Origin of the sequence: Candidatus Brocadia sinica JPN1 (assembly GCF_000949635.1) — a bacterium.
Classification (GTDB): Bacteria; Planctomycetota; Brocadiia; order Brocadiales; family Brocadiaceae; genus Brocadia; species Brocadia sinica.
Map to the genome: position 1 here is coordinate 1,614,148 of NZ_BAFN01000001.1, position 57,671 is coordinate 1,671,818.

A 57,671-nucleotide genomic window follows, 5' to 3' on the forward strand; every position below is an offset into this window, starting at 1 on the left:
GCGTTCCCGGATCACCGCAGCGCCTGTCAGAATTACCGTTAGCATGGTCACCTGATTGATGATGGCTACCACGCTGGTAAACCAGGAGGACATTCCGTTTGGGTTGAACATCCGGCGAACGACCAGATTAACAGGCTGGCGCTCCGTTTCATCCGTACGTTTGAGAAAAGTTGCGATGCGCTGGTTAATAATGTTCTTAATGTAGTCCGCGCCAATGCTGGCCTGCTTCATCGCGGTTGCGTCTACATTTACCTGAATGTCCGGATTTCGACCGGCGCGAAGGTCCGATTCAAACATGGTCGGAATCGCGACCACGAACATGAACCGGCCTTTGTCCATCGCGTCTTCAACCTTCCTGGCCTCGATATACTCAGGATACTGAAAATACGGCGGCAAGAAGGCATTGAACAATTCCTTGGACAAGGCCGAACCGTCCTCGTCCACGAAGGCAATTGATGCGTTGTTGACCTGAGTCGAAGTGCCCGTCGCCTGGACGTAGATAGCCATAGTGAACGCATAGCAGAGGAATATCACCATCACCAGATCGCTCAGCAGACTGGCAATTTCCTTGAGCCCAAGCCAGAAGATGTTCAGGAGTAATCTCATCGCTATTTCTCCTGCTTTCTCATACTTACGACGCTCACCGTCAGGAGAATCGGGATGCAACAGGCCAGAAAAACAACGTCCTGCATCAGAAAGTTGGGACCGAGGCCCTTGGTGTACGCGCCCACGCTGGCATGCATGTAGTAAGTTGTTGGCCAGATCGAGCCAATGAGCCGGGCCCGACCCACAAGTGTCGAGACCGGCTGTAACAAACCAGAAAATTGGGTGGTCGGTAAAATGGTCAGAATCGCAGTGACGAAAACGGCCGCGACCTGGCTGCTCGTGAACGTCGAAATGACCATGCCGATGCCGGTTGTCACGATAAGGTACAGCAGTGTGCACATCGTCAGCGTCAGGAAACTACCCTTGATCGGGACGCCGAAGACGATCAGCGCCATGGCAGCCAGGATAAAGAAGTTCATCATGCCAATCGCAATGTAGGGGAGTTGCTTTCCCACAAGGTACTCCAGTCTGCCTGTCGGCGTAACATAAAAGTTGATGATTGAGCCCAGCTCCTTTTCGCGCACGACGCTGACCGCCATGAGCACAGCCGGTATCAGCACCAGCAGCAGGGAAGGGACGCTCGGCACAATTGTATAGATGCTTTCAAACGTGGGATTGTACATGAAACGCGTCTGGAGAGTGGCGGTGTACTTGTCTGGGCCGGAGGACAATCCGCTGGCGGGATCGCGCAGCAAGGTGTCGTGCACCCCTTGCGCATACTGTGCGATCGTCTCACCCCGGTATGGGTCGGCCCCGTCCACCGACGCCGAGACATCCGGTTTGGATCCTCTGCGGAAATCCCTGCCAAAATCCGGCGGAACTTCAACAACCAGCGAGATGTCATTTGATTGCAGCCTTTCCAGCGCCTCGTCGGCAGTTCTGATTGGCGGTGTAAGACTGAAGTAACGCTGAGCCCCCGCGAACTGTTCCAGATACAAACGGCTTTCCGGAGACTGATCGAGATCGAACGTGGCATAGCGTATGTGCTCGACGTCGGAGGTAATTCCAAAGCCGAAAACGAGCATCAGCAATGCCGAACCAATGAAGGCAAAGGCCAGGCGCACCGGGTCGCGGCGAATCTGCATCGTTTCATTGTTGGTGTAGGCGAGCATCCGGCCAAGACTGAACCAGCCTGCACGGTGCACTGACGGCGTTGGCTGGGTCGCAGGCTGCTTGGCCGATGATGCGCCGATGGGCGCACTGTCCTTGCTCTCGCCTTTGGCCGCGGCGTCACCAATAGCGTCCTCCATGTAGCCGATGAAGGCATCCTCAAGGGTATCGGTGCCTCGCTCCCTGATGAGCTTCTGTGGAGCATCGCACGCCAGCACCTTCCCCGCGTTCATAAGCGAAATCCTGTCACAGCGCATCGCTTCATTCATGAAATGCGTGGTTACGAAGATCGTCACGCCCTGCTTCCGCGAAAGATCGATCAGGAGTTCCCAGAAGCTGTCCCGGGCCACCGGGTCAACTCCTGACGTGGGTTCATCCAGAATCAGCAATTCCGGCTCATGCAGAACGGCGACCGCCAGCGAAAGCCGCTGACGCATGCCCAATGGCAGATCTTCGGCCAACGAATCAAGATGCGCGCGCAGACCGAATTTATCCACCAACTCCTCGATACGTGTCTTGGCTTTGTCGGGCGGGATGTGATAAAGGCGCGCATCAAGCACCAGGTTCTGGCGAACGGTCAGTTCGCCGTAGAGTGAGAACGCCTGCGTCATGTAGCCGATGTGATTTCGCACCTCGATGCTTCCGGCTTCGACCGACTGGCCGCCGAAGAGCGTCGCGGTACCTTCGGTGGGGGGCAGCAGCCCCGTCAGCATCTTCATGGTTGTGGACTTACCGCAACCGTTGGAGCCCAGGAAGCCGAAGATCTCGCCGCGCTCGATGGACAGGCTGACGTGGTCAACCGCGGTGAAGCTGCCAAAGCGGCGCGTCAGGTCCTTGGCCTCGATGACAATTTCTGATTTGGATTCTACTCGCAGAGGAATGGTTACTTCCTTATGGCCGGCGCGCTTCTCCTCCGGCAGCAGGGCAATGAAGCATTGTTCCAGATCCTTCGTGTTCGTCCGTTTCATCAGCTCCGCCGGTGTTCCTGTCGCCAGCACGCGTCCGGCGTCCATCGCAACGATCCAGTCCCACTTTTGCGCCTCGTCCATATAGGCAGTGGAAATGACGACACTCATGCTGGGGCGTCCCTTGCGAATATCGTCAATGAGCGTCCAGAATTGCCGCCGCGAGAGCGGATCAACGCCGGTGGTCGGTTCATCGAGGATGAGAAGGTCCGGTTCGTGAACCAGGGCGCCGCAGAGCCCCACCTTTTGTTTCATACCGCCTGAGAGCTTGCCAGCGGGGCGTTCGGGAAAGGGGGCAAGTCCGGTGGCATCGAGCAGTTCTTTGATGCGGACCGGACGCTCAGAGGCAGATAGTCCGAAGAGCCTTGCCATAAAGTCGACGTTCTCATGAACGCTGAGTTCCAGGTAGAGATTCTTGCCCAGACCCTGAGGCATATAAGCGATTCGCGGACATACTTCGCCTCGATGCCGGGCATCAGCGATGTCCCCGCCCAGGACAGTCACGTTTCCCTGCTGCAGCTTCTTGGATCCGGCAACGATAGCCATGAGCGTGGATTTGCCGACGCCATCAGGCCCGATAACGCCTACCATAAGGCCGCTTGGAATGTCGAGGGAAATGCCATCGAGCGCCACAACGCTTCCATAGCGATGGGTGACGTCCTTGATGGAGACCACCGGTGTGCTACCGGATTGAGACGCGGGAGACAACATATATTTTATATCTCCTCCTGTTTATAGAGTATCAAATGTATGCTAAGAAGGTTTATAGATTGTGATTTTCTTTTGAAATTCCTTACTATAAATTTAATACTATTCAATAAAAGCGCTATAAATCCCGTAGGGATGAAATGATTATAGACGATAGCATAAAAACCAGCCGATAAACCCCGAAGGGGTGATATGATCGTTTTCCCGTGAAATGCCCCGTGTGTCTATTATGTCATCCCCTTGGGATTGGGTGTTGTTTTCGGTTTTTTCATCTATAATCATTTTACCCCTTCGGGGTTCTTGTTTTTATGTTCTTAATAAATCACAATAAATGAACACGTTTAGTATAATTTTACACATCACATCTTCATTATATCTCCTCTCTATCGTCAGGCTTATAAAGCGGCTCGCGCGGCGGCGGATCAGCTGCGGAAGTATTTACCAGTAGGGCTTTTTAAAAACTGGTACGTCCCTGGTCAGCAGCGGGTGTAAATCTTCCGGCTTTGGTGACGGCGGTGGCAACAAACGGCCCCAGTTGGTCCGTTTTTGCATCTCGGTTAGCGTACTTTCTGCTATAATTGGTTGTCCCTGACGCAACTCCCAACCTCCACCCAACGCCTTGTAAAGGGCAATCAAATTCGTGGCAATGGACGAGCGTGTCTCGGTCAAACGAATCTCCTCCTGCAATAAAGCGCGTTGCGTATCCAACACGCGCTGATAATCCACGGCGCCTTCTCGATATTGCACCAGGGCTATCTCTACCGATCTCTGGGCAGCTTGTACGGAGTTTTGTGTATACGTTGTAGATTCCTGGGATTTGAGGAAGCCAATCAAGGCGTCTTCCGATTCCTGGGCCGCCTTGAGCACAGTGTTTTTGTAGTTGACGAGCAATTGCTGAAATCGCGCGTCCTGGACGCGTACATTGTTCTCGATACGGCCGTAATTGAAAAAGGGCCACTGAACCGACGGGCCAAAGGAATAGAAAAAGCTGCCTGAGTCAAAGATATTATCCATGTGCGCATGGTTGGACTGCACCCCACCCTGGCTGCTGCTTTGTAACCCGATCTCACCAAAAAGCGAAAATCTGGGATAGAGATCCGCTTTGGCAATGCCAATCCGGGCACACTGTGCAGCTGCGGCAAGCTCCGCACTGCGGATATCCGGACGCCGCCGCAGCAATTCAGCCGGCATGCTGACGGCCACTTCCGCAGGCGCCGTTGGAATCCCTTTCTTTTCGTTCAGGACTGTCTGAATTGCGCCCGGAGGTTGCCCCAATAACGTACTCAAGGCGTTTTGCGCCTGCCGCAGTCCGCTTTGCAGCTGGGGTATGGAAGCCCGGGTGCTTTCTAATAACGTGCGGGACTGGGCCACATCCAGTTCCGTGACGACACCATTGCGGAAACGAGACTCGGCAATCTTTAACCCTTCCTCCTGGAGTTCGGCGTTTTTCCTGGTTAGCTCAATGCGCACCTCAAGGGTTCGAATCACCGTATAGGTGCGGGCGACTTCAGCAGTAAGTGAGACCAGGGCGTCATCGTAGTCAGCCTCCGAGGCAATCAAACTGGCGTGGGCTGCCTGCACGTCCCGACGAAACTTGCCCCAGAAATCCAATTCCCAGACCGCATCAAAGCCTACCTGATAATCCCAATAATTTCGGTCTCTAAAGGAACTATTGGGCGCATTTTCACTAACACCCTCCTTGGTTGCACTGCCAAATACCTCTTGTTGCTGGGGAAACTGCTGGCCGATGGCAATACCTAACCGGGCACGGGCTTCCAGAATTCTCAGACCGGTAATCTGCAATGGAAGGTTTTGCTGATAAGCAAGTTTGATTAATTGATCTAATGTCGGGTCACTGAATGCCCTCCACCACTGGCTGGCAACGTCAGCCTGGGTTGCGACCCGTGAGTCATCTTTCTCGTTCCAGTTTTCCTGAATTTCGGCTTCAGGTTTCACAAAGTCGGGGCCCACCGCACACCCGTCCAGCAGCAACACCATGCTCAGGAGTGAAACCGCACTGGCAATGGCCCAACGCCCTTCGTACATCGTTGGCTTTGCATCGTTATTGCACATCAAGGCACCTCCCTGGGGCGTTCAATCGCCTTTGAGGGCAGCGTCAAGAGATTCTGCAGCCAGTGCGGCCAGGTGGCGTATTCATCCACCTTGACATATCCGACGCCCCGGACGCCCGTCTTTACGTAATCCATGTAAGCGGCGGCCAGCTCTTCAGGCACCTGTATCTTGACGCGGAACATCAGCTTCTCACGCTCGCTGCGTGTCTCGACCTGCTTGGGAGTGAATTGCGCCTCCGGGGACACGAAACTCACATATCCGGCCGCTGCGAGGCCAGGAGCATGGTCAAGGGTAATCCGTCCTTCGGCGCCAATCTTCAACTTGGCGGCCTGTTGTGCGGGAAGGAATATCTCCATATAGATGTCTTTCAAGTTCACTAACGTCAGTGCTTTCCCGCCGGGAGCCAGGACCTCGCCAACTTCAGCCAAGCGATACAGTACTCTTCCGCGGACTGGGGACCTGAGCGTCGCATCGTCGATGCGGGTCTGGATCGTCACTACGTTTGCCTGCGCGACTTCGACCTCTTGCTTGGCGGTTTGCAGCCTCGCTTCCTCTTCCGCGAGTGCGGCCGTGGTTGTTTCCAATGCCGTCCTGCGGACATCATACTCACGCTGCGAGCCGGCGCGTTCTTCGACGAGTTTTCGGGTGCGTTCGACCTCTATCCTGGCAAGTTCAATCTCGCTTTTCCGCCTGGCGATGGCGGCGTTGGCGATCGCTAGGCGCTCCTGCGTGGCGGCGACGTTTGCCTTGGCGCTGGCCAGCTCGGCATCCAGCGTGATAGTGTCCAGCCTTACCAGCACCTGACCCGGCTCGACACGATCGCCTTCGTCGACGAGGATTTCCTTGACCCTGAGCGGTTCCTTGGCGGCGACATCGACCAGTTTGCTCTCGATCCGGCCGTTACCTGAGGCGATCCCCTCCGGCAGCGCGAATTTCTTTGCCTTCCAAAACTTATAGCCGAAGAACGCAGCTCCTGCGACAACGACTATCGGTATGATCCATATCAGGTGTTTCTTGTAACTAGTTTTGGACATAGGAGACTCCTTTGATTGTATTGAATAATTGCTTTTTCGCATTAGACATTCAATCCTAAAACAAAGGGGATTGAAAGTTTTTTTCCTGGACATAAATCCTTGCTAAAGGCAACGACACATGTAGCCGCAGACTTCAGTCTGTGGCTACCAGGCTTGAAATTCCTATACCTAAATTAGGCCTTCGGCGACTTATTTAAAGAGAACGTCGAACCGCAGAACAAGGAATATCGAATAGTGAAGTAAAAATACTTCATCATTCAACATTCTTTGTTCGATATTCGATATTCGGCGTACCTCTTTTCAATGGAGAGCGAAGAAGCTCTTCGCTCTGCAACAACTTTGAAATTCCTATACATTAAATTATGTCTTCGGTGACTTTTATATAACAAGGTTAATACCCACCCCTGAATCCCCTCCCAAGAGGGGACTTTTCAAATTCCCCTCTTGAGAGGGGTAGGGGTGTGTAAGGCAATAACAAAAAGTTTGAAATTCCTTAACATTTTATTAGGCTTTCAGCAACTTTGCTTGAGGTCGCTTGTAGGGGCGAAGCATTTGCTAATAGTACATTTGAATGCCGTCGCATATCCTGGACAGCAAATGCTTCGCCCCTACAACTAGGTATACCAGCAATCTTTCTATAACGTTTTCTAAGCAAAGCGAAGTCATTTACCTTTTTTCCTTCTTATTCAGCCATGCCGTATGGTACTCGCGGATGAAAGCGATCGCTTCTTCCGCATTCGCCGCACAGTGCGGAATGGTCATATCCTCGGCATTTGCCAAAGGGGTATCGGGAGAAAGCATGGAGCCGCGCGTCCACTCGATCAGCCCTGGCCACATTTTCCCCACAAGGATCAGCGGCGTGTCCTCAAGGTGCCTCACCTGCAGCAACTGCCAGATCATCATCGTCTCCAGAACCGTGCCGATCCCTCCCGGCGCGACGATGAAAGCGTCAGATGCGAGCACGAACTGGTGCAGGCGCGTAAAGAATGTCCGATGCTCGAACGCCTGGGTAACAAACGCATTGACTTCCTGTTCAAAGGGTAAATCAACCCGGATTCCGACGGACTGGGCACGTCCCGTTGCGCTGGCGGCACCTTCGTTGGCAGCCTGCATGAGCCCCGGGCCGCCGCCGGTGATAATGTCGCAGCCCATCTTGGCCAGTGCGGCGGCGGCTCGCCTGGATGGTTTGAGCCGTGTAAGATTGTTGACGACGTCCCAAAGGCCGAGGATTGAGTTCACGATCACTTGCTTCACTCCTTCTTCGTCGGCAAGGCTAATTAAATCGGATTTTGTTTCCGTGGATTTCTCTTTGCTCATGGTGATTCGCCTCTCCTTTCTGACAATATTTAAACTGCGTATTGAATAACGAATATTGAACAAGAAATTTCGAATTATGAGGTTTCTTATCCTTTGACATTTACTATTCCTTGTTTGATATTCGATAGTGTGATCCTCATCATTCGTAGGGACACGGAGCACCGTGTCCCTACTAACTGTCCCCGGTCTCCTCCGGCTACGACAGCAGCGCCGCAGCAACGGCTTTTTGCAGAGTAGCCAGTCCGGCGCCAACGTCTGCGCCGAGATGAGCGCGTAATGCGCGGCGATCGCGCTCCAGCAGGACCTGAAAATCACATCGGGCCTGGGCTGCCTTGACTACTCCGAACGTGTATTTCTGCCCCGGCACGGGTAAATCGACGGCGTCATCGCACGTGATCTGCAGGAAAACACCCGTATTCGGCCCGCCCTTGTAAGCCTGTCCTGTCGAGTGGAGGAAGCGCGGTCCGAATTGGAGACACGTAGCTACCCGCCTGGCGTCACGAACGCCCTGGCGTATCGCCTGCAATGCCCGCTCGTGCGTTTCGTTCATCTCTATATAGGCGAGAATCGCAAAATAGTCGCCCACGCCGAGTCGGTTCAGATGCTCCCTGAGATACCCCGACAGCGTCCGATGATCTTTCATCATCGGTATTAATGCAGCCGTATTTTTCTCATCCGTGTATAACTTGATCCCCTCCCCTGTGAAGAAGGGTGTTTCCGGGGGTACCATGCCGTTTCTTTCGTACTCGGCGGTCAATTTCCGCGTCATGATCTTGCTCACTTCGACATCCGGCTGGTCAAACGGGTTAATACCGAGGATGGAACCGGCCACTGCGGTTGCTATCTCCCAGCGGAAAAATTCCTCGCCCAGGTCGTAAGGATCGTCTACCTCAATGCGTACGACCGGATGACCGGCTTGCCCCAGTTCGTCAACCAATTGGTCCTGTGCCGAATCTGGCGCCGATAGCATTCTCAGGTAGACAAATATACGGTCATGGCCATAGACATCAGGTTTGCCGGGCGCTTCGCGGTCAATCGGAATCAATCCCCTGCCCTCTTTCCCTGTTGACTCTGCAACCATCTGCTCCAGCCAGGCGCCAAGACCGTAAATGCCCGGAGAAGTAATGATCGTCATCTTGTCGTGTCCAAATTGGTTCGCAGCTACACCAAGGATGGTACCGAGTATGACACCGGGGTTTTCTTCTGCCGGAACCGAGGGCATGCAGGCACAGACCATTTCATCAGTCCTATCCAAAAATTTCACCACATCCATTCCCAGGATGGCTGCGGGGACCAGACCGAAATCGGAGAGCGCCGAGTAGCGCCCACCGATATTCGCCCAGCCGAAGAAGACATACCGAAAGCCATCGCTTTCTGCAATCTGCTGCATCCTGGAACCGGGATCGGTGATGGCAATGAAATGACAGCCGGCTTCCTTCACACCAACGAGTTGTGTCATGCGGTCGAAGAAATACTGTTTTAAAATATTGGGCTCGATGGTCGAGCCAGATTTGCTCGAGACAATGAAGAGTGTGTTTTTCAGATCGACTTTGCCCTCGAAAGCCTTCACCTGTGCCGGGTCGGTGGAATCGAGAACAGAAAGTTCCGGAAACCCGCTGATCGTACCGAAGGTCAGCTTCATCACTTCAGAACAGAGGCTCGATCCGCCCATGCCTAACAAGAGGACATGGGAAAAGCCGGCGCTCCTGGCCACTTCGGTAATTTGGATCAAGCGCTGGATGTGAGCCAACTGATCATTGGTAATGCCGAGCCAGCCGAGCCACTGCGATTCATCTTTGCCGGTCCACAACGATGCGTCTCGACCCCAAAGCTTTCTTACTTTGCCCTGCGCGTGCCACTCTCTCAAAGAATTTTTCACCACAGAGGCGAATGTCTTGGGTAGTATGTAAGTCAGGCGATTGATCTTTCCTGCCCCTGCTTCCCTGCTTTGCTTCTCTAAAGCCTTCAGCAGCTTGCCAAAGGCATCCGAAAATAGCTTTACCCCCTCATCAAGCAACTTGTCGGCCACGTCCTTCATGGAGATTCCGGCTTCGGCGAGCGTGGTCATGGTATCATAGGCTGACTCGATATCTTCCGTGAGGCTTGCGCGTAGCCGCCCGTGGTCACGAAAAGCTCCGAGGGTCGCAGGAGGAATCGTGTTAACCGTCTCAGGCCCGATCAATTCTTCCACGTAGACGACATCCCGGTAGTTAGGATTCTTCGTACTCGTGCTTGCCCATAACAAGCGTTGCGTTTGCGCACCTTGTCCGGCCAGCGCTTGCCAGCGCTGGCCGCTGAATAGTTCCCGGTAACGCTGATAGGTTAGCTTGGCGTTGGCGATCGCTGCCTTGCCGGTGAGGCCACGCAGGAAGCGCTCTTCTTTTGCATGTGACGGTGCCTGCAACCTTGCTTCGATAAGCGTATCGATGGCGGTGTCAATCCGGCTGATGAAGAAACTGGCAACGCTACCCACGCGCTTCAGATCACCGCCACGGGCGGCAAATTTCTCCAGACCCGCAATATACGCTTCTGCCACCTGTTCGTAAGCTTCCTGCGAAAAGAGCAGCGTCGCATTGACATTAATGCCCTCGCTGATAAGTTGATGGATGGCAGGAATGCCTTCAGTTGTGGCTGGAATTTTGATCATCAGATTATCGCGCTCTACTGCTTGCCACAGCCGCCTGGCTTCATCCAGGGTGCCCACCGTGTCGTGCGCAAGGAACGGAGATACCTCCAGGCTTACATACCCGTCACGACTCAAAGCTTCCTCATACACTGGATGCAGCGCATCTGCAGCGTCCTGAATATCGCGGACTGCGATTTTTTCATAGAGCGTCTTCGCATCCTGCACCCGTGCTTCCGGCGTGTCGAAAATCTCACGGTAATCGGCAGATCCGGTAACAGCTTTTTCGAAGATTGCCGGATTGGAGGCCACGCCACGCAAGCCGTCATCATCGATCATACGGCGCAACTCACCGCTGGTGATCAGGCTGCGGCGTATGTAATCGAGCCATACCGACTGGCCGAAGACCTGCAGGGCGCGCACCCGGTTTTCCAGTGCCGTCATCTTAGCGAGCCTGCGAAGATGTCGCCCTTCGCCTGTAAAGCTTGCGTTTAAGAACGAACGAATCAGTTCTCGTGCAAGCTCAATGCCGACTACACGACCGCCCAGCACCAGCACATTCATGTCATCATGCTCCACACCCTGGTGTGCCGAGTAGGTGTCATGGCATAACCCGGCGCGGATGCCGTGAATCCTGTTCGCTGCCATCGATGCGCCGACGCCGCTGCCGCAGAGAAGGATACCACGCTCAGCCCTGTATTCACGCAGGGCTGCGCCGATGGCTTCAGCATAGTCCGGGTAGTCCACGGGATCTTTGCTGTAGGTGCCAACGTCGAGTACCTCGTGTTTCTCCTTGATCAAAAAGGCCTTCACATCTTCCTTTAGCTCGAATCCGGCATGATCTGAACCTATTGCAATACGCATGTCTCACCTCAAATTTCAATCATATCGCCCAGATTGGGGCACACTGGCCGCAAGCCATGCTGTGAACAGATAAGCTCTGAAAATATTTTGCGTACCCGGTTTTCACCATGGGTGATTATCACGCGGGGCCGTGAAGGCACAACGACAGAGAACCATTTCAGCAGATCGCCTTGTCCGGCATGGGCGCTGAATCCTCCCATAGTGTGGATCGATGCGCGTACGGCTACTTCTTCGCCAAAGATCGAGACCGATTCCTTGCCATCCACGAGTTGTCGCCCAAGGGTTCCGGGCGATTGATATCCAACGATCAGGACGGCCGTCTCCGGACGGTGCAGATTGTGCCGCAGATGGTGCATGATCCGCCCGCCGGTGCACATGCCGCTGCCGGCCATGATCATGCACGGACCTTTCACATCATTGAGCGCCTTGGAATCTTCGGTGGTGGGACAGTACTTCGCGTTCTGGAGATTCTCGCGCAGATCGCCGGATTTGGCCATGGTCTGAGCCTCCTGGTCAAACAGTTCGTTATGTTTGCCGTAAATTTTCGTCGCCTCGATCGCCAGCGGGCTGTCGAGATAAATCGGAAATCGCGGCAGCGTTTTGTTGCGGAATGCCCCTGCCAGGAGATAGAGCAGTAATTGTGTCCGTCCAACGGCAAATATGGGAACGAGAATTTTGGCCTTCTCTTCAATCGCTTTTGCGATTATTTTTCGTACCTCGATAGCAGTCTCGTGCAGTGACCGGTGATTCCGATCCCCATAGGTGGACTCCATGATAACCGCGTCGGCGCGTTCAAAGGGAACGGGATCGTTCAGCAGGGGTGCCCCGCGTGGCCCCAGGTCACCGGAGAAGACCACGATCGTCTTTTTACCGTCTTCATCCACGGTCAGCTCGACACTGGCAGAACCAATCACGTGCCCGGCATCGACTAGACGCGCCTGAATACCCGGAGCGACTTGAATCGGCTGATTATAGGCAATCGCCTTGATCAAAGGCTTCAGACGAAGCACATCTTCCTCCGTCTACAGCGGCTCGAGCGGTTCTTGACCGGAGCGCACTCTTTTCCGGTTCTCACGTGATAGGCAGAACCGGTTACGTCACCCATTGCGCCATGGAAATAGATTTTCATTGGTTTTCCTCTTTTATCATTGCTGCTTGCCGTTAGATGTATGGCCTGTGCCCGTATTTCGCTATACAACTATTATGGAACAATTTAGTTTTCAAAAAAACCTTCTGTTATTTATACCATTGTCTTGTAGGGGCAGGTTTCAAACCTGCCCCTACTACTTTTCTCATGCCCATGCCATCATTTGGACATGCTAAATGCAGTTCTGAAGCACTCCACGAGCATTCATTGCTCGCTATCGCTTCCGCTGGGCTGTTTCCTGTAGTGCGGTTCCTTACCTGCACGATTGATAGCCCACAACCTGCGGATGCGGACATTAATACGGCCAGGTCCAGTTGGCGATCTCCGGCCGGTCCGTGCCGTGCTCGTGCGCGTATCGCAGGTTATCAATAATGGCATTCTTCATTTGCTCCTTCAAATGTGCGGCCTTCGTGCGCAACTTCGGCACCCGATCAATTATGTCGATGACCAGATGGAAACGCGAGGTTTCATTCAGCATCGCCAGTTCGAGCGGAGTATTGATGTTGCCCTTTTCCTTGTAACCACGCACGTGCAGGTTATCATGTCCCTTGAAACGGTACGAGAGCTTATGGATGAGCCACGGATAGCCGTGGAAGTTAAAAATGATGGGCTTGTCTGTGGTGAACAGGCTGTCGAATTCTCGATCCGTTGATCCGTGTGGGTGCTCAGATGCCGGCTGCAGCTTGAATAGATCCACCACATTGACGAAGCGCAGCTTCAGATCAGGCGCCTTCTCGCGCAAGATAGCGGCTGCGGCTAACGCCTCCATAGTGGCAACGTCGCCGCAGGAAGCTAAAATTACATCCGGCTCTTCGCCCGCATCCGTGCTTGCCCTCGCCCAAATGCCGAGGCCCTTGGCACAGTGAACGATTGCCTCATCTATGGTAGTAAACTGCAGATGCTTCTGCTTATCGGCAACGATGACGTTTATATAGTTGGTGCTGCGCAGGCAGTGATCGGCGACGGCTAAGAGCGTATTGGCGTCGGGCGGCAGATAGATACGCGTGACCGATGGGCTCTTGTTGGTAACAAGGTCAATGAATCCAGGGTCCTGATGAGAAAAACCGTTGTGGTCCTGACGCCAGACCGTGGACGACAGCAAAATATTCTCTGAAGCGACCGAGGCCCGCCACGGCACGTGGTTTTTGCAGATGTCCAGCCATTTGGCGTGCTGGTTGAACATGGAATCGATGACGTGGGCAAAGGCTTCATAGGTATGAAAAAACCCGTGGCGCCCTGTAAGCAGATATCCTTCCAGCCAGCCAATGAGTGTATGCTCGGAAAGCATCTCCATAACGCGGCCATCACGAGCGAGCTCGCCGCCGTCAGCATCCTCCGGCAACATATCTGCCATCCAGGTCTTCTTGCTCACCTCGTAGATAGCCTGGAGCCGGTTAGATGCGGTCTCGTCCGGGCCAAATACACGGAAGCTCGTCATGTTGTTTTTCATCACGTCGCGCAGATACTCGCCGAGGGGTTTGGTGTTCTCGTATTGCACTGTACCGCGGGAAGACACTTCTACAGCGTATTTGCGAAAATCGGGAAGCTTGAGTTCCTTGCGCAGGAGCCCGCCGTTGGCATGAGGGTTAGCGCTCATGCGCTGATTCCCCCTCGGCGCCAGAGCCTTGAGTTCTGGCACGAGCTTGCCGCCCGCATCGAACAGTTCCTCGGGCTTGTAGCTGCGCATCCAGTCTTCCAGAAGCTTTGCATTCGCCGGATTGTCGCGCACGTCGGCAAAGGGCACCTGATGCGAACGCCAGAAGCCCTCCACCTTATGTCCTTTGATCTCCTTCGGTCCGGTCCAGCCCTTGGGGGAACGCAACACGATCATGGGCCAGCGAGGACGGAAGGGGTTATTCGATTCCCTTGCCTTTTTCTGCTGGGCACGGATCTCGCCGATGGTCTCTTCCAGCGTGGCGGCCATCTTCTTATGCATCTCCACAGGGTCGCTTCCTTCCACAAAATAGGGCTTATAGCCATAGCCGACAAACAACGCCTCCAGCTCCTGGTGGCTGATTCGTGCAAGGATTGTTGGGTTGGCGATCTTGTATCCATTGAGGTTCAGGATCGGCAGCACAGCGCCGTCGCGCACCGGATTGATGAACTTGTTGGAATGCCACGCTGTAGCAAGAGGTCCGGTTTCCGCCTCGCCGTCACCCACCACGCAGGCGACGATGAGATCCGGGTTGTCGAGCGCCATGCCGTAGGCATGCGAGAGACTGTAGCCAAGTTCTCCGCCCTCGTGGATGGAGCCAGGAGTTTCCGGAGTGACGTGGCTTCCAATATGGCCGGGGAAGGAGAACTGCTTAAAGAACTTCTGCATCCCTTCCGCATCTTCGCTCTTGTCCGGATATATCTCTGAGTAAGTGCCTTCAAGATATGCCGGCCCCAGCACTCCGGGCGCACCGTGGCCAGGCCCGGCCACGAAAATCACGTTGAGGTCATGCTTGACGATCATCCGGTTAAGATGTACCCAAACAAAAGATAGCGCAGGACTCGCGCCCCAGTGACCGAGCAGCCGGTGCTTCACATGCTCTGGCTTCAAGGGCTCCCTGAGCAGCGGGTTGTCCTTGAGATAGATCATGCCTACGGAAAGGTAATTACACGCCCGCCAATAGGCGTTCATCAGTTCCAGCTCTTTATTCGTTAATGGATTTTCCATTGCACCCTCCTATCGTTTTTCTTGAGTGTCTGCGAGGCTTGAAAAGTTTTGCGAATAGCTATATTCCAGCTATTCCATTTAAGTCCCCCTTAACAAAGGGGGATTCAGGGGGGGTTGTGTTTTTTCCCGGAATTTTTACAACCCCCTGCCCCCTTTTCTAAGGGGGAGGTATTGCAACTTACTGCGTTCCTGGTTTTTACAAAAATTGGGTAACTATTAAGCGTACTTTTAGACACCATCACTACGAGTGAACAGAATATTGATTATGTAATCCCGAAGGGATGTCATTATTATAGCATATCGTTATGCAATTATGGTTAACCCCGTAGGGGTGACATGGTATCATTATTTTCGCACTATTTCACCCCCACGGGGTTGAACATTGTGGTGTGTTTTTTTCTATAATCATGCCATCCCTTCGGGATTTTCCCGTCTGCCTGTTTTTCCTGTTGTACGGGCGTATTGCCATACGCCCCTACATCTCTGAGAAAACATTCTCTGTCAGGCATTAGGCGGGGGATAAACCACCCGCGCCACGTCTCTTGTTTTGTGTGGATTACACTTAAATGTACGGTTTTTCAAAGAGCTAAATTGTTACAGAATCAAGGATTAACACCAACCCCTTGTTCTGCTGCAGACGCCGCGCCGTTGCATCTGTACTTGTCCCCCGCTGTCGGGGGTTAGGGGGTGGACAGGACTGCTTCACTTGTTTCCACTGAAAATCGGTACAAATTTTCTCGCTGATCTCTCATCTCAAAATCCTGTCTTGGGTTTTGAGTTTAACAGCACTCGGCGGCTTTTCCTGCACAACCCAAAACAGTGAGTTTATGCTTTACCATGCCCGCAATAGCCTCCCTGGCAGGACCAAGATACTTGCGAGGGTCGAACTCACCGGGTTTTTCGGCAAAAACCTTCCGTATGCTGGCAGTCATCGCCATACGCAGGTCTGTATCGATATTGACCTTACAGACCGCCATTTTTGCCACCCTGGAGATAGCGCTCTCAGGCACACCCATCGCATCAGGCATCTTGCCACCGTACTTGTTGATCAATTCCTTGAACTCAGGCAGAACACTGCTTGCCCCGTGCATTACCAGCGGGAAACCGGGAAGCTTTTTGCCGACAGCCTCAATTACGTCAAAAGCGAGTTTCGGTTCGGTTTTGAACTTGTACGCGCCGTGACTTGTGCCGCAGGCAATGGCAAGCGAATCGCAACCGGTCTTTTCAACAAATTCGACAACCTGGTTCGGGTCGGTCAGATGCTTTAATACATCATCAGCGCTTATGCCGACAACATGCTCCTCGATACCGCCGAGCTGGCCTAATTCGGCCTCAACGACCACTCCTCGGGCATGGGCATATTCAACGACTTTTTTGGTAAGCCTGACATTCTCTGCAAAAGGAAAATGGGATGCGTCGATCATGACGGAAGTATAACCATCATCAACACACTGCTTGCACAGTTCAAAGGTGTCGCCGTGGTCAAGGTGCATGCAGACAGGAATATCAGGATTTTCCTTCACAGCGATATCAATAATAGCCCTCAGATAACTTATGCTTGCGTATTCACGGGCCCCCTTTGAAATCTGAAGAATAACAGGCGCCTTTTCTTCCCTAACAGCCGCTATGATGCCCTGAATAATCTCCATGTTATTGACATTGAACGCGCCAATGGCGTAGCCATTCTTGTAAGCCATCTGAAACATTTTCTTTGATGAAACAAGCGCCATAGAAACTCCTTTCCTTTAATTAGGCCTTCGGCAACTTAATTTAAAGAGAACATCGAACCGCAGAACAAGGAATATCGAATAGTGAAGTAAAAATACTTCATCATTCAACATTCCTTGTTCGATATTCGATATTCGGCGTACTGCTTTTCACTGGAGAACGAAGAAGCTCTTCGCTCTGCAACAACTTTGAAATTCCTATACATTTAAGTATGCAAACATTCCACCTTTCCGCTACCGGTCAAGACTTGTTCCTGCGATAGCGACGTATCAGGTTGTTTGTCGAACTGTCATGGGCAAGCTCAGGCTCACTTTTACTCTCAAGTTCAGGGATGATGCGCTGCGCCAGCACCTTGCCCAGTTCGACACCCCACTGGTCGAACGAGTCAATCTGCCAGATAACACCTTGGGTGAAGACACAATGCTCATAGAGGGCAACGAGTTTGCCGAGTATTTCTGGCGTGAGCCGATCCGCAAAGATTATGTTCGACGGCCGGTTACCTTCAAAAACCCGATGCGGCACAAGCCAGTTTGGTGTTCCTTCGGCCTTTACCTGTTCCGCCGTCTTGCCGAAGGCCAGCGCCTCGGCCTGAGCAAAAACATTCGCTATCAGCATATCATGGTGCCGGCCAAGAGGGTTGAGCGATGTACCGAATGCTATGAAATCACAGGGAATGAATCGTGTACCCTGATGAATCAGCTGATAGAAAGAGTGCTGGCCGTTGGTGCCCGGTTCGCCCCAGTAGACCGGGCTGGTCTGATAGTCAACCTGAATTCCATCAAGGGTAATATATTTGCCATTACTCTCCATGGTCAACTGCTGAAGATATGCCGGAAAACGTTTGAGGTACTGTTCGTAGGGTAAAACTGCAATAGTATGGGCATCAAAAAAACCGGTATACCAGATGGTCAGCAAAGCCATAAGAACAGGCAGGTTTCGTTCAAACGGAGTAATACGAAAATGCTCATCCATCTGATGGAATCCACTCAGCATTGCGCTGAAGTTGTCCGGACCGATGGCAAGCATCGTCGAAAGGCCGATCGCAGAATCCATAGAATACCGCCCGCCGACCCAATCCCAGAATCCGAACATATTAGCGGTATCAATGCCAAACTTTGCCACTTCAGTCTCGTTCGTCGAAACAGCGACAAAGTGCTTTGCTATGGACTTTTCATCTCCACTAAGCCCTTTCAGCAACCACGCACGGGCGGTGCGGGCATTCGTCATTGTCTCTAATGTGGTGAATGTTTTTGAAGAGACGATAAAAAGAGTCTGTGCAGGGTCGAGGTCTTGAACTGCTTCTGCGAAATCAGTGCCGTCGATGTTGGAAACGAACCGGAACGTCATGCGCCGGTCGCTGTAATGCTTAAGCGCCTCGTAAGCCATTACCGGCCCAAGGTCAGAGCCCCCGATGCCGATATTGATGATATTGCGTATGGATTTCCCCGTATGGCCTTTCCACGCACCTTGCCGGACGCGGTTGGAAAAGTCAGCCATCTTGTCGAGGACAGCATGAACTTGTGGTACCACATTTTTGCCATCCACGAGAATAGACGTCCCTCGTAGGGCCCGCAGTGCCACATGCAAAACAGCCCGGTTCTCTGTGATGTTTATCTTCTCACCACGAAACATGGCGTCAATTTGCTCGCGCAGGCCAGATTCCCCAGCCAATTGAACAAGGAGTTTGAGCGTTTCATCGCTAATGCGATTTTTCGAGTAATCCAGGTAGATGCCTGCTGCCTCGGCGGTCATACGCTCGCCGCGTTTTGGGTCATCGGCGAAAAGCGTGCGAAGATGCAGCGATTGAACTTTTTTGTAGTGGGTGTTAAGTGCGTTCCATGCCGCACGTTTGCTGAGCGGCTTAATGTGTGTTGTCATATTCATTCCCTGTTTGCTTTTTCTGTTTTATTTCAACGGGGTTCCCCGCAAATTGTTCACAATCTGCTGACTTCATTTTGCTTTTGACTTACTGTACCGGGCATGGCTTTGCTTTCCAGATATCGGCAGCATACTCTGCAATCGTGCGGTCACTTGAAAATTTTCCTGAACCAGCCACATTCAGAATGGCCTTGCGTGCCCATCCATGCTGATCTGCATACAAATCGCATAGCCGCTGATCTGCCTCAAGATAGGACCTGAGGTCCGCCAAATGCATATAATAGTCACCTCGGTTCAAAAGGGTATCGCGCAGCGGCGCAAAAACACCCGGCTCATATCGGCTGAAATGGTCAGAAAAAATCAAGTCCAGTGCCTCGCGTGTCTCTGCGTCGTTATCATAGTGCCAGTGCGGATTGTACCAGCTGCGGCTGTCAGCTACCTGCTGAGCAGTCAGTCCAAACAGGAAAAAGTTTTCCTCGCCCGCTTCCTCTGCCATTTCGATAGTCGCGCCGTCGCGAGTACCGATTGTCAGCGCACCGTTCATCATAAACTTCATGTTGCTCGTGCCGCTGGCTTCATAGCCTGCTGTAGAAATTTGGTTAGAAACGTCACTGGCAGGTATGAGTCGCTCCGCGAGTGAAACGCAATAATCCGGCAGGAACAGGACTTTGAGCCGGCCGCGCATCGCAGGGTCGCCATCAATGGTGCTGGCAAGGTTGTTAATGAATTTGATAATGACCTTTGCCAGGCGGTAGGCAGGCGCCGCTTTGCCAGCGAAGAAAAACGTTCGCGGTTCCATGTCCACACCAGGATTTGTGCGCAGCCTGTTGTAAAGGACCACGATGCGCAGCGCATTGAGCAATTGCCGTTTGTATTCGTGGATACGCTTGACCTGGCAATCAAAGATGCTGTCCGGATCCACCGTCTGACCGCTGGTCGATTTGAGCCAGTCGGCAAACTGCGCCTTGGCTGCACGTTTGGCCTTGAGGAATGTTTCACGAAAACCTTTGTCGTCGGCAAGCGGTTTGAGCTTGCCCACTTGAGCAAAATCCGTGGTCCAGCCGTCACCGATAGACTTGGTAATCGTATTTGCCAGCATCGGATTAGCCAGCAGTAGCCACCGACGCGGCGTAACGCCGTTGGTTTTGTTATTGAAACGCTCCGGAAACATTTCGGCAAAATCCTTAACCGTCATCGTGCGCAAAAGCCCGGAGTGAATCGCGGCCACGCCATTGGTGCTATGTGAGCCGACTATGGCCAGATTGGCCATACGAATTTTGCGTACGGTACCTTCCTCGACAATGCTCATACGGGCAACACGCCCCTCATCGCCTGCAAATTGAGCGCGAACATCATCAAGCAGGCGGCGATTTATTTCAAGAATGATTTCCAACAGGCGCGGAAGCATCTTTTCAAACCACACGAGCGGCCATTTTTCAAGGGCTTCCGGCAACAGCGTGTGGTTCGTATACGCCAAAGTCTTTTGTGTGATATTCCACGCCTGGTCCCAACCGAGATGCGCTTCATCAAGCAGAATGCGCATCAGCTCAGGTACCGCCATCGACGGATGCGTATCGTTAAGCTGTATGGCAACCTTCTCAGGAAGTGTATTCCAATCGGTATTGCTGCTCTGGAATCGGCGCACAAGATCGGCCAGCGAGCAGGCAACAAGAAAATACTCCTGTATAAAGCGCAAACCCTGTCCCATACTGGTGGTGTCGTCGGGATACAGTACCCGTGTGAGCGATTCGGCCGTCAGCGTCTCAGCAAAAGCGCCGACAAAGTCGCCGCTGCTAAATCGCTGAAAATTAAAATAATCCGGGGCGGCAGCAACCCAGAGCCGAAGCGTATTGATCGTCTTGCCGCCATGACCAACTACGGGGCGGTCAAACGGGATACCGAGCAGACTGGCAGGCTGACCGGCAATCACACGCAGCGAACCGCCGTGTATCTCGAATGAGCAGTTCAGCCTGACCTCAACCATATCCTGCAGCCGGGCGACTTCCCATGGGTCGGGCCGGCGAAGCCAGTTGTCCGGCTGTTCGTACTGCCAGCCATCCCTGATGGACTGCTTGAAGATGCCATACTCATAACGAAGGCCGTAGCCCATGGCCGGCAGCTGCATCGTGGCCATCGAATCCAGAAAGCACGCCGCCAGGCGTCCAAGACCTCCGTTCCCCAGGCCTGCATCAGGTTCCTGTTCGAGTAAACCGGGTAAATCAATATGCTTCTGCCCGGCCGCTTGTTTGGCAAGATCATCGAGCAGAAGATTCGTAATATTGTTGGCCAGAGAACGGCCAATGAGAAACTCCATGGAAAGATAATAAATGCGCTTCGGATTCGCACGATGATACGTATCCTCTGTGCGTATCCATCGCTGCGAAAGGACATCCCGCACCGAACGGGCAAAGGCCTCAAATTGCTCCCGTGCGCCGGCCACTTTCAAATCGGTAACGTTGTCAAAAATGAGGTGCCGTTCGTATAATCCGTTATCCGTCCCGGCAAACTGCACCGGCCCACACCCATATTGTTTGAGGAGTTCCGATTCAGTGACCTTGCCTGCTGACACCCTTGTGGATGCTGCCATACTTTTTGTACTCATCTCAATATCCTTTCTGACGTTATACTCAAGGTGATCATAGAACGTGCATGTTAAGATTGATTACCAGGTGGCACGGACAAATTTCGTTTGTCCGTGCTGAAGCTGCACGATATTGTTGGCGAATTATTCATGTTAAAACTTGGATAGACAATATAAGTCAAACCGTTGCGAGTGCAAAGTATAAAGCAGTATTACAAAACACGGACAAGCATAGCTTGTCCGTGCCACCGGTCGGTTAGATTATGGTGGCTATCAAATCTATAAATCATAAATTGCGAGCATCTTGAGTATACCTTTTTTTACCCCTGGGGTACCTGCAACCGGATCTATCATGTACCGATGTGATGATCATCATTCCACAGCCGTATCACCGGATGTGAAAGATCATGTTTATAACCCAGTGCACTCAGGCTCGCGGTGCTTAGCATGAAATACGAACAGGAAACCGATGGCTCAAGTCCGAGCCATCGGACCGTAAGGACTCTGATAAAATGTCCGCTCGAAAAAATCAGCACATTCCCATTAACCTTGCGCACCCTGCCGATTACTCGGTCAGCCCGCGCTACGGCCTGAGCCGGTAATTCTCCTCCGGGACAGCCATCACGGAAGAGCTGCCAATCCGGGTGTTGGGCATGTATCTCGCTGGAGAGGTGGCCTTCATATTCGCCATAGTTCCATTCAACAAGGTCATGATCGACCTCCGCTACAGCCCCAAAACCGGCCAGTTCACAAGTCCGCACAGCTCGCTGCAGCGGACTGGTAAATACCTTGGCAAAAGCTATACCTTTCAGGCGTTCCCTAAGCCGGCGCGCATTCCGCTCGCCGCGCTCGGTCAGCGGCAAATCAGTAAGACCGGTATACTTCCCCGTCAGACTCCAGGCCGTTTCACCATGTCTCGCAAGATAAATGACCGGAAGCTCTTCGCTCATGATTTCATATCTCCTTCATCCTAACCCGAACGAGTCGGAAAAGACAAAATCCGAAGCACGAAATTCGTGAGTCAACTCAACCCTGTCAGGGTTAAAATAAACAAAAAAAGCCTTACTGCAAAGATATTTATTTCGAATATCTTCGGCAGTAAGGCTGTCTTTTAGAAAAAACCGCTTAAGCCGTTGAAACTGTTTCAACGGCTTGGCAAGACCCTTTACTTTGCGCCCCCTGATTGCTCAGGGTTTACCTTTATCGGGACATTTTGAATTTTGTGTGCCCATGTTGGCAACTTTGATCATTACTATCATTAATAGATAATCTCTGTCAAGCAAAAAATAACAATACAAAAATATATTCTCAAACAAATAATGCGCCAAAGAGTGTTTGCAATCATTATTGAAAATTGTATAATCAAGAAAATTGCCATTATGAGGCTTTTCCTCATTATGTTTGAGGAAGATGGGTACTCAATAGCCATGGCGTACCGGAGAAAGGAAAACACATGTCTCACATTAACACAAAGGGTCGAAGCTCACCACTCGGCGCAACCGTTTACGAAGACGGCGTTAACTTCAGCGTTTTTTCCCGTAATGCTACAGGTGTAGAACTGTTGTTCTTTGACCACGAGGACAACGACAAGCCGGTACGCAGTATTCAAATTGATCCCTGGGCCGGCCGAACCTATCATTACTGGCATGTCTTTGTGTCAGGCGTACAAGCCGGACAACTTTACGGTTATCGGGTACGCGGACCGCATGAACCTGCCAGGGGGATGAGATTCGATCCATCCAAAGTCCTTCTCGATCCCTATGGCCGCGGTGTTGCTGTTCCCAGGAATTACAGTCGAGAAGCCGCCAGCAAAGCGGGTGACAACGCCGCTGTGGCGATGAAAAGCGTAGTGGTCGATACCCACAAGTATAATTGGGAAGGCGACACGTCGATTAAACGGCCGTCATCACGCATGATCATTTACGAGATGCATGTGCGGGGTTTTACCCGCCATCCCAGTTCAGGGGTTTCCGAAAAGGCACGTGGCACTTACGCCGGCCTGATTGAGAAGATTCCGTATCTTCAGGAACTCGGTGTTACTGCGGTCGAATTACTCCCTGTTTTCCAGTTCGATGCACAGGATTGCCCGCCGGGACTTGTCAACTACTGGGGCTATGCGCCGGTATCTTTCTTTTCCCCGCATCAGGCGTACAGCTCGCGGCAGGATCCGCTTGGTCCGACAGATGAATTCCGTGATATGGTCAAGGCACTGCATCGGGCAGACATTGAGGTTATTCTCGATGTCGTGTTCAATCATACCGCCGAAGGCGGCCAGTCCGGGCCAACGCTGAGTTTCCGCGGATTGGACAACAGCATGTACTACATCCTCGAACAGGATTGTTCCCGTTACGCCAACTACAGCGGAACGGGAAACACCCTCAACGCTAATCATCCTGTCGTGCGCCGCATGATTGTGGATAGTCTCCGCTACTGGGTCGAAGAGATGCATGTAGACGGTTTCCGCTTTGACCTTGCATCGATCCTCGCACGCGACGTGTCAGGGCACCTGATGCCAAACCCGCCGGTGCTCTGGGATATTGAGTCGGATCCGGTTCTTGCAGGCACAAAGATCATCGCCGAGGCATGGGATGCTGCCGGCCTGTATCAGGTGGGCAGTTTCGTTGGAGACAGTTGGAAAGAGTGGAATGGACGATTTCGCGATGATGCTCGCAGCTTCTTCCGCGGCCAGGATGGTTCAGTAACACGCTTTGCCGACAGGCTCATGGGTAGTCCCCAGATATATGGTCATGAGAATCGCGAGGTAGAACAAAGTGTCAACTTTGTGACCTGTCACGATGGTTTTACGCTCAACGACCTTGTCTCCTATAACAGCAAACACAATGAAGCTAACAGGGAAGGCAACCGTGACGGTTCGGATGACAATCTGAGCTGGAACTGCGGCGTAGAGGGACCGACGGATGATCCGGCGGTGGAAAAACTGCGAAACCGCCAGGTAAAAAACTTTTTGACTGTCACGATGCTGTCGCTCGGTGTTCCCATGATTCTGATGGGCGATGAAGTGCGGCGTACCCAGCATGGCAATAATAACGCCTATTGCTTAGACAACGAGATCAGTTGGTTCGACTGGACGCTGGTCACAAAACATGCCGATCTGCACCGGTTTGTGAAATTACTTATTGCGCGGAGGCGACTGAGGGAGGTGGAGCACGAATATCAGCGCGTAACCCTGAACCAGTTGCTCCGTGATGCCAATAAAGCATGGCATGGTACAAAACTTGGTCAGCCGGACTGGGGGGATCATTCGCATAGCATAGCATTCACTGCGGAGATAAAAACACAAAGGCTGCTCTTCCACATGATCATGAACGCATACCGGGAGCCGCTCGACTTCGAATTGCCGCCGGTAGAGAACAGGGGGAAAAATTCCTGGCGTAGGTGGATCGACACTGCCCTCGATTCCCCAAATGACATCATCGGATGGCAAACATCGCCTCCGGTTCAAAATCTTTCCTATCAGGCCGCGCCACACTCTGTGGTCGTACTGTGGAGAAATACATCCAACGATTAACCCTGTCAGGGTTAACTCACGGATTTGTGCTTTTCACGATGCTCCCTTACTTCATTGGCTCTGAATTTCCGCTATGAATCCCCGCGCGCCGGTCTGGATGTTTGAAGCATTTCCTTCATCGGTGTCAATGTGCATTGCCAGCCGGTAATCCGGCGAAACTCGCACCAGTACATCGCCGAACTCCAACTCACGGTCGCCGGCCACGCGCACGCTCACGACCGACTTGTCGCGTACACCGTAGCGGAGCGCATCGTCGGGTGTCATGTGGATGTGTCGCCAGGCGTAGATGACTCCCCGCTCCAGTTTCACACTGCCGGCCGTGCCTTCGAGCGTGCAGCCAGGCGTATCCTTGATGTCGCCGCTTTCACGAATTGGTGGATGAACGCCGAGCTTGAACTGTTCGGTCATCGCAATTTCGACCTGCGTGAATTTGCGGACCGGACCGAGCACGCGGACCCGTTCGATGCGGCCCTTCGGTCCGACGAGCGTGACTTGCTCTTTGCAGGCAAACTGACCGGGCTGCGAAAGGTCGGTGTGCGGTGTGAGCTGATGTCCCTTGCCGAACAGTGCCTCGGCATGTTCCTGTGTGAGATGAATGTGATGGGCCGACACCTCGATCATGATCGGTTCCTGCCGCCTTGTTTTGAGCACACCCGTGATGTATGACCGGCTCAACGCCCGCAACGCCTCGCGCGCCATCATCCGTTCTTCATCAGTCGGCACAACCAGCACCGTAACCTTCGAGTCCTGTGTCGAGACGCGGCATACTTCATCGAACCCGCGCGCGTCACGGTTGAGTTGTTCATCGAGACGGATGCCCATGCAATCCAACCCCTGTAAGGCAAGCGCGCGCACCATGGCACTGCCTTGTCCGACACCTCCGGTAAAGACCACAGCATCCAGTCCACCCATGGCGGCGACGTACGCGCCGATGTATTTGCGGACACGATAGCAATAGGTCTTCAGCGCCACCAACGCGCGAGATTCTCCAGCCTCGGCGGCCTTGAGAATTTCGCGCATGTCGCTGGAAATACCAGACAGTCCAAGCAGGCCGCTCTTCTTGTTGATCAGTTCATCAACCTGCGGGACGGTAAGGCCCGCTGTTCGTTCGAGGAAGGTGATCACGCCCGCATCCACATCTCCGCAGCGCGTCCCCATAATCAGCCCCTCAACCGGCGTGAACCCCATCGTAGTGTCTACTGAACGTCCATGGTCCACGGCACACAACGACGAACCATTGCCAAGATGACAGCTTACAATTTCGAGTTCGTTTGGTCTCCGCCCGAGGAACTGCGCCGCACGGAGGCAGACGTACGAGTGCGACATGCCGTGAAAACCGTACCGGCGTACGCCCTGCTTCTCGTAGAACTCGTATGGCAGCCCGTACAGATACGCATACGACGGCAACGTGTGATGAAAGGCGGTGTCGAACACCGCCACGTGCGGCACGGCCGGTAACAGCCGGCGCATCTCTCGGATGCCGGCGATATTGACAGGATTGTGCAGCGGTGCAAGCGGACTCAGTGCATCGAGCTGCGAGAGCACGTCGTCCGTGATCAGCGTTGCTTCAGTGAATCGCTCACCCCCGTGCACCACACGATGCGCGACGACGCTGACTTCGGGTTCTCCCCGCAACGCTTCCACCATCGCCGCCATCGCCTCGGCAAATCCGGACTTGGGCAACTCGCGCGTGACTTCACCCTTTAACCCGCGATGAACATGGCGCGTGCCGTCCAGCCCGATCCGCTCGACCTGGCCACGCACTTGCCGAGCGTCATCTTCGGTGTCGTAGTAAGTGTATTTCAGTGAAGATGAACCGCAGTTGACCACGAGAATATGCTCCGGCCGTTCGCTCCTGAGCTTAAAACCATAGGGATCATCGCTTTGCCGAAGCGCCGCGGCCGCTTTCTCCGGGTCGGCCACCAGCATCTTGAACCGTTCGGAAATTGTCCGTGAAATGTGTTGCACTACCTGCGGTTCGGCAACGATGATCGATTGAAACACCGAGACCGGTATGAGCAACACATCGCACCGCGTTGCGGCAATGAGTTCGGTCAGCGTCTTCTCGCCCGTCATCAACGCCAGTTCGCCGAATGTGCTGCCCGCTTCGAGCCGCCCCAATTCTAACCGTATGCCACCGCCGGCAATTACCGACGCCGTTACCGTACCGGCCAGGATCACGCCGAAGTGCGTAGCTTCCGCGCCGTAATGCACGATGGCCTCGTTCTGTTCGAACGACACGACACGCGAGCTGCTCACGAGTTTGTCCAACAGTTCCTCTGTAAATCCGGCAAACAATGGGATGCCGGATTTGAGATGCCGGATTATTTCGGATTTGGCTCTGCTCATGACTATGTTTGTCTGTTTGTTTCGGTAACCGCAGTAATCTTGCCGGGTGCGAGCACTTACCCGGACGTGGTGGTTGCAAGCAAATGCATCATGCGAGGGATCAGGGATCACTCATGCCCGGATGATAGGAAATTGCTTTTCACTTTGAGGCGATAGTAAAACAAAATGAAGAAGTTTGCAAGTTTTTTTAATTTCTTCAGCAAGAATTGAAAAAATGGCAAGACCATTCCTGTATCCTGGATAGGGAAATAAGGAAGGGTTTCATTTGGCGCAATACTACAGGACCATCATAACCTGGCCAATCATCAGCGAAGAATTCCTGGTGCGGCTACGCCGCAACCAAAGCTTTAAAACCGTCCCCCAATGGTGTATACTTGATTTTTATAAAGTGAAATTCTCATAAGATAAGCCGGAGGCAGAGAGAGGTGGTGAAAATAATTTGTAAAAAGAACGTACAACAAGCGGGCAGTAGCGATAAAAAGGTTTTTTTAGGGAGGTTCATTGTTTTTGTTATGCTATGAACATATGAATAAAGGAGAAAGGTGGTTTACATGGGATTTAACGTTATCGGATCATCTGGTAAACTCATAAGCGTCAAGATAACAGGTAAATTAAAAAAGGCAGAACTTGATCAAATGCAGGCAATTGCCTCAGAACTTATGAAGCGTGAGGGAAAAATCAAAATACTGGTGATCCTAGAAGACTTCCTCGGATGGGAGAAAGGAGCTGATTGGGAGGATACCAGTTTTCAATCAAAACACGATAGTGATATTGAAAAAATTGCCATTGTTGGAGACGAAAAGTGGAGGAATCTGGTATTTGCATTTACCGGGAAACCTTTCCGGCCAGTTGAAATAGAGTATTTTACTCATTCACAACTCGACCGGGCGCATGCCTGGATTGCTTGAGGGAAAACATATGAAAACGGTATTGTCTTTTTTTATTGGCATCTTATCAGCCATATATAAGGAGAAAAATGCATGAATTTTATAGTCTGGATTATCAGTGGTATTATAGCAGGTTGGTTGACGGGATTAGTGGTTAGGGGAAGAGGTTTTGGTATTACAGGAGATTTGATTGTTGGATTAGTGGGGGGGGCTTGTTGCGGGAGTATTACTAAGTTTTATTGGGCACATTACCTTTCATGTACTAGGAGATGTCCTTATAGCGGTAGTTGGCGGTGTAATACTTGTTGCAATTATTCGCTTTTTTCGCAGGAACTAAAGAAGGACGCATGGGGTAGTAAATAATTTTCATTCGAAGAAAGAACAACCCCCCCCCTGTTTCCCCCTAGTTTTTAAAGGGATATTTATGCTTCATAACTACCCGGGAATCCGTTTAATTACTCTGTTGAAACGTTTTCCTAAGAAATCAAACTGTAGGAGAAACCTATGAAAATTCTTAGAACTATTTTGGGTATTCCTTGCCTTGCTTTCGTTTTGTCAGGTATTTTTTTTGCATCGTTGCGTTTAGAAGCTACTGAAACAACCCTACCGAAAGAAGGAGACATCGTGGGTACTTTTGCCGTTGGTAAGAATCCGGTGCGGATACTCTTTGATGGAACACATATCTGGGTTGCGAATATGAACAGTGATACCGTAACAAAGTTGCGGGCACGTGACGGGGCTACGCTGGGTACTTTTCGGGTAAGTTCAGGCCCGCTAGATATGGTCTTTGATGGCACACATATTTGGATTACGAATAGCAGCAGTGGTAAGATAACGAAATTACGAGCAAGTGATGGAGCTATACTTGGTACGTTTGACGCAGGTAACTTTCCTTTTGCAATTGCTTTTGACGGAACTGACGTCTGGGTGACAAATCAAAGTGGAAACGTGGTGGCGAAATTTCGAACGAGTGACGGAACAAAATCAGGTACGTTTGATGTGGGTACAAGCCCACGTGATATACTATACGATGGAAAGAACATCTGGGTAGTAAATGCCAGCAGTAATGACGTAACAAAATTGCGTGCCAGTGACGGCGCTGCATTAGGGACATTTCGGGTGGGTTTCGGACCACGAGGTATTGCCTTTGACGGAGAGAACATCTGGACAGCAAACTTTAACAGCGCTAACGTAACGAAGCTACGGGCGGATGATGGGGCACTATTAGGCACATATTATGTGGGTGATAATCCACGGGGCATTATTTTTGATGGCAAGTATATCTGGGTGACGAATTATAGCAGCAATACGGTAATGAAATTGAGTGTTAGCGATGGCGCTATCTTAGGCACCTTTGATACAGGCACGGGGCCTATAGGAATTACGTTTGATGGTAACTATCTCTGGGTGGCTAATTGGTTAAGTAATACGGTGATGAAGATGGAGGGTAAGTAAATTACCCTAATTTTATTATGAAAAGAAAACGAATAAGCGATAAAACCATCTTTGCCTGTATACCGAAAAAAACTTGTATTCTTCAGATATTTTTGTTCTATTAAGAAAATAAAAGGGGAAAGGCAATTTCCTGTTGCCGGATCAGGCACGGGATCAAATAAATTTATCGCAAACCATTCGGTATTGCAGAACAGTGAGGTTTCGATACGAAAATATAGTATAGGTGGAACAGGAAACGTTATATTAGAAATGACAAAGGGAGGAAACCAATGAATACAAAATGGAAATATAAACTCTTTGGGGTGGGATTCGTGGCGATCATGATATGGGCTGCCGCTGCAACCGCGCAGGACAAACCGGCGGATAACATGCAAATAGTCGCCGAGAAGGTACGCGCAGACAAGAAGCTCCTTGTTGCGGAGAACATGCAGCTCACGGAGACTGAAGCAAAAGCCTTCTGGCCGGTCTATAATCAATATCAGGATGAACTGTTCCTTCTTCGAGTACGTACGGTGAAATTGATCAATGACTATAAAGATGCCTATGGCAAGATGACCAATGATACTGCCAGGAAGCTGCTTGATGAGTACATGAAGATCGAGGCCCTGACACTAAAACTCCGCAAGGCATATCTCCCAAAGTTCCGCGAGGTATTGCCAGAGACCAAGGTGATGCGCTACTACCAGATCGAGAACAAGGTCCAGGCGGCGCTGGTTTATGAAATCGGCGCAGGCATACCGCTTATAAAAACGGATAAGTAATCATTCAAAAGGAGAATATAATCATGAGATACGTTCATTTAACCGTCATTCTTTTTATGCTTGCATTCACTGCGGGCGTATTTACGTGTGTAAATCCTGCCGGAGCCGCAACCGCGGAAGAAATTGACCGTGATGCCAGAAGTGCCCTTGAGCAATTGTATTTGAAATCCCCTTCAGCGAAAGTGCTGGGAGAAAAGGCAAGCGGCATTCTCGTCTTTCCGCGCATTGTCAAAGGCGGGTTTATTGTGGGTGGACAATTTGGTGAAGGCGCTCTCTTCAAGGATGGAAGTACTGCCGGATATTACAATACGGTCCAGCTTTCGTATGGTCTGCAAGCCGGCGTACAGAAATACGGGTATGCGCTGTTTTTCATGAGCGAATCTGCGATGTCCTGGCTCGACAAGAGCGCCGGCTGGGAACTTGGTGTTGGTCCGAGCATTGTGGTTGTGGATATTGGCGCAGCCGGGGCGGCAACAACCACAACCTTGCAAGCACAGATCTATGCGTTTTTTTTCAGTCAGAAGGGATTGATGGCAGGACTCGGCTTGCAGGGCACAAAAGTCACAAAAATAGATAAATAATTGTTGCTTCGTGTCCTTTTTCAAGTGGGCTTTGTCGTGAGCGCCCATCGACCTTCACTGTGTCCACCCCTGAGTTCCCAGCTGTGGGCTCAGGGGTGAGATCTCCACTTGATCCCCTACCGCTTGTTAAAATACCCAAGGAATATCAGCTCAAAGACCTATTGAAATGATTTTGCCTGATTATTTCAAACAGAAAAAAAGTAATTTGATTAAAGACACGGCGGATCACAGCGGATTCGATACAGTTTTTGAGATGAACAATTTTCTATTTAACGGGAAAGGGGAATTCCCATGATTCGCACAGGTCGATTCCCCGGCGCATTGTTCCTTCTATTGATCACCGGTCTTACTGGTTGCGCCGGCATTGGGCCACGGTTCCTGGCACGGGACCGATTTGATTACACCACTGCTATTTCAGACTCGTGGAAGGACCAAATGCTTCTGAATATGGTAAAGATGCGCTATGCCGATGCCCCTGTTTTTCTTGATGTGAACTCTATTATCAGTCAGTATGCACTGGATGGTGCAATCAGTTTGAATAGTTCCTGGAGTAGCCCCAAAGAAGGGTTTGGTGGAGGTAATATTTTCGGTATAGGGGGCGTTGGCAGATATTTTGACCGTCCTACTATAACATACAGTCCCATGACAGGAGAAAAATTTGCCCAGAGCCTGATGAAACCTATTCCACCCCCTTCTCTCCTCAGCATGATTCAAACTGGCTATCCCATTGATATTGTTTTCAGGCTCTGCATACACGCCATTAACGGGATACAGAATCGTTTCGGAGGGGGGGCGAGGGCGCACCCGGCAGATCCAGAGTTCTATCCTTTGCTTGAGAGGATGCGAAAAGTTCAGAGTGCCGGAGTTATGGGGATGCAGATAAAAAAAACAGACAGAGAAGCATTTCTCGAGCTCTTTTTTCGCGAGAAGGTGAATTCTGAAATGGAGGCGGATATTCTCGCTACCCGAAAGATCCTTGGCCTCGACCCCTACGCAAATGAATTCAGGGTGGTCTATGGTTCTTTTTCCACAAGTGATAAAGAAGTTGCTATCCTCACCCGGTCAATTTTAGAAATCATTGCGGATTTGGCTTCCTATATCGAGGTGCCCGATGTGCATGTGACAGAGAAGCGTGTGAATTTAACACTGACGGATCAGCCGGTTGCCGGTGCCCCTCCTGTGCCTCTGATTCGGATACATAGTTCTCAAGAAAGACCTTTGGATGCCTTCATTTCTGTTCCCTATCGGGGTTACTGGTTTTGGATTGATGATAAGGACTTGCCATCCAAGAGATTATTTTCTTCCCTGATGTTTGTCTTTACCCTCACAGAGACAGGAGGTAAAGAAGGCGCCCCGATTGTGACGATTCCTGCTGGTGGTTAGTTCGATGCTTAGCGTAAAAATACAAAACTTTCATCCGAAAATCCCCCTCACCTTAATCCTTTACAAAGGGGAGAGGGAACTTTTTCTCCCTTGACGGGGGGTATTGTATTTTCATTTTCCTTTGTGAGCCTGTGGCTCATACCAGTTAAAGAAGAAAAAGAGAGATTACCATGAACAAAAATGGGTAAAAGAAACGACCCTTCTAATGCAGGAAAAAGGGGATATTCTCTATGAAAAGGATTGGTTTGTTTCTGGCTGCAATTAGTATCCTTTTCCTCATCTTGATATTTCCGTCAATTGCACAAACAACCTCTGTCAATCAGTTCCAGACAACCGCTTCCGGTGATCAACAGACGGGCTATATCTTGAGTCTTGCAGGAATATTTACCTTCTTCTTTCTTATGCTGGGACCTATCAAGGTTTTGGTTCCGTTTGTCAAGATGACTAAAGATACGGATGCAAGGTTTCGGCGTAAACTTGCACTCATGGCTACCCTCATCTCTACCATTGGTTGTCTTGTAGCTGCTTTTGTGGGTCAAAGGGCTATGAAATCCTTGCATATTTCAATTTCTGCCCTGATGCTTGCGGGGGGAATAATTCTTTTCCTGGTAGCTTTACGAATGATCATGCAGTTGTATTCATCCACTCCCCGGAATGAAACAACACCACCCACCCCGACGCTCGCTATGGCAGTTTCTCCACTCTCTTTCCCCACGATTGTCACCCCCTATGGAATAGCAATTCTTATTATACTCATGGCGGCAGCACAGGATAGCACACGCCAAATTGGTATTATTGGGGTACTATTAGGAATTATGATTTTAAATTTCCTTGCGATGCTGTTCGCACATAAAATAGTAAAGTTTATTGGCGTTGTTATAACCCTGCAAATCCTCGGCTGCGTGAACGGTGTGCTGCAGGTTGCACTTGGAATAGAGTTAATTCTTCAAACCTTAATAAAGATGAAGATACTGTCAAAAGTTTTCTGAAAAAGATGTTTTTACTGGTAATACTATAATGAGGTGATTATGGCGAAAGAATATACGCAAGATGAGAAAGAACGCTTCAAACACAACCTTGAATTATCAACAACGATTGTTATTGCCCTTGCAACGATAGCTTCAGCATGGTGCGCGTACCAGGCCACATTATGGAGTGGGATTCAGATGTTCCGGCTCAGTGCAGTTAACGCTTTAGGGCGTAAGAGTTCAGAACAAACCGTACGTGCCGGACAGATGCGCTCGATGGATGGGATACTCTTTATTGAGTACCTCAAAGGCAAAGAACGCCATGAAGATTTTCTTGCAGATTTCTTTTATCATCGTTTCAGACCTGAATTAAAGCGGGCAACCGATGCCTGGCTTGCCACAAAGCCATTCCAGAATCCCCAGTCGCCTCTGCATCCTTTGGTTATGGAGGAATATAGCCTTGAACCGGAACAAGAAGCAAAACGCCTGAGCGAAGAGACTGCACAAAAGTTTGAGGAGGCCAGAGAGGCCAATCAGAATTCTGATAATTACATTATGCTCACGGTACTCTTTGCATCAGTTATGTTCTTTGGCGGCATCTCAACACAGTTTGAAAGCCCTAGATGCAGAATTACGCTGCTAGCCATTGGCGCATTAGTGCTTTGTACCGCCCTTGGAGTATTGATTACTTACCCTATAGCGCTTGAGTAGGCAGTGTGTAGTTTTGAAATTGTTTCGAGTTTCAGACTTTGTACTAATTTAAAGGAGAGCAGACAATGATGCCCCGGGTCCGGATGGCAATTCCGCTGATTACATTTGATGATATAGCCGCTAGGAAAGGTCCTATCATCCTCATTGATGCAACGGGTATACGTTGGTATTTCCTCATGTGTGTTTGGTGCAATCTGTACAGACCTGTCCGGTCTTCCTGTTTCGCATGAAGGTTAGTTTTAAAACCTTTTTCGTCCTGAGGGTAACTTTTACTCCATTATCCATACATACTCCAATAACCCAAATAGGATGATCGTTCATTACGATGATGGGGGTAGCATCACGTTCTTTTACCGGGATTTTTTTATCAATAAAGAGATCTTTCAGTTTTTTATGGCCATGGATACCTAAAGGTGAGATCGTATCCCCGTCTTTGCGTCCCCTTACAGAAATTGGCATGGTTATCCTTTCTAGGTCGAAGACTTCTTCGTATGTTGTCTTGGTTTTTTTGTAAGCTTCCAGGGAAAAATCCTGAATGTCAAGGATTTCAGAGATGAGTTGACCTAAGGGATAGACGGGTGTTGTTCCGGGTATTTGGACAGCGATCTCGGATAATGGCATGCATGGTTTGTAAAGGGGATCTTTGGTAAAATGGAGCATACCGTGTTCATGCCATAAATAAAATTTTCCTGGCAATTGAAAATGCCGCCCTTTTCCTTTTCTGGTTATTTCATCAAGTATCTTGGCATAGTGCTCATAGGTAATCTCTTTTAATGGTATTTGCATGCTCATTAATATTTCTCTCAATACCAGGTATTGTAATATCTTTGGTTGGTTTGCCAAAAAACGGGTATTGACGGTATATAAGTCTTTCCTTTCTTCTATGGTGGAGTCTTTTACTATTTTTTTTGCTTTTGAGGCTAAATATTCATTATTTACATTGAGGATTTGGCATAGCTGCATGAGCAGGTGTTTGATGTTGGGGTTGTATTGGTTTTCTAATAAGGGAATTAATTCGAGCCGTATCTTGTTTCGGAGGTAGAGAGGTTCGTAATTGGTGGCATCTGTTCTGTAGCTACTGTGTTCATTCCCAAGATATTCAATGATTTCCCTTCTCCAGGAGAAGAGGAGGGGGCGGATAAGCTGTATCGTGGAACCGGTGGCTAAAGGCCGTTTTACAGGTATTCCTCCCAGTCCCACTGTTCCTGCGCCCCGGATTATACGATGAAGAAAGGTTTCTATGTTGTCGTCTGCGGTATGCCCGATAGCAATGGTAGAGGCGGTATATTCCTGCGCTGATTCCAGAAAAAAGTTGTATCTTTCCCTGCGAGCCGTTTCTTCAATCGAGCATTTCGTCTGGTCTGCAATCTTTTGAATGTTTACCTTTTTTAAAATAAAGGGCAGAGAAAGGTCTTTTGATAAATTCCGGACAAATTGTGCATCTTCTTCCGAAGAGCTTCCGCGAAGTTGATGGTTAAGGTGTGCGATGAATAAGCGGAGATGAAGATTTTTGACCAAGTTAATAGTACGGAGGATTTTGAGGAGAGCGACGGAGTCGGGCCCTCCGGATACCGCAACGATGATTGAATCATGAGGTTTTACGAGATGGTATTTATTTATGGTATTGAAGACCTCGAAAGGGAGTTTGTCTAATCGCATAATCGGAACTATATCTGGTTCGTTTGAGTAAGTCAAGTTTAGAAATAGGTTGACTTTAGTTTTTGTGGTCGTAAAATATTCCCTAGGTTATCGTATTATTTTGTACAATCTTTTTTTGATAAATTTTTACATTACGCTATACAGCGGTTACATTCGCTTTTCTTCATCCCCCATTGCAAGGGGATAAAAGGAGGGTTAACCAGGTTGCGGTATGGCTGTGCCGGGATTTTACAAAGAAATGGCGATATGATTGTGAATAGAAAACGGAACCGTCTTTTCTTCGTGCTACTTTCCGTTTGTGTGGTTTATAATGGTATCCATGGGGTGTGTTGTGGTGAACCAAAAAGAAAGGACGTATTGCCCATTCATGTTGCTGGAATGGAATTGGAAGTAGAAGTAGCAATTACTCCTGAAGATCACATGTTGGGGTTGATGTATCGTGATACATTGGAAGATAATGAGGGTATGCTATTTATTTTTCCTAAAGAGGAAATCCTGTCTTTTTGGATGAAGGATACCCGTATTCCTCTTTCTATAGCCTTTATTAAGGCCAATGGCCGAATCGTACAAATCGAATCAATGAAGCCGCACAGTTTGGATACCCATGTTTCGGAGGAAAAAGTCAAGTATGCATTGGAGATGAAAGAGGAATGGTTTAAGGCACATAAGGTAAAAGTGGGTGATACGGTAAAAATACCGCTAACTGCTAAAGAGAAGAAAACAGCCGGACGAGATTGAAGAATAAATTTATGATACTTCTTTTATGAAAAGGGGCATATTACGTGAATACAAAGCGATTCGGAATGCTTGGCATAAGTGGTTTGTTTTTCCTTTGCGTTGTTTCGTATAGTTTGCAAGGGTGTAAAAAAGAATCACCGCCAGCAGGCGCTGAGAAATCCGTAATATCAGATCGTGAAGTACAAAAGGGACACAAAGAGCTTGGTTTATCGCTTTACGAAAAAGGGAAAAATTTAGAGGCTATTGAAGAATTCAAAAAAACTATTGCAGATAATACAGCTGATATTGAGGTGTATTACAATCTCGCATCCGCTTATTATGACGAGGGGATGATACATGATGCAATAGATATGTATAAGAAGGTTATTGAAATTGACCCTAATCATACCGAGGCGCATTACAATTTGGGCCTTATCCTTATAGACGAACGGTTGTGTGAGGAAGGGATTCATGAATTAAAAAAGGTGTTAGAGATAGACCCAAAACATGAAGACGCCACATATAGCCTGGGGGATGCGTATTACGATTGTAAAAAAATAGATGATGCGATAGAAATATGGAAAACGCTGCTAAAGGATAATCCTGAAGACAGTATTCTTCATTATAATCTTGGTGTTGCTTACCGTGACAAGGGGCAACTGAATCCCGCGATAGCTGAGTTAGAAAAAGCTCTTAAGGCCGACCCAAAGGACCGGGATGCAAAAAAGCTATTAAAACAGCTAACTATTAAGAAGAAAGGTGTCAAAAGCTCGGGTCAGGTTAAAAATTTAAAAAAAACAGAGAAAAAGTAAATAATCCTTAACGTCGAATATGGGTGATATGACTAAAACAGGGGTGGTTAGCATTATTAATGAGAGAGACGGTTCCGAAATGGTTTTTGTGCCACCGGGTGAATTTATTATGGGTGAGGAAAGAAAAGTTGTGTATGTCAATGCTTTTTATATTGATAAATTCCCAGTAACTAATTTCCAATATAAAAAGTATATTAAGGAGACGGGAGTTCAGGAACCTTTGTTTTGGGATAATGAGCGGTTTAATAAGCCATCACAACCTGTTGTGGGTGTCAGCTGGAAAGACGCTGTTGCCTATGCAAAATGGGCCGGTAAACGGCTCCCCCGAGAGATGGAATGGGAAAAAGCGGCACGGGGAGTCGATGGCAGAGAATATCCTTGGGGGAACACCCAACCGGACAATTCAAAGGCGGTTTACAATCTGGATCCGAATACTGGCGCCCCGGCCCCGGTTGGCAATCGAAAGGAGGGTGCAAGCCCTTTTGGTTGTTTTGACATGGCTGGGAATGTCTGGGAATGGTGTGAAGATTGGTATGAGGAGGGAAAGTTTCGCGTAGTGAGAGGCGGATCGTGGGTAAACCATCATTATATTCTGAGGAGCGCCTATCGGAGTTGCAGTTATCCTGAGGGTAAGGATAATAATGTTGGTTTCCGCTGTGTAAAAGGAGGCTAATGATTTTCTTATTTCTTGATGCCCAGGGCATTGAGCGATAGCCGGATGTCATATTTTCCGTCGAACTTAAATCCCTCATCAAAGGCCTTCTTGAAATCATAAATATTCTTAAAATCATCACGAGAGTCGGTTTCGGTTTTTCCCATAAGCCCGCTTTCCACCAGGTTAAAGACGATATTCCCAAAATCTTCATCTTGCTTTATGCCCCATTGTTCGAATACGGTTAGTGCCATAAAACCAAACTGTTTCAATGCATATTTTCGAATGCCTTCCATCAGTTGTTTCCCCGTTACATGGCGGTCTACATCGCTCGTTTTCTGTTGATTTTTGCCGAGCATGTTTGTGGTATAGTCAAGGGCCTCGAATACAAATTGATAGGCTTGTATGGGATAACGGGGGTCTTTTTTCATAATTTCTTTTACCTTGTTCCATGTTTTTGTCATATACATTTCTCCAACTTTTTGTAATAGTATCTTTAGAAAAATATTTTGCCGGTACCATACAGGGCAAGCCTGAAGGGTTGCTGTCCTGCGATAAACACAACACAAGGCCTGTCTGCATGCAGTCATGCACAGGCAGGCAAAAGCCTCGCCATAGATTTTTCTTCCCGCTCGTTCAGGTCAGGTTAGGGAGGTTCGATTCTTGGGAACAGTGGTTTACCCTTTTGTGAGACGGTGCCTTCCTTAAATCCCTTATGGAACTCCAGGCAAAGGGGATGATTGTCTTTCAGGATGCCAAGTTGCCGTTGAATTTCAGCAGCAGTTTTTGGCATAAAGGGATAGACAAAAACAGAAATGTCTTTGATAGCCCTGGCTAATGTGCCAATGATTGCTGCAAGTTGTGGCTGCGTGGCACTTGTTTTCGCCAGCACCCAGGGTTTCTTGTCTTCTATGAATTTATTGGCACGGCCGATAAATTCCCAAATAATCTCAAGCGCCCTGCTAAGCTGGAGTTCATCCATTTCATGATCCACTCTGACACGGGTATCTTCTGATGCACTTCTGAGTTCATCGTCTGCTCCGGAGACCTCCGGGATGATCCCATGAAAGTATTTTTCGATCATTGTTAACGTGCGTTGTAATAAGTTGCCCAGGTCGTTGCCGAGATCAGAATTTATCCTGTGAATAAGTGCGGTGTAAGAAAAATTTCCATCCAGACCAAAAGGAACTTCCCTGAGTAAAAAGTATCTATAAGCGTCTGTGCCATACGATTGAATGATACCGAGCGGGTCTATCGCATTTCCCAGGGATTTCGATATCTTTTGACCTTCAATTGTCCACCAGCCGTGCGCAAAGATTTTAAAGGGTAAATCTATTTTCAGGGACATAAGTACTGCCGGCCAGATAACACCGTGAAACCATAGGATTTCTTTTCCAATAATGTGGACGTTTGCCGGCCAGTATTTTTGGAATGTTTGCATATCATCATCGTAACCTAATGCAGTAATATAGTTCAGAAGCGCATCAATCCATACATAAATGGTGTGGGTTTGATCCGAGGGAACCTGAATACCCCATTCTACAGCAGCGCGACTGATGCTGATGTCTTCTACCGGAGATTTGATTCTCTGCAGTAATTCATTCCTCCTCGATTCGGGTTGGATAAAATGAGGATGCTTTTCGTAATATTCGAGGATGCGGTTCTGGTATTTTGATAATCTGAAAAAATAATTTTTTTCCTTTACTCTTTCTACGGCACGATTACATTCAGGGCAATTCCTCTCCTTGAGTTGTGACTCAATCCAGAAACTTTCACAGGGGATACAATACCATCCTTCATATTCTCCCAGATAAATATCCCCGTTCTCGAAGATTTGTTGAAAGATTTTTTTTACACGGCGCCAATGCCGCTCCTCTGTTGTCCGTATGAAATCATCATTGGAGATGTCGAGTTTGTTCCACAATATCTTGAATTTATCTACCACCGCATTGACAAATTCTATTGGTGTTTTATTACAGGATTGCGCCGCTTTTTGGATCTTCTGTCCATGTTCGTCTGTTCCCGTCAGGAAGAATACATCAAAGTTTTTCGTTCTTTTATATCGAGCCAGCACGTCGGCAGCGATGGTGGTATAAGAATGACCTATATGTGGTACATCGTTGACATAGTAAATGGGTGTTGTAAGATAAAAGGTGTGTTTACTCAAGGCTACAATCCTTTTCGCAGGGATGATCACACGTTGTTTCTTTTTGACGCAAGGGTTCTCTTACTTTGTCTATAATGTCATGGACAGATGCATGGATCCTGCTTCCGTTGTTCAGCTCAATGGTGACCTGCTGTTGTAATACATCGTAATTAACGACTTCTCCAATCCCTTTTGCAGTTTTGACGATAGAACCTTTTTTTGGCAGAGCGTGCTTTAAATCTTCATAGACCCTGTCTTCGTAACGTAAACAACACATGAGACGGCCGCATCTCCCTGAGATCTTGGAGGGGTCCAGGGTCGCCTTCTGATTCTTTGCCATTTTCATGGTGACAGGTTCAAGATTTTTCAGAAAAGACCTGCAGCACAACTCCCGTCCGCAGTGTTCATAATCAGCCAGAAGCCTTGCCTCGTCCCGAACACCGATTTGTTTCATCTCTATGCGGGCCTGGTATTCTTTTGCCAGATCTTTTACCAGTTCCCGGAAATCTACACGTCCGTTGGCGAGGTAATAAAAAATGATTTTTTTTGTTCCAAACAGGTGTTCAGCGCTGGCCAGTTTCATGAGAAGATTGTGTTCTCTTATCTTTTTCTGGCAAAATTTGAACTCGACAGGAATTGATTCGTTTTGTATTTTCTTTTGTTTTTCTTTATCGTCGGGGGTGGCTTTTCGCAAAATTTCTCCAAGATTTTCAATCGGGTCATCATCTGCGATTTCTTTCACCTTTATGACGACCTCGCCGAACTCTACGCCCCGATGTGAACGAATGATAACCGGATCGTCTTTTTTCAGCGAGTTAAACGTTGAGAAGAAATCTGATGTATTCTTGAGAACGCCGTATCGAATAGTAAAAATGTGTCTCATGAAGATATCGTGTAAAGAAATGCGCACTGCTTTTATGAATTATAAATATTAATAATAGCAAATTGTATTATATCTTGTCAAGGTTTACGGCTTTCCGGTCGCCATGTGATTATGTGTAATGGTTTCAATGGATTACGCTTGCACTGCCAGTTTAGAATATGCTATTATCATCCGGCAAAGGCTACTTTTGCGGATAGGAAGAATAACGACCGCCCATTTTTGACCAAAGAAGTCCTTTTTTGTGCGGGCATTGTGAAGGTCTTTTTGTTGCACGAAAAGTGATGAGGTTTTGAGTGAAACGAAGGATTGTTTTCTTTGTACTCTTCACAAGAGTATTTTTAAGAGAAGTTCCATTCTCTCCGGTGATTATAAGATTGCGATTAAAATCATTGTGTTTTCTGTGTTTACATTTTGACAATACCGGATTTGGAATATGAGGATAGCGATGAGAAAATTTTTTGCTGTTGTGGCAGTACCAATAATTCTTTTTGTACGGGGAAATACCGTATTTGCGCAGGATTTATCTGATAAATTGAATATGCTGGAGATCGTTATTTCAAATCTTATCGCACGGGTTGAGGCCTTAGAAAAACGGGTGAATGCATTGGAAAAAAATCTCCCGGCGGGGGTCTCAAAAGTGCCCAGAAAAGAGGTTCCTGGTAAGGAGCCCTTAAAACCTTCTATAATAGATGGGTTTGAAGATATCGGGAATGGATTTTTTGTAAGAAATGTGAGATTCAATCCATTTGGTGATAACGTACTTTTTACCGGTGAGATAGCTAATAGGTCTGAAAAGAATTATCGTTTTGCAAAATTTAAGTTAGAGATATATGATGACCGTGATCTACTCGTGAAAAAAGAGGAATTTACCATACCGGATCTCCCGAAGGAGAGTATAAAATCCTTTGAAGCCATGCTTGCGGGGGTGGATGCTGGTCTTATTCATAGATATGTGATTCGTACAACCGATTAATTTCTTGGTGAGGCAACCTCAGACTGGTAGACCGCTGAAACCACAGATTTCACAGATAAAAATACCCGCAATCTGTTAATTTATGGCAAGATATAATACGAAATCTGTGCAATCAGCGTAATCTGTGGTTTCTGTTTCTGATTGTTGGTTAATTACGGCAGGAGAAATATTTTCATCAACCGATAAAGCACATAAGAGAAAAAGCCAAATATGAAGAAAAGGAGAATAATTTCTATAAAGATGACCTTATCCCGTTTCTTCATCGTTTCCTGAACTTTTCTTATATCCTGCGGACTAAGCCAAATTCCTTCCCACGGGTATAATCCCCGCCTCTTCTCCTCTTCAAATTCCTTTAAAAGCCTTTCCTTTACCTTTTCCCTGGTTTTTTCTTTTAACTCCCTGATCTTCAGGGTAAGGACATCGTTTTTTTTCACGTTGGCCATAGAAAAGGTGGTGTAGAATAATAGCAATAGGTGAACAAAAGGACTTTTTTAAAGGTGGAGAAAGAAAACAAAAAGTAAGAAATTAAAGACCAAAATGGAGACTCCCAAAAAAATACCGAGAAGGATACCTCCCGCATACTGTAAGGGAAGAGACGTCTTTTTTAAGAAAAGAAAAGGCATCGGTGGAATGTTCCCTTCTTTTTCGGCCTGGTTCTGGAGCAGATTCAGAAACCTCTTTTTTTCCTTTTTTTCCAGGATGGTCAGTATCTCTTCATCTATCGTCATGCCTCACTCCTGTATTGATTTTAAGACCTTCCATAATCTGTAGATCCTTTTCTCCCGGGTCTCTTCCAGATAATTCACAAAGAAGCAATAAAATACTCCACCGGCAAGACCGGCCAGACAGGCTACCATCACATTCAGCCACAGAATGGGAAAGGATGCTTTTGCCGGGGGAGTAGCATCCTCCACCAGGACAGCTACCTGGGGGGCCCTCTTTGTCTGGGCCATGACCTCTTCCAGATTGACTTTCAGTGTATCAGTGAGTCTTTTATATCTGTCCACTTCAGAGACGAAGGTATCAAGCTGATTCCTGAGTTTCGGGATTTCACGTATTCTTTCCTCTATGCCGGAGAGAACCTGTCTGGTACCCTTAATGTCTGCTTCTATCCCCTCTTTTTCTATCGTGAGGCTGATGAGCTGTCTTCTCAAATTTTCGTAAAAGGTATCGGGGGCCTTTACCTGGCTCTTTATGATAATCTCAATTTCTTTATCGATATTTTTTTTAATTTCCTCATAATTTCTTTTTAAGGTCATATACTCAGGGTGAGATTCTTTTATTTCCACCCGGAGAGTGGCCATTTTGGCCTCAATGTCTACCAGTTGCGCCCTTAACTTTTCTAAGAGCGGACTGGTAATTACCAGTTCAGAAGTCTCGAAGGCACGAACCTCATCTTTTAGCTTCCTTTTCACCGCCAGCATTTTATTCTTATTTTCATGGTATTCAACATGGGCGTTCTCTAGCTGAGATTCAAAAGTGGTCTTCATGGAGATAAGTTGCTTTATTTCTTCATCAAGGTTAGCCGTCCGATTTTTTTGCTGAAAGGCCTTTAAGATCCCCTTTGCCCTTGAAAGCCTCTTTTCATTCTTTGCTATTTCTTCTTCTATTGTCGCCTGCCTTTCTGATTGCGACATCTGAGAGTATTCTCCCATAAGTTGCTTGAAATATTTTACATAGGCGTTGGCAATATCAGCCGCCAGACCGGGGTTATTATCCCTGGCGTAGACCTCCAGGAGGTACTCGTCGCTTAAGACAAAGTCCATATCCCTTCTCATTAAGTTTTCGACCGTTTTGTGAGGGAAGTCTTTCTGGACAAGTCCAGCGATAGTTTTACTTTTCAGGATGCCAATATACGGTCCATGCGGCTCTTCATTGCTTGTCGGCATGAGGGGAGACCTTGCCATAATCTCGTCAGGGGAAGTGAAAAAGGTGGTAATATCCGGTTCTTTCGGGACAAAGAACACGGCCTTTGCCTCATAGACAGGGGAAAGGATCTTTGACAGCGCCCCGGCAGTTATCATGGATGAAAGGGTTATAACGAATATTATCACCTTTCTGTTATATAATATAAACCAGTACTCTAGTAAGGTCTTTTCTGCCATGACTTCTTGATCTATGAGGGTACCTTATGGGGTTGTTCTATGAGAAGATTATTTAAGACCAGATAATCCACCTTTGTTTTCAGGAAACAGGCCACTGCATCCTTCGGGGAACATACGATCGGTTCCTGCACATTAAAGGAGGTGTTTAATAATACCGGCACTCCGGTGCGATTTTCAAATTCCTTAATGAGATTCCAATACAGCGGGTTTGCCTCTTTCCTCACAGTTTGAGGCCTTGCCGTGCCATCCACATGGGTTACCGCGGGGATATCCTTCTGCCTGTCCGGATTTACCTTAAAGGCAAAGAGCATAAAGGGAGATGGGATAGGGTTTCCGAAATAATCATAGCTTTTTTCTTCCAAAACAGATGGGGCAAATGGTCTGAATGGTTCCCGTTGTTTTACCTTGAGGTTGATAATATCCCTCATCTCTGCTCTTCGGGGATCAGCGAGGAGACTTCGGTTCCCTAATGCCCTGGGTCCCCATTCCATGCGGCCCTGGAACCAGCAAACGAGCTTGCCCTCTGACAAGAAGGTGGCAATTCTACTGCATAACTCTTCTTTTGTCAATTCTTTATAAGAAAGACCGAACTCATTGAGTGTCTCAATGCACCGTTGATTAGAATAGGATGGACCCAGATAGGCGCCTTTCATCTGATATCTCCTGGGTTCACGGGTATACCGGTGATAAACATGAAGGGCGGCGCCAATGGATGTTCCCGCATCCCCCGCCGCCGGCTGAACAAATATCTGGCGAAAGGGAGTATTATCAAGCAGTTTCCCATTTGCCACACAGTTTAATGCAACCCCTCCGGCCAGGCAAAGCTTATCAACACGTGTTTTGCTGTGCAGATGATTCGCCATGTGGAAGAGCACCTCTTCAATGACCACCTGGGCACTTCTGGCAATATCCATATGATGGTTTGTGACCTCTTCATCTGGCAAACGGTTCTTTCCTAACACTTGTATGATTTCTTCCAGAAATATACCTTGTCTGGCAAGGTGATAATCAAGGAAACGGCTTTTCAGTCGAAAGGTACCATCTTTCCGTATATCGAATATCTTGTTTCTGAAGAAATCAGCAAATACAGGTTTACCGTATGGAGCCATTCCCATTACCTTATACTCGTCTGACTGTACCTTAAAGCCGAGAAACCCGGTAATACTCGCATAAAACTGACCAAGGGAATGGGGAAGTTTTATTGAAGCCAGTCTTTTTATTTCTGTGCCTTCACACATCCAAAAGACCGTGGTATCCTCCTCCCCTGCGCCATCCACAGTTAGGGCCGCTGCCCTTTCAAATGGGGAAACAAAGAAAGCGCTTACTGCATGGCAGAGATGGTGGTCAATATACTGGAGCCTGAAGTTTCCTTTGCCGAAGTGTCTTTCGATGAGCCATTTCATGGTAAAGAGTTGATACCATTCGTTCCCCATCTGGCCCATACCGCGACTCGTTTTCGCCTGGAAGGCCTTTTTTGAAAAAGAAACTGACTTCAGGGCATTCAATACCCTCGTTCCCAATACCCACGGTCTCCAAGACAAAGCCACGGCGTCGAGGTCCTTTATGGTTATGCCCGCTTCGTCAAGGCAATATTGAAAGGCATTGACAGGAAAGCCGACATGGTGTTTACGTCTGCTGAATCTCTCTTCCTCTGCGGCAGCTACCACCTTGCCATCCACGACAATAGCTGCTGATGCATCATGCATATTATTTATACCAAGAACGATCACAGATCCTCTTTTTTCACCTCCGTTTTTTCTTACCCTGCGAATCTCTTTTCCTGACAGCGGCCATCTGTCAGGATGGCCGCTGTGGGAATAGCGTTGCTGTATTATAAATCCTCTTCTTCCGTGGTTTCCTCTATGTTATTTACTGTCTTCTTTTTAATGTCATCCACTGTTAAAAACCCGTCTTTGTTGGAGTCTAGCTTGAGAAAGAGTTTTTCTGCCCTTTCATCTGCTTTTGTCTGAACAAAGGTAATTGCTTCATCCTTCGAAATCTTTCCATCTTTATCGGTGTCAACGTCATCAAAACGAACCTTTAACTTGTTTTTCCCTTTGAGTTCTTCTTTTGATAAGCACTTGTCTCCATCGGTATCTAATCTTTTGGCTTTTTCAGCGATCCTTTCCTTTGCCTTTTTTGTTACAAAGGCAATCAACTCGTCCCTGGAGATTTTTCTGTCCTGGTCTGCATCGATAGGGGTGAGCTTTGGTGGCAGTGCGGGAGCTTCAGTTGGTGCAGAAGTTTCCGGAGCGCTTGCAGTTTCTGCAGGTGGAGTTACTGTTTGCTCCTCTGCATAAGACGGGGTTACAAAAAAGGGTAAAAGCAATGTTGCAGTTAATAATCCTTTTATTTTCACAATTTTCCTCCTTTTTTAGTTTCCGATTTCAAAAGATACTGACTAATGAATACATACGGCTCCACATTTTTTGATCGATATTCCCCCTTTCCGATTTCTTTTCTTCTTTAGTTTCTTACTTCGTTGTTTGCAATAAATCCATCTTTATTCGCATCAGCGCTGGTTTAGACGGGAATGCCTGAATTCATCCTATCAAAAATACTGTGTGAATTAGTTGTTTTCCAACTCGAGATTATTGAGCATTATGCTAACATTGTTTGTGTACCAATTGGCAACTGCAACATCAGTTTTACCATCGTTATTAATATCGTCAGATACCAGGGCGGCAGGCCTGTTGCCTGCAATAAAGTTAGCACTAAATGAAAAACTAAAATCATCATTTCCTGACAAAATGGATATTATATTATCAAATTCACAAACTACTGCAATATCATATAGTTCATCATGGTTGAAATCATCAAGCGCGATTGTTGAAGGCAATTTCCCTACATTATAAGTGTTCAGATTATGGAAAGAACCGTTGCCTGCACCGAACAAAGAAAATATTTTGTCAGCATAAAAAAGACTTCCTACTATATCAGTTTTTCCATCAAAGTTTATGTCTTTCATCAATACCGAGTGCTGGCCGCCAGCAACATCAATATTTTCTTTTTTTATAAAAGAACCATTCCCATCCCCAAGAAAAACCGTTATATAACTTACATCAAAGTGTGAGATAACCAAATCCTTGTTGCCGTCCATATCTATGTCGTCAATTGCAGCATCGGAAGGCGTATCGCCGGAAAAAAGAATTGTCCTATCCACGAAAGAGCCATTTTCATTTCCAAACAAAATTGTAGTAAAATTCCCTCCAAAGATGGGAATAACGAAATCATTTATACCGTCATTATTCAAATCATCGATACGAACAAGATGCGGGCTTGGTCCGACGAAATATTTATCATATATTGAGAATGTTCCGTCTCCGTTGCCATGTAATAGGGTAATGGTATTCGAACTGATATTCGCAGTAACAAGATCAGGTACGCCATCGTAATTTAAATCCCCCGGCGTTACGGCATGGACGGTAGCCTGGATCTCACAAACCTCGGGTAATTTATAACTTCCATCGCCGTTTCCTAATAAAGCGCTTATATTTGTTGCATCAATATTTGCTGTAACAAGATCACTATTTCCATCAAGGTTGAAATCGCCTGATGCAATCCAATGCGCACCTTTCCCGGCAGGGTAATTATTGAAAGGCCCAAATGTTCCGTCTCCGTTGCCTGATAATACTGTTATATTATTGCTCTCAAAGTTTGTGGTAACCAAATCAATTGTCTGATTACCATCAAGATCTCCTGATGTTGCTGAAATTGGACTTACTCCAACGACAACATCTTTTAAGGTCTGATTAAATCTACCATCACCATTTCCGAGAAGAATGGAAATGTCTTCGCCACGCCTTTTAACCCCTAAACCACCAAAATTTGTAACAGCTATATCTTTTTGGCCATCATCGTTAAAATCATTTACAATCAAAGCGCTTGGATTGGATATCACCTTATCTATTGTAATATTCTCATAACTTATAAGAGGTGTTTCTTCCAGTTTTCCTAGTAAGACAGAAATGCTATTGCTGCCCATATTAGCGATTGCAAGATCTAAAATGCCATCCCTGTTAAGATCTTCCGCGATAACCATAGATGGGGCAGTGTCCACAGGAAAATCAAATTTTTTCATAAAAGCGCCGTCTCCGTTTCCCAAAAATATTGATACGGTATTATCATAAAAATTAGCGACTACAATGTCTTCTTTTCCGTCGAGATTAAAGTCACCAACAGCAGCAGAAACAGGACCATTTCCTGTCTTTTCGCTGACTGAATTGCCAAAAGTTCCTGTTCCATTTCCAATGAGAATTGAAATAGTATTGCTGCCAAAATTTGGTACTGCTAAGTCAGCAATTCCATCCTTATTAAAATCACCAGTTGTCAATCGAAATGGCTTCAACCCTACCTTAAAATGCGTTGCTATCCCAAAAGACCTGTCACCATTTCCAAGAAAAATAGAAACGGTATTACTGCCAAAATTTGAGATGGCTAAATCCCTTTTTTCGTCCCCATTGAAATCACCTGTTACAAGGGAAACAGGGTGAATCCCTGCATTGAAACTATTTGAGATGGTAAATGTATTATTAGTGTTTCCCTGCAAGATAGTAATTTCACCAGTGGAATCCTGTGAAATAATACTGCCGAAATGCGATACTGCTAAGTCTTTTCTCCCATCGCCATTGAAATCATCCATAACAACAGCGGTTGGATGGAGGCCTGTGCTGTAAGCAGGTATAGCAGTAAAACCTTTATGAATATCCGACCCGCTGGCACTTGATAACTGATCAATATGAAAGACTCTATCAAACTTGTTTTTGCGTTTGCCGGGAAAGGGGTTTTCCCCTCTTTGATCAAGATCAAATTGGGGATTGAAAAAAGGAAAAATGTATGCATCCGGAGCTCTTTCTGTCTCTGCCAAATGAAGTGAAGTGTGGTTTTTGATATTGCATGAATAACTGATTTTACCAGAAGATACGAATATACTACTCTGGAAAAGGGTGAAAAACAGTATAAGTTGCATTGTATACTTTAACACTTTTTTGTAATCTCCAAAACATCTTTTGTGAACAGAATAGAAGTATTTTTTTAGGAAATAAAAGCAAGCATAAAAATATTGATTAATCCGATGCTTGCAAAAAGGTTATTTCAACCAGAAAAACAGCATACGGCTGCAAGGTTATTACTTCTTGGTATGAGCCATTGATTATATGAATCTGTTTCGTTTGTTCTGAACCTTCCAGGGAGATATTTGGATCGTTGTTTATCTTATCAATCCACGTCGAAACAGTAATTGTCTGACCTGACAGACTGGTATGATCACCGAAGAAATAGAGGTCATCATGGGTGTTGTGATATACATTATTACAGTCTATAACATCTTGTTCAAATACGTTGCAATCTGGTGGATAACTTCCCGTACTAATGACCTGAGCACAGGCCGATTCTAACGAGGTACTAATGCAGTCTGTAAAAATAGATTCTCTGTCCATTTTAAAACAATTGCCAAGCTGTCTTGTAATTATTGCTATCTGGCTTTCGGTATATCCCTTGTCCTTTAAGTAATAAATAGCTTCCAGGAAGGCCTTTTCCTGAGATTCGCTCTCTGCTTGCAGAACCAACTTATCTACTATTCCATTTGTGCCGCAGGGAGAATCTGTTTGTTCCTCTTCTGTTTTTTTGTTATATCTGCAAGAGTTTGCATGATCCTTATCTATGAGATACGTTGTCATGGTTGCATCTCCTGAGAAAGGAATGTTTTTAAGATTCAAGGTTATTTCTCTCGGATTTTTTCTATATTTTAAGGCGCTTGGGTAGGTTTCCGGAGGGAACGCATTTTTGAGCATTGCTGCGGTGGGAATATAGTTAGAAATCAGTATTCTTATTGTGCGATTGTCGTGTGTTTGAGAGGCAATTGCTGCAAGAAAAGTATCATCATGAACATCTGCTTTCAGTCTGTTTGGGATCTCATTTTCTGGTTCGCCTTGTACGATGGCGAGCGCCTTGAGTGCATTGTAAACAGATTTGATAACACCTTCATTACTCATGGCGCCTGTACTACCTGAAAATAACGGATTATGTTCAAAATCAACGAAATTAAAGAAGGCTTGTTTATCAATACCTGTATCAAGCATATTATGCATGGCATATACAGCGTATGCACTATTCCGTTCTGTAGTATGGTCTTCTAAATCATTGAGACTTGCGTCATAGTTCCACTCATCAATAATAAGGGGTGTGTTTTCATCGTACCCATACTGTTTCAGCCATTGTTTAATAGAACTTGCCATTTCTCTGTATTCTGCTTTTGTCCCCCAAAAATTATTCCATCCAACATACATATGCCAGGTTATAAAATCGATCGGCAGGTTATTTGTCGCTGCATATTTTATAAACTCCTCGATTACCCCTTTATCCCATATAGAAGCACCAGGGCCTCCTATCTTTACATGAGGGTCTGCTTCAAGAGCACCTTTAACGCTGTATTTATATAGGGTAAAGTATTCTTCCTGACTTCCGAACCAGAAATCAGTATTAGAAAAGAGATAGCCCTGGTCTGGCTCATTCCATATTTCGTACCATAAATCCAGGCCTAATTTATATTTATAATAACCCACGATTCCCTTAACATGTTCTGCCCAGGCATCATAATCCGTGGGCGGTGTTGCACCCCAATTCGGTCCACATACATATTTCCCATCCCTCTTTTTTACACATCTTTTGCTCAACCATTTCGGCATACCATAAATGGTTAAGATAAGATCCACTCCCTCTTTCTCATAGGATAACGTTGTGCTATCAAAATCATTCAGGTGCTTTATATATTTTTCAATGTCATTGGATAAATCAGAAACATGATATCTCAGATTGAGTCCAGTCCGGTAGATACTCCCGGCATTTTCAATGTCTTCTTCGTATCTTTTCCGAAAATAAAATTTATAAAAATCATTCCCCCATTGGGAAAGTTCCACTCCCACTGCTGCAATACCTGGCATTTGGCCAAGATTCTGTGAGGCATCTACAGTTATTTCCGTATTGCCTGATGCCTCTTCTGCTTTTGTATAGAGAGGGAAAATCCATGATATCAGAATAATTGCTATTCCTGTTAAATAGAATATTTTTTTCATGTCTGTTATACTTCCGTTCCGGCTACAGGTTAGTGCAATTTTTTAAGACTTCATTGATTCCACTCATTCCGGAGCATGTAACATAACATAGCCGTAACCGGATGAACCACCCCTCTATCTCTTTCTTCCTCTTTTTTGCAATGAGAGGACGAAGGGGGCGGTAAAAAAACTGCTAAATGAGGGGCTTTTGTTAGGCAACATTCATGAGCTAGAGGCCCACATAAAAGCGTGAAAATATATTACCCTCCCTGAATCCCTCCCGTTAAAGGGGGGAAAGTTCCCTCGCCTGGTGCGGGAGAGTGTCTGGGTGAGGGGTATTTTGGTGTCAATAATATATCAGGTTTCTGGCTTTTCTTTTTGACGATTATTACATAAGCGTTGACGATGCCCATATAAACCCAGGTAAATCTTTCGTAGAAAAACGGGTGAAATTGTATCGTTACTATATATGCAATAAAACCTGAAAATAATCCACGGTTTATCCAGGTATTTATGAGCGATTTGTCCGTCAGGCTGACCTTGATAAGATTGTAGAATGTATACGATAATAATACAATATAAAAAAAGAAACCCAATATGCCTACAGCATCTGCGGCTTCAATAAAGGCATTGTGAACAGCCCAGTGTAAGTAATGCGAGGTGTATCTATAGACATCACTCACTCCTACGCCAATAAAAGGATGCCTGTGTATGAACCCGTGAATTCCTTCTCTGGCCAACTGTAACCTGATTCTGTATTCCCCCCAATGACAATCTGCCGAGATTGCCCTGAAAATATCATCCAGAAAACCTGTAAGGTAAATAGCAATGCCTGCTATCAAAGTACAAAAAAAACCATGGATAATGAATTTTGACCATCTCACAGAGATCGAAAAGATCAATCCGATGAAGAGGGAAAGAAATCCGTCTTTGGAAAAAGTCAGCAAGAGCGCGGTTATCATGAGCAAGAAAGAAGAAATGAGCGTAAACCGTTTTTTCAATGCGAAAGGCCCGTTATAAATGAAGTAATTAAAGACGATGAGTATTGCAGTATTGAGAAAAAAGGTAAAGGGCTTATATGTTCCAAAAAAGGCCGGGATTCTCAGAAAAGGTCCTTGAGAGGTCATTTCAAACATCAGTGAAAGATTTTTTTTGTCAACAGGGCCGATAAAAAGCAACCCCGTTGTTTTAAAGAGTATTCCTTGCCCGATCCCGATTAGGGAAGAAATACAGGTGAGAACTACAATGCATTTTACAGCAAAAACAAATAGCTCTCTGCTGTGAATGAAGTTTAAGAGGAGGAACAGAATGAGAATGAATTTTACCAACGTAGGGGCATATATGACAAAGGGAACAATTCTGGCATTCATGAATGAAACAAGCGCTGAGGCAACAAAGGCCATATTGAAAATATCCAGAAGTGATATACAAAGCCTTTTGTCTTTCACGACAGATTGAGAAAACAGGGCGAATAAAGAGACCATCATTACGAGCTCAGTCAGGTCTATTTTGACAAGGGTAGTCAAACTGGTAATATGCATACCGCCAAAAAAAAGCGTGATAAATACCTTTTCCGTATGCCGCTTCGTCAGGAGAATGAACTTCTTTATAAAAGGCAAAAAAAGGGAAAAGAAAAAAAGCAGGGAGGAGACTTCATACGGGTAGAGTTTAAAAATGTTGGTACCCTCTATTGAAATATCAAGCATTTTTGCAAGAATATTTGCTAATAGAGGGTCCAAAACTAAAAATGCGCCTGCGAATCCCCCCCACAATAGTGGGAAAAAGAGGATGCGGGAAAGGGGAAGTACAGAAACTCTCATTTTCTATTTTTTGCCGAGAATAATCAGACGCACCGAATTGGGCTCCATACTTATGTTGAGTGTCGCTGTATCTTTTGTTACATTGACGGCTGCGGTCTCCTTCGATCCCTCCAGAGATATTTCTTTCCATTCGTTGATTTTGTCAATCTGCTCCCGGAGGTAATTTTGTCTAATTGCTTTCAATTTCCTGAACCCCAATGCTATATCTTTTTTTTGAAAACCTTTTTTTGTGAGCTGATCGAAAAGTTCTTTCAAATTCCCTTTGTTTTTAGCAGTTCGAATTTTTTCCCTGAGAATTTCTAAGTGTTTTGTGCTGTAACCTTTCGATAAAAGGAAGTCTTCCAGGTTTTTTTGGGCATATGTATTGGCATCGGCATTTGCCTGCCACACAGCTTTATCGACCATTCCACCGATGCCGCACAGCGTATCTGTGGAAGAAGGCTCGGTTTTTTTGTTCAGTTTGCAGGCATTGCTATTATTGCTGTCAATGGTGTATACGGTTGCCTGGGCAGATGGTGAAAATGAAAGATTGGCGAAGTCAATCTTCAGTGATTTATTGAAAGAGGTTCTTTTTAGCGTATCCGAAAGCTCCGAAGCAATTATCTTTGTTTGAGGGTATTTTGCATTTGATGAAACTTCACCAAGATATGTTAAAACCCCCTCCATGGATGGTTTTTTTTGTAAATGAGAATAGATATTGGCAAGGAATTCAACTACTTCTGTTTTTTGGCCATCTTTTACCCTGGCAATAAACTGATCTTTACAGGCAAGCAAGGTGTCTTTTCTTTTACTCTTCTTTCCTTCCTGGATGCATTCCTTCAGCCAGTTGATTTCTTCAGGAGAAAATCCTGATTTTTCCAGGAGCAATTTCGTAACAGTGGAGCGTAATCTTGCTTGTCTTGGTGCGAAATTGCTTAAGAGTACATAAATGCCATCATCTTTCATTGTGGATATCGCTATAATGTCATCCGCAGAAGATTCTACACGTAACAGCTCCGGAATCTTCTCACCGTCTGGTTTTGTAGCCATAGTTAATGCCTTAAACGAGTTATACACCGGTTTGATTATGCCATGTTTGGTAAACAGGGGCCAATCACCGATAAATTCTGCATTCCGCCTCTCTTTCCGGCGGCTATTTTCATGTGCGTCAACCTGGATATCAAAATCATGTCCATGCCAGTCAACACCTCCCTCCCACATATGGAAAAGTGCGGTTATGGCTTCAGAAGCAGTTTCTTCCGTATCAAGATAATCGTCAGGATAAGGCCATCCGGCCCAATAAGCCCAATCAGAAATATAGATCCTGACATTATCGAGGTTCTTTTCCTTTAACCACTGGGAAACCGTTTTGCCGTCGCTTACAAGCTGGCGTGAATTGTGGGTGAAAGAATGCCAATTGATAAAATCCAGCGGGACATTATTTTTTGCGACATATTCAATGAAACTTTTGAGAAGAGGCTCCCCTTTCGGGTTTTTCCAGCCGCCTTCCTTTTTTGCTAAGTCACCGATGGCGGGAGTAATGCCTTCAAAATCAGCGCCTTCCTTTTTCGCCGTTAAACTCCAGGGGCCGAGGCCGCCAACCTTTATCTCACTGCTCACGTTTTTTGCAGACCTTGCAGCAGCTTCATAATATTGAAAGAGACTCTCCTCCGTTCCCATCCAGAGCCAGTTTGGTTCGTGACCTACAAAAAACCCCAACTTTTTTACTCCAAGTTCGTTTCGTAAAAAACTGAGCGCAAAACCCACCACCTCCCCCCAGAGTTTGAAATCTCGCGGAGGTGATAATTGCTCGATTGTCCACCAGCTTTCATGGGTAAATGCCGGCCTCTTGTCTCCCTGTCTTAAGGAAAGCCAGGCAGGTATCGTAAAGGGATCGAAACCTACGATTAATTCTGCATCCGCCTCTTTTGCCTTTTGGACAACGAGATAGGGTATGCCTGATGGGTGAAAGAACTCGTTCTTGAATTTTTGCTTGTAATCCTCAAGGCTCTTGGTCTTCGGGAGGAAGAGGTCGAAGGTAAATTGTATCGCCTTTGGATGATTGTCTTTAAAGAAACGTTCTATATTATGCCGGTTGTTTGCCTTAACAATCCATATGCTGCTGCTGAAGAGGTCAGGAACCGGTCCCAATCCCTTTGCGGCATCCACTTTCATTTCTATCGTTTCTGAAAAAGTATAGAATGGTTTCACTGTCAGGACGATCAGAATGGTCAATAGAGATAAAAATATCTTCATAGTGTCCTCCTTTTCAAAAGATCATGGTGTTTTTTATAAAACTTTGCATACGATTTAAAATGAGAAAAGAGCAGTTGAATGCCTGTCTTACTCAGGAGTTTCTTTCGCGTTATTCCGCTGACATAATGTTTAATGGTATAAGAGGGGTAATAGACTACTTTGTAACCGGCTTTCCTGATCCGTGCACAATAATCAGCATCTTCAAAGCCGTAGAACATGTTTTCGTCCAGAAGGCCTGTAACGTTAAATACATCTCTTCTGATAAGCTGAAAGGCGCCAATAACGTAGTCGACTTCCATAGGCTTATCGGAGTCATGAAGCAATACATGATGTGCTTTCATGAGCCTGCTATTTCTTATGAAACCAAGAAACGCCAGTCTTCTCAACACGATATCCCGAATAAGCGGAAATGTCCTCGATGCCGGATACGGTTGATTATCAAAAGTTATCTGTTGTACCCCCAGCAAGGCAACATCAGGAGAGAAGTCCATATATCTTATAATATCGCCAAAATTTTTTGAAACGAATTCTGTATCAGCGTCGAGGAGGAGAACATAACGTCCTGAAGAACGCCTGATAGACTGGTTCCGCGCAGGTGCTACCCCGGCATTCCGATCATTTTCTATCAACAGGACATGAGGAAAGTCTTTTTTTATCATATCGACAGTCCCATCCTGAGATGCATTGTCAACTACGACAACCTCGAATTGTATATCCTTTATCTTCTCGTAAATTGAAATGAGACACTTTTTAAGAAAGTCTCTGTTATTATAGGTACAGATATTAATCGATAGATCCACGGGTATTATTACGAAAAAAGATCTTAATTTATATAAACTGATAAATGGAACTTGTGCAATACTATAAAACTTCGTTAAGCCATTGAATAGCTTTTGTACAGAAGTGATCAGATTAGAAAGTATATGGCTAGGTTTTCACTTAATCCCAATGCTCTGCCTTATTCGGGATTATCCATCTTATCCCACCACGTGGATCTTTTGTATCGCCATGATACCTTGGGATGATATGAAAATGAAGCTGTCCCATTGTTTGCCCTGCCGCTTCACCATCATTTATTCCCATATTAAATCCATCGGGTTAGGATATTTATCAAAAACGATCATGAAATAATCGTCCTCGGCAATTATTTTCTCTTTTTCTATTGTTTCAAATAATTTCATATGTTAAAAACACATTTTTTAGGCTATTTCAGTCATAGCATCTCAATAATCCACTTGCGTAAGGCTCTTGGTGCAAATTTATTCATTTTCCGAGCAACTTATACTGAAGGTTCATTATTCATACCTGCTAATTTTCTGTATATTTCCAACGTTTTCCGGGCGGTATTTTCCCACGAAAAATCCTTAATCCGTTCTAAAGATTTCGTGATTAAGCTGTTTCTCAACTCCTCATCCAACAGTATCTTGCTCATTGCGTCCCGGAGGGCAGTAATATCATATGGATCGACAAGTACGGCTGCATCCCCCACAACCTCTGATATGACGGGGATATCAGATGCAATGACCGGTATTCCATGTCCCATCGCCTCCAGGACAGGCAAGCCAAATCCTTCAATAAGAGACGGAAAAACAAATACCTTTGCCTTTTTATAAAGATATTTCAAATCATTATCCTGAACATATCCCAGAAAAAAAACCTTTTTTTCTAATTCACAATTGCGAATAGTGGCCTTTACCTCTTCATACGCATTTCCTTTGTTGCCGGCAATTACAATGGCATAATTTCTTTGTAAAGAATCGTCAAGGCGGGAAAACGCCTTTACAATGGATTCAACCTGTTTGGTTTTTTCGATAACACCTACATAGAGTATATAATTTCTGGGTATATGATACTTTTCGAAAATATATTCACCATCGTTGTTATCAACGGATAAATTCTGGGAAATACCTTCCAGGGTCACATCGATGGATTCAGGGGTATAATCTAAGAGATCAAGAATTGCTCTTTTCGTGGTATCCGATACGGTTATGATGAAATTGGCTTTCTTTATACACAGGAGCACGAAAAGGCGTTTTGCATAACTTTTGAGTGCCCCGTATTTTGTTGGTTGAATAAATTCGGCAAGGTCATGGATCGTTACCACAATGGGACAGTGTCGTTTCAGAATCGGTATGGGATTGGTGTAATGAAGCACATTGAGGTTATACTTTTTTACCACTTTGGGGAATATCAGCGCCTGCCAGAATGCTTTTAGCAGGGTTCCTTTTGGCGGAGACATTTGGATAAACTGAAAGTTAGACGCCTTGAGTGGTTGTGCGAATCTTTGCCAGTGTGCATAGAAGATAAAATACTGATTCGTCTTATCCATTGTGGAGAGTTGATGGAGTATCTCTGTGATGTATCTGTCGGTACCTCTTAAGGTTTCGTTAGAGGTGATCATATTGATACCAATATTCAGTCTATTCTTCAATGTTGATCCTGCCTATCATCATAATCAGGATATTTCTTCATGAAAATTGTCTGACAATACCTTCTTTACTGCATTGAATACTTCGTCTACAGAAATTTTGTTTAAACATTGGAAATCCTTACAGGCAGGCGTATAGTCATATTGATGTACATAGCAAGGCGAACATGCCAGATTTTTTCTTATCACAACACACCGTTCCTGTGGGCCAATAACCTGCTCTGGTGATGTCGAACCAAAGACAGCTATGGAGGGTACTTTTAAGGCCA

General features: G+C 47.0%; 43 protein-coding genes, 1 pseudogene and 1 riboswitch (2 of these 45 only partly in view). Of the genes and pseudogenes, 13 read left to right on the forward strand and 31 right to left on the reverse strand.

The genetic code is table 11. From position 1 onward, the window contains the following. The 13 genes from BROSI_RS07290 to BROSI_RS07350 all read right to left on the reverse strand — a co-directional run. Positions 1-606, reverse strand: partial view of an ABC transporter permease gene (locus tag BROSI_RS07290; RefSeq protein ID WP_052563087.1) — the 5' portion only. The gene continues 519 nt to the left of window position 1, outside the view; only the first 606 of its 1,125 coding nucleotides appear in the window; the start codon lies at positions 604-606; its stop codon lies beyond the left edge, outside the window. Between the two features lie 2 nt (positions 607-608). After that, entirely contained in the window at positions 609-3,392 is a 2,784-nt protein-coding gene (gene rbbA / locus BROSI_RS07295) for a ribosome-associated ATPase/putative transporter RbbA (protein WP_052563088.1), read from the reverse strand. Positions 3,393-3,827: 435 nt separating this feature from the next. Beyond that, the gene (locus BROSI_RS07300) at positions 3,828-5,462 is read right to left on the reverse strand and encodes an efflux transporter outer membrane subunit (protein WP_200891716.1); all 1,635 of its coding nucleotides are present in this window, start codon (positions 5,460-5,462) and stop codon (positions 3,828-3,830) included. Further along, positions 5,462-6,496, reverse strand: coding sequence for an HlyD family secretion protein (locus tag BROSI_RS07305; RefSeq protein ID WP_052563089.1), 1,035 nt, complete (start codon positions 6,494-6,496; stop codon positions 5,462-5,464). Before BROSI_RS07305 ends, BROSI_RS07300 begins: the two co-directional genes overlap by 1 nt. A gap of 666 nt (positions 6,497-7,162) precedes the next feature. Further along, complete coding sequence (locus tag BROSI_RS07310) at positions 7,163-7,813, reverse strand: LOG family protein (protein ID WP_052563090.1); 651 nt, start codon at positions 7,811-7,813, stop codon at positions 7,163-7,165. Positions 7,814-8,009: 196 nt separating this feature from the next. Next, positions 8,010-11,300 (reverse strand): bifunctional transaldolase/phosoglucose isomerase, encoded by a 3,291-nt coding sequence (locus BROSI_RS07315; protein WP_082059097.1) that lies wholly within the window; start codon positions 11,298-11,300, stop codon positions 8,010-8,012. A gap of 8 nt (positions 11,301-11,308) precedes the next feature. After that, positions 11,309-12,310 carry an MBL fold metallo-hydrolase RNA specificity domain-containing protein gene (locus tag BROSI_RS07320; RefSeq protein WP_052563091.1) on the reverse strand — a complete coding sequence of 334 codons (1,002 nt, stop codon included), beginning with the start codon at positions 12,308-12,310 and terminating at the stop codon, positions 11,309-11,311. Positions 12,311-12,536: 226 nt separating this feature from the next. Beyond that, entirely contained in the window at positions 12,537-12,743 is a 207-nt protein-coding gene (locus BROSI_RS20185; protein WP_052563092.1) for a hypothetical protein, read from the reverse strand. Further along, a complete protein-coding gene (locus tag BROSI_RS07330) occupies positions 12,743-15,109 on the reverse strand; it encodes a phosphoketolase family protein (RefSeq protein ID WP_052563093.1) in 2,367 nt (788 codons plus the stop codon). The genes BROSI_RS20185 and BROSI_RS07330 overlap by 1 nt, the downstream gene beginning before the upstream one ends. 779 nt (positions 15,110-15,888) lie before the next feature. Next, complete coding sequence (gene fba, locus BROSI_RS07335; RefSeq protein WP_052563094.1) at positions 15,889-16,839, reverse strand: class II fructose-1,6-bisphosphate aldolase; 951 nt, start codon at positions 16,837-16,839, stop codon at positions 15,889-15,891. A gap of 238 nt (positions 16,840-17,077) precedes the next feature. Beyond that, a complete protein-coding gene (pgi, locus tag BROSI_RS07340) occupies positions 17,078-18,715 on the reverse strand; it encodes a glucose-6-phosphate isomerase (protein ID WP_052563095.1) in 1,638 nt (545 codons plus the stop codon). A gap of 88 nt (positions 18,716-18,803) precedes the next feature. After that, complete coding sequence (locus BROSI_RS07345; protein WP_420886070.1) at positions 18,804-21,302, reverse strand: glycogen/starch/alpha-glucan phosphorylase; 2,499 nt, start codon at positions 21,300-21,302, stop codon at positions 18,804-18,806. A 344-nt stretch (positions 21,303-21,646) separates the two neighbouring features. Next, on the reverse strand, positions 21,647-22,246 hold the full coding sequence (locus tag BROSI_RS07350; protein ID WP_052563097.1) for a histidine phosphatase family protein: 600 nt from the start codon (positions 22,244-22,246) through the stop codon (positions 21,647-21,649). Positions 22,247-22,387: 141 nt separating this feature from the next. Beyond that, positions 22,388-22,505: riboswitch (cyclic di-GMP riboswitch) on the reverse strand. A gap of 244 nt (positions 22,506-22,749) precedes the next feature. Between BROSI_RS07350 and glgX the strand changes: the two genes are divergently transcribed. Next, on the forward strand, positions 22,750-24,825 hold the full coding sequence (gene glgX / locus BROSI_RS07355; RefSeq protein ID WP_052563098.1) for a glycogen debranching protein GlgX: 2,076 nt from the start codon (positions 22,750-22,752) through the stop codon (positions 24,823-24,825). A 51-nt stretch (positions 24,826-24,876) separates the two neighbouring features. Here the strand turns inward: glgX and BROSI_RS20765 are convergent, their stop codons facing one another. After that, positions 24,877-27,174: an acetate/propionate family kinase gene (locus tag BROSI_RS20765; RefSeq protein WP_082059098.1), complete on the reverse strand. Its 2,298-nt coding sequence runs from the start codon at positions 27,172-27,174 to the stop codon at positions 24,877-24,879. Between the two features lie 551 nt (positions 27,175-27,725). Here BROSI_RS20765 and BROSI_RS07365 point away from each other — a divergent pair. From BROSI_RS07365 to BROSI_RS07405, 8 genes are all read left to right on the forward strand, one after another. Beyond that, the gene (locus BROSI_RS07365) at positions 27,726-28,082 is read left to right on the forward strand and encodes a SpoIIAA family protein (protein WP_052563099.1); all 357 of its coding nucleotides are present in this window, start codon (positions 27,726-27,728) and stop codon (positions 28,080-28,082) included. Between the two features lie 72 nt (positions 28,083-28,154). After that, positions 28,155-28,424 (forward strand): GlsB/YeaQ/YmgE family stress response membrane protein, encoded by a 270-nt coding sequence (locus BROSI_RS21550; RefSeq protein ID WP_052563100.1) that lies wholly within the window; start codon positions 28,155-28,157, stop codon positions 28,422-28,424. Positions 28,425-28,565: 141 nt separating this feature from the next. Further along, positions 28,566-29,516 carry a YncE family protein gene (locus BROSI_RS07375; protein ID WP_052563101.1) on the forward strand — a complete coding sequence of 317 codons (951 nt, stop codon included), beginning with the start codon at positions 28,566-28,568 and terminating at the stop codon, positions 29,514-29,516. 269 nt (positions 29,517-29,785) lie between these two features. Continuing rightward, positions 29,786-30,277, forward strand: a complete 492-nt coding sequence (locus BROSI_RS07385; RefSeq protein ID WP_052563103.1) for a hypothetical protein — start codon at positions 29,786-29,788, stop codon at positions 30,275-30,277. Between the two features lie 23 nt (positions 30,278-30,300). After that, entirely contained in the window at positions 30,301-30,858 is a 558-nt protein-coding gene (locus BROSI_RS07390) for a lipid-binding SYLF domain-containing protein (protein WP_052563104.1), read from the forward strand. 291 nt (positions 30,859-31,149) lie between these two features. Next, positions 31,150-32,241, forward strand: a complete 1,092-nt coding sequence (locus BROSI_RS07395) for a hypothetical protein (protein ID WP_052563105.1) — start codon at positions 31,150-31,152, stop codon at positions 32,239-32,241. A 230-nt stretch (positions 32,242-32,471) separates the two neighbouring features. After that, entirely contained in the window at positions 32,472-33,230 is a 759-nt protein-coding gene (locus BROSI_RS07400; protein ID WP_052563106.1) for a MarC family protein, read from the forward strand. 39 nt (positions 33,231-33,269) lie between these two features. Beyond that, a complete protein-coding gene (locus BROSI_RS07405; RefSeq protein WP_052563107.1) occupies positions 33,270-33,920 on the forward strand; it encodes a hypothetical protein in 651 nt (216 codons plus the stop codon). A 174-nt stretch (positions 33,921-34,094) separates the two neighbouring features. Here BROSI_RS07405 and tilS read toward each other — a convergent pair whose 3' ends face one another. Then, positions 34,095-35,579: a tRNA lysidine(34) synthetase TilS gene (tilS, locus tag BROSI_RS07410; protein WP_052563108.1), complete on the reverse strand. Its 1,485-nt coding sequence runs from the start codon at positions 35,577-35,579 to the stop codon at positions 34,095-34,097. A 204-nt stretch (positions 35,580-35,783) separates the two neighbouring features. On the opposite strand from tilS, the gene BROSI_RS07415 reads away from it, so the two are divergent. From BROSI_RS07415 to BROSI_RS07425, 3 genes are read left to right on the forward strand one after another with little or no spacing between them, the layout of a single operon-like run. Then, complete coding sequence (locus tag BROSI_RS07415; RefSeq protein ID WP_052563109.1) at positions 35,784-36,317, forward strand: DUF192 domain-containing protein; 534 nt, start codon at positions 35,784-35,786, stop codon at positions 36,315-36,317. Positions 36,318-36,361: 44 nt separating this feature from the next. Then, positions 36,362-37,108 carry a tetratricopeptide repeat protein gene (locus BROSI_RS07420; protein WP_052563110.1) on the forward strand — a complete coding sequence of 249 codons (747 nt, stop codon included), beginning with the start codon at positions 36,362-36,364 and terminating at the stop codon, positions 37,106-37,108. Positions 37,109-37,136: 28 nt separating this feature from the next. Next, positions 37,137-37,781 carry a formylglycine-generating enzyme family protein gene (locus BROSI_RS07425; RefSeq protein WP_157842425.1) on the forward strand — a complete coding sequence of 215 codons (645 nt, stop codon included), beginning with the start codon at positions 37,137-37,139 and terminating at the stop codon, positions 37,779-37,781. Between the two features lie 8 nt (positions 37,782-37,789). Here the strand turns inward: BROSI_RS07425 and BROSI_RS07430 are convergent, their stop codons facing one another. From BROSI_RS07430 to BROSI_RS07440, 3 genes are all read right to left on the reverse strand, one after another. Then, positions 37,790-38,224 (reverse strand): Minf_1886 family protein, encoded by a 435-nt coding sequence (locus BROSI_RS07430; RefSeq protein ID WP_052565702.1) that lies wholly within the window; start codon positions 38,222-38,224, stop codon positions 37,790-37,792. Positions 38,225-38,406: 182 nt separating this feature from the next. Next, positions 38,407-39,927, reverse strand: a complete 1,521-nt coding sequence (gene metG, locus BROSI_RS07435) for a methionine--tRNA ligase (protein WP_052563112.1) — start codon at positions 39,925-39,927, stop codon at positions 38,407-38,409. Then, positions 39,920-40,789: a PSP1 domain-containing protein gene (locus tag BROSI_RS07440; RefSeq protein ID WP_052563113.1), complete on the reverse strand. Its 870-nt coding sequence runs from the start codon at positions 40,787-40,789 to the stop codon at positions 39,920-39,922. Before BROSI_RS07440 ends, metG begins: the two co-directional genes overlap by 8 nt. Before the next feature lie 445 nt (positions 40,790-41,234). Here BROSI_RS07440 and BROSI_RS07445 point away from each other — a divergent pair, with 445 nt between their 5' ends. Further along, positions 41,235-41,762, forward strand: a complete 528-nt coding sequence (locus BROSI_RS07445) for a hypothetical protein (protein ID WP_052563114.1) — start codon at positions 41,235-41,237, stop codon at positions 41,760-41,762. Between the two features lie 152 nt (positions 41,763-41,914). Here the strand turns inward: BROSI_RS07445 and BROSI_RS07450 are convergent, their stop codons facing one another. The 13 genes and pseudogenes from BROSI_RS07450 to BROSI_RS07510 form a co-directional block, all read right to left on the reverse strand. Further along, a complete protein-coding gene (locus tag BROSI_RS07450) occupies positions 41,915-42,196 on the reverse strand; it encodes a hypothetical protein (RefSeq protein ID WP_157842426.1) in 282 nt (93 codons plus the stop codon). A gap of 57 nt (positions 42,197-42,253) precedes the next feature. Further along, the gene (locus BROSI_RS07455) at positions 42,254-42,490 is read right to left on the reverse strand and encodes a hypothetical protein (protein ID WP_052563116.1); all 237 of its coding nucleotides are present in this window, start codon (positions 42,488-42,490) and stop codon (positions 42,254-42,256) included. A gap of 3 nt (positions 42,491-42,493) precedes the next feature. Beyond that, positions 42,494-43,867 carry a GumC family protein gene (locus BROSI_RS07460; protein ID WP_052563117.1) on the reverse strand — a complete coding sequence of 458 codons (1,374 nt, stop codon included), beginning with the start codon at positions 43,865-43,867 and terminating at the stop codon, positions 42,494-42,496. A gap of 11 nt (positions 43,868-43,878) precedes the next feature. Beyond that, the gene (locus tag BROSI_RS07465) at positions 43,879-45,597 is read right to left on the reverse strand and encodes a carbamoyltransferase family protein (protein WP_082059099.1); all 1,719 of its coding nucleotides are present in this window, start codon (positions 45,595-45,597) and stop codon (positions 43,879-43,881) included. 101 nt (positions 45,598-45,698) lie between these two features. Then, positions 45,699-46,226 carry an EF-hand domain-containing protein gene (locus tag BROSI_RS07470; protein WP_052563118.1) on the reverse strand — a complete coding sequence of 176 codons (528 nt, stop codon included), beginning with the start codon at positions 46,224-46,226 and terminating at the stop codon, positions 45,699-45,701. 210 nt (positions 46,227-46,436) lie between these two features. Continuing rightward, positions 46,437-48,851 carry an FG-GAP repeat domain-containing protein gene (locus BROSI_RS07475; protein ID WP_157842427.1) on the reverse strand — a complete coding sequence of 805 codons (2,415 nt, stop codon included), beginning with the start codon at positions 48,849-48,851 and terminating at the stop codon, positions 46,437-46,439. Positions 48,852-48,933: 82 nt separating this feature from the next. Continuing rightward, positions 48,934-50,940 carry a GH39 family glycosyl hydrolase gene (locus tag BROSI_RS07480; RefSeq protein ID WP_052563120.1) on the reverse strand — a complete coding sequence of 669 codons (2,007 nt, stop codon included), beginning with the start codon at positions 50,938-50,940 and terminating at the stop codon, positions 48,934-48,936. Positions 50,941-51,179: 239 nt separating this feature from the next. Continuing rightward, entirely contained in the window at positions 51,180-52,739 is a 1,560-nt protein-coding gene (locus BROSI_RS07485) for an O-antigen ligase family protein (RefSeq protein ID WP_052563121.1), read from the reverse strand. Between the two features lie 3 nt (positions 52,740-52,742). Then, positions 52,743-54,974, reverse strand: a complete 2,232-nt coding sequence (locus BROSI_RS07490) for a GH39 family glycosyl hydrolase (RefSeq protein WP_052563122.1) — start codon at positions 54,972-54,974, stop codon at positions 52,743-52,745. After that, positions 54,971-55,774, reverse strand: a complete 804-nt coding sequence (locus BROSI_RS07495; RefSeq protein WP_157842428.1) for a glycosyltransferase family 2 protein — start codon at positions 55,772-55,774, stop codon at positions 54,971-54,973. The genes BROSI_RS07490 and BROSI_RS07495 overlap by 4 nt, the downstream gene beginning before the upstream one ends. 139 nt (positions 55,775-55,913) lie before the next feature. Beyond that, positions 55,914-56,072: pseudogene (locus tag BROSI_RS07500) on the reverse strand (HIT domain-containing protein); the annotation flags it as partial. Between the two features lie 181 nt (positions 56,073-56,253). Beyond that, complete coding sequence (locus BROSI_RS07505; protein WP_052563124.1) at positions 56,254-57,405, reverse strand: glycosyltransferase family 4 protein; 1,152 nt, start codon at positions 57,403-57,405, stop codon at positions 56,254-56,256. Positions 57,406-57,429: 24 nt separating this feature from the next. After that, positions 57,430-57,671 carry the 3' portion of a glycosyltransferase family 9 protein gene (locus BROSI_RS07510; RefSeq protein ID WP_052563125.1) on the reverse strand. Its footprint extends 940 nt past the window's final position, so 242 of the gene's 1,182 nt are visible here — the last part of the coding sequence; its start codon lies off the right edge, out of view; the stop codon is at positions 57,430-57,432.

What these genes read in the sequence shown, in the direction of transcription:
- BROSI_RS07455 (WP_052563116.1), bottom strand. Translation starts at nt 42,490, where the DNA reads ATGACGATAGATGAAGAGATACTGACCATCCTGGAAAAAAAGGAAAAA.
- BROSI_RS07440 (WP_052563113.1), bottom strand. Translation starts at nt 40,789, where the DNA reads ATGAGACACATTTTTACTATTCGATACGGCGTTCTCAAGAATACATCA.
- BROSI_RS21550 (WP_052563100.1), top strand. Translation starts at nt 28,155, where the DNA reads ATGAATTTTATAGTCTGGATTATCAGTGGTATTATAGCAGGTTGGTTG.
- BROSI_RS07315 (WP_082059097.1), bottom strand. Translation starts at nt 11,300, where the DNA reads ATGCGTATTGCAATAGGTTCAGATCATGCCGGATTCGAGCTAAAGGAA.
- BROSI_RS07460 (WP_052563117.1), bottom strand. Translation starts at nt 43,867, where the DNA reads ATGGCAGAAAAGACCTTACTAGAGTACTGGTTTATATTATATAACAGA.
- BROSI_RS07485 (WP_052563121.1), bottom strand. Translation starts at nt 52,739, where the DNA reads ATGAGAGTTTCTGTACTTCCCCTTTCCCGCATCCTCTTTTTCCCACTA.
- tilS (WP_052563108.1), bottom strand. Translation starts at nt 35,579, where the DNA reads ATGCGATTAGACAAACTCCCTTTCGAGGTCTTCAATACCATAAATAAA.
- BROSI_RS07345 (WP_420886070.1), bottom strand. Translation starts at nt 21,302, where the DNA reads ATGGCAGCATCCACAAGGGTGTCAGCAGGCAAGGTCACTGAATCGGAA.
- BROSI_RS07390 (WP_052563104.1), top strand. Translation starts at nt 30,301, where the DNA reads ATGAGATACGTTCATTTAACCGTCATTCTTTTTATGCTTGCATTCACT.
- BROSI_RS07400 (WP_052563106.1), top strand. Translation starts at nt 32,472, where the DNA reads ATGAAAAGGATTGGTTTGTTTCTGGCTGCAATTAGTATCCTTTTCCTC.
- BROSI_RS07395 (WP_052563105.1), top strand. Translation starts at nt 31,150, where the DNA reads ATGATTCGCACAGGTCGATTCCCCGGCGCATTGTTCCTTCTATTGATC.
- BROSI_RS07490 (WP_052563122.1), bottom strand. Translation starts at nt 54,974, where the DNA reads ATGAAGATATTTTTATCTCTATTGACCATTCTGATCGTCCTGACAGTG.
- BROSI_RS07305 (WP_052563089.1), bottom strand. Translation starts at nt 6,496, where the DNA reads ATGTCCAAAACTAGTTACAAGAAACACCTGATATGGATCATACCGATA.
- glgX (WP_052563098.1), top strand. Translation starts at nt 22,750, where the DNA reads ATGTCTCACATTAACACAAAGGGTCGAAGCTCACCACTCGGCGCAACC.
- BROSI_RS07330 (WP_052563093.1), bottom strand. Translation starts at nt 15,109, where the DNA reads ATGGAAAATCCATTAACGAATAAAGAGCTGGAACTGATGAACGCCTAT.
- BROSI_RS07385 (WP_052563103.1), top strand. Translation starts at nt 29,786, where the DNA reads ATGAATACAAAATGGAAATATAAACTCTTTGGGGTGGGATTCGTGGCG.
- BROSI_RS20185 (WP_052563092.1), bottom strand. Translation starts at nt 12,743, where the DNA reads ATGTCCGCATCCGCAGGTTGTGGGCTATCAATCGTGCAGGTAAGGAAC.
- BROSI_RS07405 (WP_052563107.1), top strand. Translation starts at nt 33,270, where the DNA reads ATGGCGAAAGAATATACGCAAGATGAGAAAGAACGCTTCAAACACAAC.
- BROSI_RS07430 (WP_052565702.1), bottom strand. Translation starts at nt 38,224, where the DNA reads ATGACAAAAACATGGAACAAGGTAAAAGAAATTATGAAAAAAGACCCC.
- rbbA (WP_052563088.1), bottom strand. Translation starts at nt 3,392, where the DNA reads ATGTTGTCTCCCGCGTCTCAATCCGGTAGCACACCGGTGGTCTCCATC.
- BROSI_RS07425 (WP_157842425.1), top strand. Translation starts at nt 37,137, where the DNA reads ATGACTAAAACAGGGGTGGTTAGCATTATTAATGAGAGAGACGGTTCC.
- BROSI_RS07350 (WP_052563097.1), bottom strand. Translation starts at nt 22,246, where the DNA reads ATGAGCGAAGAGCTTCCGGTCATTTATCTTGCGAGACATGGTGAAACG.
- BROSI_RS07480 (WP_052563120.1), bottom strand. Translation starts at nt 50,940, where the DNA reads ATGAAAAAAATATTCTATTTAACAGGAATAGCAATTATTCTGATATCA.
- pgi (WP_052563095.1), bottom strand. Translation starts at nt 18,715, where the DNA reads ATGACAACACACATTAAGCCGCTCAGCAAACGTGCGGCATGGAACGCA.
- fba (WP_052563094.1), bottom strand. Translation starts at nt 16,839, where the DNA reads ATGGCGCTTGTTTCATCAAAGAAAATGTTTCAGATGGCTTACAAGAAT.
- BROSI_RS07375 (WP_052563101.1), top strand. Translation starts at nt 28,566, where the DNA reads ATGAAAATTCTTAGAACTATTTTGGGTATTCCTTGCCTTGCTTTCGTT.
- BROSI_RS07300 (WP_200891716.1), bottom strand. Translation starts at nt 5,462, where the DNA reads ATGTGCAATAACGATGCAAAGCCAACGATGTACGAAGGGCGTTGGGCC.
- BROSI_RS07445 (WP_052563114.1), top strand. Translation starts at nt 41,235, where the DNA reads ATGAGAAAATTTTTTGCTGTTGTGGCAGTACCAATAATTCTTTTTGTA.
- BROSI_RS07365 (WP_052563099.1), top strand. Translation starts at nt 27,726, where the DNA reads ATGGGATTTAACGTTATCGGATCATCTGGTAAACTCATAAGCGTCAAG.
- BROSI_RS20765 (WP_082059098.1), bottom strand. Translation starts at nt 27,174, where the DNA reads ATGAGCAGAGCCAAATCCGAAATAATCCGGCATCTCAAATCCGGCATC.
- BROSI_RS07310 (WP_052563090.1), bottom strand. Translation starts at nt 7,813, where the DNA reads ATGAGCAAAGAGAAATCCACGGAAACAAAATCCGATTTAATTAGCCTT.